The sequence below is a fragment of the Anaeromyxobacter sp. genome, from assembly GCA_016718565.1.
Lineage (GTDB): Bacteria > Myxococcota > Myxococcia > Myxococcales > Anaeromyxobacteraceae > JADKCZ01.
Genome location: JADKCZ010000003.1, coordinates 228801 through 285375 on the forward strand (window position 1 = coordinate 228801; position 56575 = coordinate 285375).

Annotated in this window: 52 protein-coding genes (2 of these 52 only partly in view); 21 read left to right on the forward strand and 31 right to left on the reverse strand. The window is 73.2% G+C overall.

The features are described from left to right. From IPO09_11135 to ndhC, 4 genes are all read right to left on the reverse strand, one after another. On the reverse strand, positions 1–391 hold the 5' end (the start) of the coding sequence (locus IPO09_11135) for an NADH-quinone oxidoreductase subunit D (protein ID MBK9517889.1). The gene continues 779 nt to the left of window position 1, outside the view; only the first 391 of its 1170 coding nucleotides appear in the window; the start codon lies at positions 389–391; the stop codon falls past the left edge of the window. A gap of 127 nt (positions 392–518) precedes the next feature. Then, positions 519–1043 carry an NADH-quinone oxidoreductase subunit C gene (locus IPO09_11140; protein ID MBK9517890.1) on the reverse strand — a complete coding sequence of 175 codons (525 nt, stop codon included), beginning with the start codon at positions 1041–1043 and terminating at the stop codon, positions 519–521. A 13-nt stretch (positions 1044–1056) separates the two neighbouring features. Further along, positions 1057–1611: an NADH-quinone oxidoreductase subunit B gene (locus tag IPO09_11145; GenBank protein MBK9517891.1), complete on the reverse strand. Its 555-nt coding sequence runs from the start codon at positions 1609–1611 to the stop codon at positions 1057–1059. 14 nt (positions 1612–1625) lie between these two features. Then, positions 1626–1994: an NADH-quinone oxidoreductase subunit A gene (gene ndhC / locus IPO09_11150; protein MBK9517892.1), complete on the reverse strand. Its 369-nt coding sequence runs from the start codon at positions 1992–1994 to the stop codon at positions 1626–1628. Between the two features lie 142 nt (positions 1995–2136). Between ndhC and IPO09_11155 the strand changes: the two genes are divergently transcribed. From IPO09_11155 to IPO09_11210, 12 genes are all read left to right on the forward strand, one after another. Then, positions 2137–2580 (forward strand): NADH-quinone oxidoreductase subunit A, encoded by a 444-nt coding sequence (locus IPO09_11155; GenBank protein ID MBK9517893.1) that lies wholly within the window; start codon positions 2137–2139, stop codon positions 2578–2580. Positions 2581–2600: 20 nt separating this feature from the next. Then, positions 2601–3122, forward strand: coding sequence for an NADH-quinone oxidoreductase subunit NuoB (gene nuoB, locus IPO09_11160; protein ID MBK9517894.1), 522 nt, complete (start codon positions 2601–2603; stop codon positions 3120–3122). A gap of 113 nt (positions 3123–3235) precedes the next feature. Beyond that, positions 3236–3841, forward strand: a complete 606-nt coding sequence (locus IPO09_11165; protein MBK9517895.1) for an NADH-quinone oxidoreductase subunit C — start codon at positions 3236–3238, stop codon at positions 3839–3841. An 11-nt stretch (positions 3842–3852) separates the two neighbouring features. Beyond that, a complete protein-coding gene (locus IPO09_11170; protein MBK9517896.1) occupies positions 3853–4995 on the forward strand; it encodes an NADH-quinone oxidoreductase subunit D in 1143 nt (380 codons plus the stop codon). A gap of 2 nt (positions 4996–4997) precedes the next feature. After that, positions 4998–6368 carry an NADH-quinone oxidoreductase subunit H gene (locus tag IPO09_11175; GenBank protein MBK9517897.1) on the forward strand — a complete coding sequence of 457 codons (1371 nt, stop codon included), beginning with the start codon at positions 4998–5000 and terminating at the stop codon, positions 6366–6368. 11 nt (positions 6369–6379) lie between these two features. Continuing rightward, on the forward strand, positions 6380–7201 hold the full coding sequence (locus tag IPO09_11180) for an NADH-quinone oxidoreductase subunit I (protein ID MBK9517898.1): 822 nt from the start codon (positions 6380–6382) through the stop codon (positions 7199–7201). A 71-nt stretch (positions 7202–7272) separates the two neighbouring features. Then, complete coding sequence (locus IPO09_11185) at positions 7273–7836, forward strand: NADH-quinone oxidoreductase subunit J (GenBank protein MBK9517899.1); 564 nt, start codon at positions 7273–7275, stop codon at positions 7834–7836. A 57-nt stretch (positions 7837–7893) separates the two neighbouring features. Beyond that, positions 7894–8202, forward strand: a complete 309-nt coding sequence (gene nuoK, locus IPO09_11190; protein MBK9517900.1) for an NADH-quinone oxidoreductase subunit NuoK — start codon at positions 7894–7896, stop codon at positions 8200–8202. A gap of 1 nt (position 8203) precedes the next feature. Next, positions 8204–10726 carry an NADH-quinone oxidoreductase subunit L gene (locus tag IPO09_11195; GenBank protein MBK9517901.1) on the forward strand — a complete coding sequence of 841 codons (2523 nt, stop codon included), beginning with the start codon at positions 8204–8206 and terminating at the stop codon, positions 10724–10726. Positions 10727–10746: 20 nt separating this feature from the next. Then, positions 10747–12402, forward strand: coding sequence for an NADH-quinone oxidoreductase subunit M (locus IPO09_11200; protein ID MBK9517902.1), 1656 nt, complete (start codon positions 10747–10749; stop codon positions 12400–12402). Positions 12403–12417: 15 nt separating this feature from the next. Further along, the gene (locus IPO09_11205; GenBank protein MBK9517903.1) at positions 12418–13971 is read left to right on the forward strand and encodes an NADH-quinone oxidoreductase subunit N; all 1554 of its coding nucleotides are present in this window, start codon (positions 12418–12420) and stop codon (positions 13969–13971) included. Positions 13972–14287: 316 nt separating this feature from the next. Then, complete coding sequence (locus IPO09_11210) at positions 14288–15646, forward strand: sigma-54-dependent Fis family transcriptional regulator (GenBank protein MBK9517904.1); 1359 nt, start codon at positions 14288–14290, stop codon at positions 15644–15646. A gap of 19 nt (positions 15647–15665) precedes the next feature. Here the strand turns inward: IPO09_11210 and IPO09_11215 are convergent, their stop codons facing one another. From IPO09_11215 to IPO09_11255, 9 genes are all read right to left on the reverse strand, one after another. Then, positions 15666–16592 (reverse strand): hypothetical protein, encoded by a 927-nt coding sequence (locus tag IPO09_11215; GenBank protein MBK9517905.1) that lies wholly within the window; start codon positions 16590–16592, stop codon positions 15666–15668. Position 16593: 1 nt separating this feature from the next. After that, on the reverse strand, positions 16594–18444 hold the full coding sequence (locus tag IPO09_11220) for a HAMP domain-containing protein (protein ID MBK9517906.1): 1851 nt from the start codon (positions 18442–18444) through the stop codon (positions 16594–16596). Further along, on the reverse strand, positions 18441–19589 hold the full coding sequence (locus tag IPO09_11225; GenBank protein MBK9517907.1) for a universal stress protein: 1149 nt from the start codon (positions 19587–19589) through the stop codon (positions 18441–18443). The genes IPO09_11220 and IPO09_11225 overlap by 4 nt, the downstream gene beginning before the upstream one ends. 11 nt (positions 19590–19600) lie before the next feature. Further along, complete coding sequence (gene kdpC / locus IPO09_11230; protein ID MBK9517908.1) at positions 19601–20275, reverse strand: potassium-transporting ATPase subunit KdpC; 675 nt, start codon at positions 20273–20275, stop codon at positions 19601–19603. 9 nt (positions 20276–20284) lie between these two features. Continuing rightward, positions 20285–22333: a potassium-transporting ATPase subunit KdpB gene (gene kdpB, locus IPO09_11235; GenBank protein ID MBK9517909.1), complete on the reverse strand. Its 2049-nt coding sequence runs from the start codon at positions 22331–22333 to the stop codon at positions 20285–20287. Between the two features lies 1 nt (position 22334). Further along, on the reverse strand, positions 22335–24050 hold the full coding sequence (gene kdpA / locus IPO09_11240; GenBank protein MBK9517910.1) for a potassium-transporting ATPase subunit KdpA: 1716 nt from the start codon (positions 24048–24050) through the stop codon (positions 22335–22337). A 9-nt stretch (positions 24051–24059) separates the two neighbouring features. Next, positions 24060–24149 (reverse strand): K(+)-transporting ATPase subunit F, encoded by a 90-nt coding sequence (gene kdpF / locus IPO09_11245; protein ID MBK9517911.1) that lies wholly within the window; start codon positions 24147–24149, stop codon positions 24060–24062. After that, complete coding sequence (locus IPO09_11250; protein ID MBK9517912.1) at positions 24146–24292, reverse strand: hypothetical protein; 147 nt, start codon at positions 24290–24292, stop codon at positions 24146–24148. Before IPO09_11250 ends, kdpF begins: the two co-directional genes overlap by 4 nt. A 131-nt stretch (positions 24293–24423) precedes the next feature. Next, complete coding sequence (locus tag IPO09_11255) at positions 24424–25254, reverse strand: PHP domain-containing protein (protein ID MBK9517913.1); 831 nt, start codon at positions 25252–25254, stop codon at positions 24424–24426. Between the two features lie 75 nt (positions 25255–25329). Here IPO09_11255 and IPO09_11260 point away from each other — a divergent pair, with 75 nt between their 5' ends. Continuing rightward, entirely contained in the window at positions 25330–25803 is a 474-nt protein-coding gene (locus IPO09_11260) for an Rrf2 family transcriptional regulator (protein MBK9517914.1), read from the forward strand. A gap of 31 nt (positions 25804–25834) precedes the next feature. On the opposite strand, the gene IPO09_11265 is transcribed toward IPO09_11260, so the two are convergent. The 6 genes from IPO09_11265 to IPO09_11290 all read right to left on the reverse strand — a co-directional run bounded on the left by IPO09_11265 (position 25835) and on the right by IPO09_11290 (position 31789). Next, complete coding sequence (locus IPO09_11265) at positions 25835–26860, reverse strand: deoxyhypusine synthase family protein (GenBank protein MBK9517915.1); 1026 nt, start codon at positions 26858–26860, stop codon at positions 25835–25837. A 61-nt stretch (positions 26861–26921) separates the two neighbouring features. Further along, complete coding sequence (locus IPO09_11270) at positions 26922–27611, reverse strand: CvpA family protein (protein MBK9517916.1); 690 nt, start codon at positions 27609–27611, stop codon at positions 26922–26924. Beyond that, the gene (locus IPO09_11275) at positions 27608–28171 is read right to left on the reverse strand and encodes a DnaJ domain-containing protein (GenBank protein ID MBK9517917.1); all 564 of its coding nucleotides are present in this window, start codon (positions 28169–28171) and stop codon (positions 27608–27610) included. The genes IPO09_11270 and IPO09_11275 overlap by 4 nt, the downstream gene beginning before the upstream one ends. A gap of 19 nt (positions 28172–28190) precedes the next feature. Further along, the gene (dnaK, locus tag IPO09_11280; GenBank protein ID MBK9517918.1) at positions 28191–29789 is read right to left on the reverse strand and encodes a molecular chaperone DnaK; all 1599 of its coding nucleotides are present in this window, start codon (positions 29787–29789) and stop codon (positions 28191–28193) included. 109 nt (positions 29790–29898) lie between these two features. Then, entirely contained in the window at positions 29899–30948 is a 1050-nt protein-coding gene (locus IPO09_11285) for a deoxyguanosinetriphosphate triphosphohydrolase (protein MBK9517919.1), read from the reverse strand. A gap of 31 nt (positions 30949–30979) precedes the next feature. Continuing rightward, positions 30980–31789: a CPBP family intramembrane metalloprotease gene (locus IPO09_11290; GenBank protein MBK9517920.1), complete on the reverse strand. Its 810-nt coding sequence runs from the start codon at positions 31787–31789 to the stop codon at positions 30980–30982. A gap of 218 nt (positions 31790–32007) precedes the next feature. Here IPO09_11290 and IPO09_11295 point away from each other — a divergent pair, with 218 nt between their 5' ends. Further along, positions 32008–37383: a hypothetical protein gene (locus IPO09_11295; GenBank protein MBK9517921.1), complete on the forward strand. Its 5376-nt coding sequence runs from the start codon at positions 32008–32010 to the stop codon at positions 37381–37383. A gap of 8 nt (positions 37384–37391) precedes the next feature. Here IPO09_11295 and IPO09_11300 read toward each other — a convergent pair whose 3' ends face one another. Next, positions 37392–37775 (reverse strand): response regulator, encoded by a 384-nt coding sequence (locus IPO09_11300; protein ID MBK9517922.1) that lies wholly within the window; start codon positions 37773–37775, stop codon positions 37392–37394. Between the two features lie 92 nt (positions 37776–37867). Between IPO09_11300 and IPO09_11305 the strand changes: the two genes are divergently transcribed. The 3 genes from IPO09_11305 to IPO09_11315 all read left to right on the forward strand — a co-directional run bounded on the left by IPO09_11305 (position 37868) and on the right by IPO09_11315 (position 41842). Continuing rightward, complete coding sequence (locus tag IPO09_11305; GenBank protein ID MBK9517923.1) at positions 37868–39286, forward strand: glutamate--tRNA ligase; 1419 nt, start codon at positions 37868–37870, stop codon at positions 39284–39286. 165 nt (positions 39287–39451) lie between these two features. Continuing rightward, positions 39452–40852 carry a NapC/NirT family cytochrome c gene (locus tag IPO09_11310; protein ID MBK9517924.1) on the forward strand — a complete coding sequence of 467 codons (1401 nt, stop codon included), beginning with the start codon at positions 39452–39454 and terminating at the stop codon, positions 40850–40852. Between the two features lie 84 nt (positions 40853–40936). Then, positions 40937–41842 (forward strand): class I SAM-dependent methyltransferase, encoded by a 906-nt coding sequence (locus IPO09_11315; protein ID MBK9517925.1) that lies wholly within the window; start codon positions 40937–40939, stop codon positions 41840–41842. A 69-nt stretch (positions 41843–41911) separates the two neighbouring features. Here IPO09_11315 and IPO09_11320 read toward each other — a convergent pair whose 3' ends face one another. Further along, positions 41912–42634, reverse strand: a complete 723-nt coding sequence (locus IPO09_11320; GenBank protein ID MBK9517926.1) for a YebC/PmpR family DNA-binding transcriptional regulator — start codon at positions 42632–42634, stop codon at positions 41912–41914. 197 nt (positions 42635–42831) lie between these two features. On the opposite strand from IPO09_11320, the gene IPO09_11325 reads away from it, so the two are divergent. Next, a complete protein-coding gene (locus tag IPO09_11325) occupies positions 42832–44451 on the forward strand; it encodes a response regulator (protein MBK9517927.1) in 1620 nt (539 codons plus the stop codon). Between the two features lie 43 nt (positions 44452–44494). On the opposite strand, the gene IPO09_11330 is transcribed toward IPO09_11325, so the two are convergent. After that, positions 44495–44791, reverse strand: a complete 297-nt coding sequence (locus tag IPO09_11330) for a hypothetical protein (GenBank protein ID MBK9517928.1) — start codon at positions 44789–44791, stop codon at positions 44495–44497. 162 nt (positions 44792–44953) lie between these two features. Between IPO09_11330 and IPO09_11335 the strand changes: the two genes are divergently transcribed. Continuing rightward, complete coding sequence (locus IPO09_11335; GenBank protein MBK9517929.1) at positions 44954–45346, forward strand: hypothetical protein; 393 nt, start codon at positions 44954–44956, stop codon at positions 45344–45346. Positions 45347–45352: 6 nt separating this feature from the next. Next, a complete protein-coding gene (locus IPO09_11340) occupies positions 45353–46000 on the forward strand; it encodes a cytochrome c biogenesis protein CcdA (GenBank protein MBK9517930.1) in 648 nt (215 codons plus the stop codon). A gap of 22 nt (positions 46001–46022) precedes the next feature. Here IPO09_11340 and IPO09_11345 read toward each other — a convergent pair whose 3' ends face one another. The 7 genes from IPO09_11345 to IPO09_11375 are packed head-to-tail and all read right to left on the reverse strand — an operon-like array spanning position 46023 to position 52953. Continuing rightward, complete coding sequence (locus tag IPO09_11345; protein MBK9517931.1) at positions 46023–47090, reverse strand: hypothetical protein; 1068 nt, start codon at positions 47088–47090, stop codon at positions 46023–46025. Beyond that, a complete protein-coding gene (locus tag IPO09_11350; GenBank protein ID MBK9517932.1) occupies positions 47090–47908 on the reverse strand; it encodes a hypothetical protein in 819 nt (272 codons plus the stop codon). Before IPO09_11350 ends, IPO09_11345 begins: the two co-directional genes overlap by 1 nt. A gap of 11 nt (positions 47909–47919) precedes the next feature. After that, positions 47920–48825 carry an ABC transporter ATP-binding protein gene (locus tag IPO09_11355; protein MBK9517933.1) on the reverse strand — a complete coding sequence of 302 codons (906 nt, stop codon included), beginning with the start codon at positions 48823–48825 and terminating at the stop codon, positions 47920–47922. Positions 48826–48881: 56 nt separating this feature from the next. Beyond that, on the reverse strand, positions 48882–49724 hold the full coding sequence (locus IPO09_11360; GenBank protein MBK9517934.1) for an ABC transporter permease subunit: 843 nt from the start codon (positions 49722–49724) through the stop codon (positions 48882–48884). A gap of 14 nt (positions 49725–49738) precedes the next feature. Then, a complete protein-coding gene (locus IPO09_11365) occupies positions 49739–50659 on the reverse strand; it encodes an ABC transporter permease subunit (protein ID MBK9517935.1) in 921 nt (306 codons plus the stop codon). A 40-nt stretch (positions 50660–50699) separates the two neighbouring features. Then, complete coding sequence (potA, locus tag IPO09_11370) at positions 50700–51797, reverse strand: polyamine ABC transporter ATP-binding protein (protein MBK9517936.1); 1098 nt, start codon at positions 51795–51797, stop codon at positions 50700–50702. Positions 51798–51825: 28 nt separating this feature from the next. After that, on the reverse strand, positions 51826–52953 hold the full coding sequence (locus tag IPO09_11375; GenBank protein MBK9517937.1) for a polyamine ABC transporter substrate-binding protein: 1128 nt from the start codon (positions 52951–52953) through the stop codon (positions 51826–51828). A 169-nt stretch (positions 52954–53122) separates the two neighbouring features. Between IPO09_11375 and IPO09_11380 the strand changes: the two genes are divergently transcribed. Beyond that, positions 53123–53791 carry a glutathione S-transferase gene (locus IPO09_11380; protein ID MBK9517938.1) on the forward strand — a complete coding sequence of 223 codons (669 nt, stop codon included), beginning with the start codon at positions 53123–53125 and terminating at the stop codon, positions 53789–53791. Between the two features lie 15 nt (positions 53792–53806). On the opposite strand, the gene hemH is transcribed toward IPO09_11380, so the two are convergent. Beyond that, positions 53807–54847 carry a ferrochelatase gene (gene hemH / locus IPO09_11385; GenBank protein ID MBK9517939.1) on the reverse strand — a complete coding sequence of 347 codons (1041 nt, stop codon included), beginning with the start codon at positions 54845–54847 and terminating at the stop codon, positions 53807–53809. Positions 54848–54923: 76 nt separating this feature from the next. Then, on the reverse strand, positions 54924–56575 hold the final stretch of the coding sequence (locus tag IPO09_11390) for a hypothetical protein (GenBank protein ID MBK9517940.1). Its footprint extends 4873 nt past the window's final position; only the last 1652 of its 6525 coding nucleotides appear in the window; the start codon falls outside the window, past its right edge — the gene reads right to left on this strand; its stop codon occupies positions 54924–54926.

Below are 56575 nucleotides of genomic sequence, written 5' to 3' on the forward strand. Positions count from 1 at the left end.
CGATGGCGTAGAGGAACGCCGTCATGGCGCCCAGCTCCATGCCCATGGCGCCGACCAGGGTGAGGTGGTCGCAGATGCGGTGGATCTCGCTGGTGATGACGCGCAGGTACTGGGCGCGCTCAGGCACCTCCAGCTTGCAGAGCTTCTCCACCGCCAGGGCGAACCCGACGTTGTTCATGATCGAGCTGACGTAGTTCAGCCGGTCGGTGTACGGGAAGCACTGGGTCCAGGTGACGTTCTCGCAGCTCTTCTCGAAGCCGCGGTGCAGGAAGCCGATGTCCAGCTTGCAGCTGGCCAGCTTCTCGCCCTCCAGCTCCACCACGGCGCGGGTGGTCCCGTGCATGGCCGGGTGCGACGGGCCCAGGTTCACCAGCATCCGCTTGGTGGGCATGGGCGCGTCGAGCGCGCTCGGCGGCGCCTTGGCTGGCGCCGCCGCCGGCTTCACGGTCCCGCTCGACTCGGTGGACATGGAACCTCGCTCGACGCCGACCAGGCGGCGCCGTCAGGAGTGGTGGTGGCTAGTCCCGGCCCGCCGGGCCCGGCCCGCGGAAGTGGTCGGGGACGTCGCGCTCCTCGGTGAGCGGCTGGCGGCCGCGCAGCGGGTAGTCCTTGCGGAGCGGGTGGCCGACGAACTCGTCGTACATGAAGAGGCGGCGCAGGTCGGGGTGCCCGGTGAAGCGGATGCCGTACATGTCGAAGCAGTAGCGCTCGAACCAGTCGGCGCCGCGCCACAGGCCGGTCACGCTGGGCACCACGGCGTCGTCCTCGGGGACCTTGACCCGCAGCCGCACCCGGTGGTTCAGCGTGGTGGAGTAGAGGTTGTAGACCACCTCGAAGCGCGGCTCCTGGCCGAGGTAGTCCACCGCGGTGACGTAGGGGGCCATGTCGAAGGCCAGGCGCGGGTCGGTCTTGAGCCAGCGGCAGACCTCCACGATCTGGTCCTTGCGGACGAAGACCACGTCGTCGCCGCCCGGGCCCGTGTAGGCGTCCGTGACGATCCTGGGGAAGCGCTCGAGGAGCGCGTCGATCACGACCTTGGCCATGCGGCTCCCTCGTCTAGCGCCGGCGGGATCCCTGCCCGACCACCGGCAGCGGCCTGCGCTCCGTGAGCTGGTGCGACTGCCCCTGGATCTTGTCCTGCAGCATCATGATGCCGTCGAGCACCTGCTCCGGTCGCGGCGGGCAGCCCGGGATGTAGACGTCCACCGGGATGATGCGGTCGATGCCCTGCAGCGTGGCGTAGTTGTCGTAGAACCCGCCGGTGGAGGCGCACACGCCGAAGGCCACCACCCACTTCGGCTCGGCGATCGACTCGTAGACGCGCTTCAGGATGGGCGCCTGCCGGCAGTTCACCGTGCCGGTGACCATGAGCAGGTCGGCCTGGCGCGGCGAGAAGCGCGGCAGCGCGGCGCCGAAGCGGTCGAGGTCGTAGCGCGAGGCGCCGACCGTCATGTACTCCATGCCGCAGCAGGCGGTGACGAACGGGTACTGGAAGAGCGAGTACTTGCGCGCCCAGCCCAGGCCCTTCGAGACCATCTGCTGGAGCACGCCGACGGCCTCGTCCCGGCGCGTGGGGATGACGGTGGGGAGGCTGTCGAGCTCGGTGGACATGGGGAGCCTCGGGGTCAGTCGTTCCAGTCCAGGACGCCCTTCTTCCAGACGTAGACCAGGCCGATGACCACGGTGAAGACGAAGATGGCCATCTCGATGTAGCCAGCCCAACCCAGCTCGGTGAAGAGGACGGCCCACGGGAACAGGAAGATCGCCTCGATGTCGAAGACGATGAAGAGGAGCGCGACCACGTAGAACTTCACGCCGAAGCGGTCCCGGGCGGAGCCGACCGGCTCCGACCCACACTCGAATGGGGCGGACTTGACCGCGCTCGGACGCCGCGGGCCGAGGGTGTTGGCCAGCGTCAGGAGGAGGAAGGCCTGCCCGACCGCGACCAGCAGGACCACACCGATGGGGAAGTAGGTCTGGAGGGGTGTGAGCATAGAGAGGGGGTGTCGGGTGGGCATTCTAAGTGCCCAGATCCGTTGAATTCGTCAAGCGAAATGCGGCTCTTGACTTCACAGTCTCGATCAGTAGACTGCCGCGGCTTCACATCCCCACAACAAACGACACGGGGTATCCCTGATGGGCTTCGAGTTTGGCGCCGTTCTGGTGTTCGCCATCGTCGCCGTTGGGTTTGCCTTTGGTGGCATCACCCTGTCGCGGGCCATCGGCCCCCGCATCTACAACGCCGAGAAGTCCACCATCTACGAGTGCGGCGAGCGCCCCATCGGGGTTGCCTGGTTCAACTTCAACCCCCGCTTCTACCTGGTGGCCCTGGTCTTCGTGATCTTCGAGGTCGACATCGCCCTCACCTTCCCGGTGGTGGCGGTCTACCGCAGCTGGACCGAGGCCAGCCCGATGCTGGGATGGGTCGCCTTCGTCGAGCTGATCCTCTTCGTCTCCATCCTGGTGGTCGGCCTGATCTGGACCTGGGGCCACGGCGACCTCGAGTGGGTCAAGGGCCTGTCCGCCGACGCCACCAAGACCACCCGCGAGGCCGGCGTGCCGGCCCGCAAGGCCGCCTAGGGCCGGGGAGGAGCAGACCGATGCGCGAGAAGCTCGACTCCGGCGTGGGTGGCGACGTCACCCTCTTCCACACCAGCCAGCTCGACCAGCTCATCAACATGGCCCGGGAGAACTCGCTCTGGTACCTGCTGTTCGGCCTGGCCTGCTGCGGCATCGAGCTGATCCAGACCGGCGGCCCGCGCGCCGACCTGATGCGCTTCGGCGCCATCCCGCGCGCCTCCCCCCGCCAGGCCGACTTCATGATCGTGGCCGGCACGCTCACCTACAAGATGGCCGAGCGGGCCAAGCTCCTGCACGACCAGATGTCCGAGCCCAAGTACGTCATCTCGATGGGCTCCTGCGCCAACTGCGGCGGGCTCTTCCAGCTGGCCTACTCGGTCTGCAAGGGCGTCGACAAGGTGGTGCCGGTGGACGTCTACGTGCCCGGCTGCCCGCCGCGGCCCGAGGCCCTCACCGAGGGGCTGATCCGGCTGCAGGAGCTGGTGCGCAACGAGCGGTGGGCCGACAAGCGGCGGGCGCCCGCGGCGGCTGGAGCGGTCTGACGAGTCGTTCGAGGCTGGAGCAGAGGCAGCGAAGCGCGACCTGAGAGGTCGTGGGACGGGGCGAGCGCTCGCGGGAACGCGAGTAGCTCGCCCCTGTCGCAAGAGGGAGCGAAATGACGACCAGCGAGATCCACGATCTGCTCAAGGCCCGCTTCGGCGAGGCGGTGGGCGCGCCGCCCGAGGTGAAGGGCGACACCTGGCTGCCGGTGAAGGGCGAGCGGCTCGTGGAGGTCTGCGCCTTCCTCAAGGAGACCGCCGGGCTGGACTTCGACTTCCTCGAGGATCTGACCGCGGTCGACTGGCCCAAGCGGAACGTCATCGAGGTGGTGATCCACCTCATGTCCTACCAGCTGAAGCACACCATCAAGCTCAAGGTGGAGGCCGACCGGGCCGCGCCGGTGGTGCCCTCGCTCTACCCCGTCTGGAAGGGCGCCGACTGGTTCGAGCGCGAGGTCTACGACCTCTTCGGCGTGACCTTCACCGGCCACCCCGACCTGCGCCGCATCATGCTGCCCGACGACTGGGTCGGCCACCCGCTGCGCAAGGACTACCAGGAGGCCGGCGGCTGGCACGGCATCTCCAACGAGCGCGAGAACCCGCTGGTGGAGCTGAAGCGGCTCGACGACGCGGCCCGCGCCGAGCTGGCCAGGAACGCCCCGCCGCCCCCGCCGGCGCCGCCCGCCCCCCCGGCCGCGCCCGCCCCCACCAGCAAGGCCTGATCGGAGGAACCATGGAAAAGCTCATCCTCCGCCGCGTCGACCGGAACAACGAGGAGATGATCCTCAACTTCGGTCCCCAGCACCCGTCCACCCACGGCGTCATCAACTTCATCGTCGAGACCGACGGCGAGGTGCTGCGCAAGGCCGTGCCGGACGTGGGCTACCTGCACCGCTCCATCGAGAAGATCGGCGAGGTCACCGGCTGGCACGGGTTCATGCCCTTCACCGACCGCATCGACTACGTGGCGGCCATGTTCCCCAACGAGGGGTACGCCACGGCGGTGGAGCGGCTCACCGGCATCGAGGTGCCGCGCCGCGCCCAGTACCTGCGCGCCATCTCCTGCGAGCTGTGCCGCATCGCCAGCCACCTGGTGTCGCTGGGCACCATGGCCATGGACATCGGCGCCTTCACCCCGATGCTGCACGGCATCCGCGAGCGCGAGACCATCAACGACCTCATCGAGGCGCTGTGCGGCGCGCGGCTCACCTACAACTACCACCGCATCGGCGGGGTGGCCTTCGACCTGCCGGAGGGCTGGAAGGAGAAGACCATCGCCTTCCTGGACCACTTCGATCGCTTCCTGGTGGAGTTCGACCGGCTCATCTCCTTCAACGAGATCTACATCCGGCGCCTCGCCAACGTGGCCATCATCACCGGCAAGGACGCCACCGAGTACGGCCTGTCCGGCCCCAACCTGCGCGGCTCGGGGGTGGACTGGGACCTGCGCCGCGACCTGCCCTACGGGGCCTACGAGGACTTCGAGTTCGCCGTCCCGGTGGGCGTGGGCTTCAAGGGCACGGTGGGCGACTGCTACGACCGGTACTACTGCCGCTGCCTGGAGATGGGCGAGTCGAGCAAGATCGTCCGCCAGGCGCTGCTGCAGCTGCCCGAGGGCGAGATCATGGCGCCCAAGGTCTCGCGCAACCTCAAGGTGGAGGCCGGCGAGACCCTCTCCCGCGTCGAGTCGGCGCGCGGCGAGATGGCCTTCTACGTGGTGGCCGACGGCACCAACAAGGCCTACCGCGTCCGCACCCGCACCGGCTCCTTCACCGCCATGGGGATCATCGAGACCGCCAGCCGCGGCCTGATGATCGCGGACCTGGTGGCCCTCATCGCCTCCCTGGACGTCGTCGCCCCGGAGATCGACCGCTAGCCATGCCGCGCACGCCAAAGCTCCCCAAGCTGTCGCCCCGCGCCGTCGTCATCCTCACCCTGGCCGTCGGCCTGGGCCTGCCCGCCGTGCTCTTCGCCGCGGTGCTGGTCCTCTCGCCGGTCACCAAGCCGCTCATGGTGGACTGGTTCGTCGGCTCGGTGCTGGGCCACGACCCGGCCACCTGGCCCTACACCAAGCTGATCTACGGCCTGGTGGTGGGGCTGCTGGCCTTCGTGCTCATCAACTTCGGAGCCATCATCTCCGGCATGACGGTCTGGTGGGAGATGCGCGTCTCCTCCCGCATGCAGAGCCGCGTCGGATACAACCGCGCCGGCGCCGGCGGCTTCTTCCAGTGGGTGGCCGACGCGGTCAAGCTCCTCTTCAAGGAGGACCTGATCCCGGCCGAGGCCGACTCGATGCTGTTCCGGGCCGCCCCCTACTTCGTCATGACCGGGTTCGCGCTCACCTTCGTGGCGCTGCCCTTCGGCGAGAGCCTCATCGCCGCCGACCTGAACGTGGGCATCTTCTACCTGACCGCCGTCACCGCCCTGGTGGTGGTGGGCATCCTGCTGGCGGGCTGGTCCTCCAACTCCAAGTGGGCGCTCTTCGGCGGCATGCGCTCCGCCGCCCAGGTGGTCTCCTACGAGATCCCGGCCGGCATCGCCCTGATGGTCCCGGTGCTGATGTCCGGCACGCTGTCCATGCAGGGGATCATCCAGGCCCAGGGCGCCTGGCCCTGGCAGTGGCACGCCTTCACCAACCCGGCCTGCTCGGTGGCCTTCGTCATCTACTTCATCTCGCAGCTGGCCGAGGGCAACCGCACGCCCTTCGACCTGCCCGAGGCCGAGTCCGAGCTGGTGGCCGGCTACCTCTCCGAGTACTCGGGCTTCCGCTTCGCCCTCTACTTCCTGGTGGAGTTCGGCAACCTGTGGGTCATGGCCGCGGTGGCCGCCACCCTCTTCCTCGGCGGGTGGCAGATCCCCGGCGTCGGCCCGGAGGACTACGCCGCCGCCAAGGGCAGCGGCGCCTTCCCGGCCCTGGCCTGGTGGGGCCTGCAGATCGTCTCGATGGTGGTGATGGCCACCAAGACCATCCTGGTGCTCAACGTCATCGTCTGGGTGCGCTGGACGCTGCCGCGCATGCGCATCGACCAGATGATGAACCTCTGCTGGAAGTACCTGGTGCCCTGGGCCTTCGTCACCTTCGTCTTCTCGCTGCTGTGGCAGCTGGTGGTGGCGCGCGCCCCGGTGCTCTCCACCGCCACCGGGGTGGTGCTCACCCTCGCCTTCCTGGCCACCCTGGTGCTCTTCGGGCGCCAGGTGAAGGCCAACCTCACCGCGGCCGGCGATCACGTCGACCTCACCAACTGGTGAACGGAGCCGCCATGTCCGCACCTCAGACCTACAACGGCTCCTTCCGCGACACGGTCAGGTCCATCTGGCACGGCCTGTCCATCACCTTCTCCTACCTGCTGCGCCGGCCCACCACGGTGCAGTACCCCGACCGCACGCCGCTGCCGGTGCGCGAGACGCTGCCGCCCCGCTACCGCGGGTTCCTCGAGGTGGACGTCGCCATCTGCACCGGCTGCCAGGCCTGCGAGCGGGCCTGCCCCATCGCCTGCATGCAGATCACCCTGGAGAAGGACCCGGCCAACCCCAAGCAGCGGGTGGTCACGCAGTTCGACATCGACGAGGCCAAGTGCATGTTCTGCGGCCTGTGCGTCGAGCCCTGCCCCACCGGCGCCATCCAGCACACCCGTGAGTTCGAGGGGTCGATGGCGGACATCCGCAACCTGACCATCCGCTGGGCCGACCCGCTGGCGCCGTTCCCGGTCTACAAGGTGGACAAGGCCGCCGAGTACTTCCCGCGGGCGGAGCTCGGCTCGCTGGTGCGGGCCAAGTTCAGCGCGCACCGCTGGAACGCCAACGGCCCGGACTACCTGCCGCCGCCCACGCCGGAGGAGCTGGCCGCCGCCGCCGCCGCCGAGGCCGCCGCCGCCGCTGCGGCCGCCGCGGCCAAGGCCGCCGCCAAGCCGGCCGCCAAGCCGGCGGCCCCCAAGGCCGCGGCCGAGCCCGCCGCCGCGGCGCCCGCGCCCAGCGCCGCCGCCGCTCCCGCCCCCGCCCCCGCCGCCCCGGCCCCGGCCGGCGCCGCCGCGGCCCCGGCCTCCCCACCTCCCCCCCCGACCAAGCCGGAGGGCACGCCATGAGCAGCCCCGTGAAGCGCAACCTCGTCCGCTGGGCCGCCGGCGCCGCCGCCACCATCGTCTTCGTGGTGGCCATGACCCTGCTGGCCATCAAGCCCGCCGAGCAGGCGGTGGCGGCCCGCGCCGCGACGCCGCTCACGCTGCCGGACATCCTCTTCTACCTGCTGGCCGCCCTCACGGTGGCCGGCGCCGCCGGGGTGGCCCTCTCCCGCAACATCCTCTACAGCGCCATCGGCCTGCTCATGGCGCTGCTGGGGGCCGGCTCGCTCTACATCTTCCTGGGGGCCGACTTCCTGGCCGTCACCCAGCTGCTGGTCTACATCGGCGGCGTCCTGGTCCTCATCATGTTCGCGGTGATGCTGACCAACCGCATCACCGAGATCACCGTCTCCAACTCCAGCGTGGGCCTGTTCGGCGGCGTCATGCTCTTCCTGGCGACGGCCCCGGTGCTGGTGGCGGTGGCGGTGCTGACCCCCTTCGCGGCCCAGGTCCCGGGCCCCATGGAACACACCACCGCGGCCATCGGCGACGGGTTCCTGACCCGCTGGCTCCTGCCCTTCGAGGTCGCCTCGCTGGTGCTGCTGGCCACCCTGGTCGGCGCCGTGGTCATCGCCCGCAAGGAGATCAAGGCGGACTGAGGTCTCCCGCCCCGGTCCCCCTCGATCCGGCCCCGCCCCCTAGGCCCTGGAGAACACATGCAGGTCTCCCTCCCCCACTTCCTCGTCGTCGGCGCCCTGCTCTTCAGCCTCGGCCTGGTGACCGTCGCCACCCGGCGCAACGCCGTCGGCATCCTGATGGGCGTCGAGCTCATCCTCAACGGCGCCAACGTCAACTTCGCCGCCTTCAACCACTACGTGGTGGGCGGCATCTCGGGGCAGGTCTTCGCCCTCTTCGTCATCGTGCTGGCGGCCGCCGAGGCCGCCGTGGGCCTGGCCATCGTCCTCGCCGTCTTCCAGACCTTCAAGACCATCGACGTCCGCTCCGCGGACCTGATGCGGGAGTGACATGGAACACCACGCCACAGAGCTCGCGCCGCTGGTGGTGAGCCGGGTCTCGTACCTCTGGCTCATCCCGCTCTTCCCGCTCATCGGCGCCACCATCAACGCCGCCTTCGGCTGGAAGCTCCAGGCCCTCTTCGGCGAGAAGCCGGAGGCCAAGGGCGGCCGCGGCAAGCAGCTGGTCCACTCCATCGCCGTGACGGCCATGGCGGCGGCCTTCGCGGTGGCCCTCTACGCCTTCTTCCAGCTCAAGGCGCTGCCGGCCGAGGACCGCTTCATCCAGCAGACGCTCTGGAACATGTTCACGGCCGGGCGGCTCTCGGTGGACCTGGCCTTCGCACTGGACCAGCTCAGCATCATGATGGTGCTGGTCATCACCGGCATCGGCACGCTCATCCACGTCTTCTCCATCGGGTACATGGCGGAGGAGCCGGCCTACTGGCGGTTCTTCTCGTACCTGAACCTCTTCGTCTTCGCGATGCTGCTGCTGGTCATGGGCGACAACTTCGCGGTGATGTTCTTCGGGTGGGAGGGCGTGGGCCTGGCCAGCTACCTGCTCATCGCCTTCTGGTACACCGACCCGGAGAAGGCCAAGGCCGGCATGAAGGCCTTCGTGGCCAACCGCTTCGGCGACTTCGGCTTCATCGTCGGCCTGATGCTGCTGTTCTGGGGCCTGGGCGGCGCCTGGGAGGCGCGGCCCGAGTTCCTGCGCAACACCGAGTTCCGCGCCGACGTGGCCATGAACGCCACCGCCGGGGCCGCCACCGCGGCCCAGTCCGACGAGCTGGCGCCCCGCGTCCACGGGGTCAAGGTCGGCCCCACCATGAACTTCCGCGAGCTGCGGGACCAGGTGGTCATCGAGGCCACCGGGGTGAAGGAGCACCTGGCCGGCACCACCGTGTGGGGCATCTCGCTGCTGACGCTGATCGGCATGCTCATGTTCGTGGGCGCCATGGGCAAGAGCGCCCAGATCCCGCTCTACGTCTGGCTGCCCGACGCCATGGCCGGCCCGACCCCGGTCTCGGCCCTGATCCACGCCGCCACCATGGTCACCGCCGGCGTCTACATGGTGGCCCGGCTCAACTTCCTCTTCGTGCTCTCCCCCAGCGCCATGGGCTGGGTGGCGCTGATCGGCGCCCTGACCGCCATCTTCGCGGCCACCATCGGGTTCTTCCAGTACGACATCAAGAAGGTCCTGGCCTACTCCACCGTGTCGCAGCTGGGCTTCATGTTCATCGGCGTGGGCACCGGCGCCTACTGGGCCGGCGTCTACCACCTGCTGACGCACGCCTTCTTCAAGGCCACCCTCTTCCTCGGGTCGGGCTCGGTCATCCTGGGCTGCCACCACGAGCAGGACATGCGGAAGATGGGCGGGCTGGCGAAGCACATGCCCATCACCCGGTGGACCTACCTCATCGCCACCATCGCCATCGCCGGCTTCCCCATCGCCAACGGCTTCTACTCCAAGGACGAGATCCTCTGGAAGGCCTTCACCAGCCACCACCTGGCGCTCTTCGGGACGCCGGTGCCGTGGCTCGGACCGGCCATCTACGTGCTGGGCCTCGTCGCCGCCACCGGCACCAGCTTCTACATGTACCGCTCCTACTACATGACCTTCTCCGGCGAGTACCGCGGGGCGGGCGGGCACGGCCACGAGCACAACGAGGACCCGCACTCGGCGGTGGCGGCGCCCCACTCGGCGCTGTCCGCCAAGGTGCACGCCTCCGACGGCCACGCCCACGCCCACGCCGGGGGCCACGCGTCCCAGGCGCTGGCCGACCACGGCGCCGCCGCGGGCGGGCACGGCCACGACGCCGGCCACGGCCACGACGCCGGCCATGCCGCGCCGGCCGCCGCGCACGACGACGCCCACGGCCACCACGGCGGCACCCCGCACGAGTCGCCCTGGCAGATCACCATGGTGCTGGCCATCCTGGCCGGCGGCTCGGTGCTGACCCTCTTCCTCGGCATCCCCATGCTGTGGAGCCACGCCCCGCCGGCGCTGGAGCACTGGCTCGAGCCGGTGCTGCTGGCCAAGGTGGAGTTCGGCCACGGCAGCCACGCCATGGAGTGGCTCTTCCAGGGGCTGGGCGTGCTGGCCGCCACCATCGGCTTCGTGGCCGCCCGCGCCGTCTACAAGGACAACAAGAACGAGGCGGCGCTGCTGGCGATGATCGAGCGCTGGAAGGGCGTCTGGACCACCGTCTACAACAAGTACTACGTGGACGAGCTGTACGCCTGGCTGGTGCTCAAGCCCTCGCTGATGGTGGGCCGGGCCCTCTCCTGGTTCGACGGCAGCGTGGTCGACGGGCTGGTGAACGCCGCCGGCGTCGTCACCCGCGGCGTGGCCACGGTGGACGGCGCCATCGACAAGTACCTGGTCGACGGCGCGGTCAACGGGGTGGCCAACCTGACCCAGGGCCTGGGCCACTCCTTCCGCACCCTCCAGACCGGCCGCATCCAGACCTACCTCTACGGCGCGCTCGGCGGCGCGCTGGTGGTGGTCCTCCTCAACTTCCTGCTTCCCTGAGCCAAACCGGAGCCTCGTCCATGTTCTTCTTCACCGAAGGCAACGTCCTCAGCTGGGCCACCTTCTTCCCGCTCGCCGGCGCGGCGCTCATCGTCCTCATGATGATCGCCCGGGCCTTCGTCGGCCTCGACAAGAAGCTCGTCGACGAGGCCAGCCGCTGGACCGCCCTGGTCTTCAGCTTCCTGTCCTTCCTGGCCTCCGTCGCGGCCTGGCGGCTCTACGACCCGCAGGTGGCGGGCGTGCAGCTGGTGGCCAAGACCGTCTGGATCAAGGTCTTCAACGTCGAGTACTACGTCGGCACCGACGGGCTCAGCATCTCGATGATCCTGCTGTCCGGCCTGGTGTCGTTCATCGCCACCATCGCCTCCATGCCCTGGTGGTCGAACCACCAGACCAGCCACATGGCCGGCATGGAGGACGACGGCCACGACGACCCGCACCACCCCAAGCACTTCTCGGTGCGCATGGTGCCGGGCTACATGGCCATGCTGCTGCTGCTGCAGACCGGCATGATGGGCACCTTCGCGGCCCTCGACATGTTCCTCTTCTACGTCTTCTGGGAGGTCATGCTCCTGCCGATGTACTTCCTCATCGGCATCTGGGGCGGCCCGCGCAAGGAGTACGCGGCCATCAAGTTCTTCCTCTACACCCTGGCCGGCTCGGTGCTGATGCTGCTGGCCATCATCGCCCTCTACTACCAGAGCGGCCCGGCCCTGCTGGCCGACGGCACCATGTCCAGCGGGCACACCTTCAACCTGATCGAGATGGCGCGCCAGGCCCAGGCCGGCACCTTCGCCGCGGCCGCCCCCATCATGGGCTTCGCCTTCACCAAGATCGTCTTCGTGGGGCTCTTCATCGGGTTCGCCATCAAGATCCCGATGTTCCCCTTCCACACCTGGCTGCCCGACGCGCACGTCGAGGCCCCCACGCCCATCTCGGTCATCCTGGCCGGCGTGCTCCTCAAGATGGGCATCTACGGCATCCTGCGCTTCAACTACGCGCTGCTGCCCGACGCCACCGCCTGGGCCGCCAACGCCATGGCCGTGTTCGGCGTCATCAACATCGTCTACGCGGCGTTCGTCTGCCTGGCGCAGAAGGACATCAAGAAGATGATCGCCTACTCGTCGGTGTCGCACATGGGCTTCTCGCTGCTCGGCATGGCGGCCATGACGCCCCAGGGCATCTCCGGCGCGGTGCTCAACCTCTTCACCCACGGCATCATCAGCCCCATGCTGTTCCTCATCGTGGGCGTCATCTACGACCGCGCCCACCACCGCGAGATCGAGAGGTTCGGCGGGCTGGCCACCGTGGTCCCGGAGTACTCCGCCATCATGGGCCTGGCCTTCTTCGCCTCGCTGGGCCTGCCCGGCCTGGCCGGCTTCGTGGCCGAGTTCATGGTCTTCACCGGCGCCTTCCCGGTCTTCACCACCTACACCATCATCTCGGCCACCAGCGTCATCCTCACCGCGGCCTACTACCTGTGGGCCATCCAGCGCATGTTCCTGGGCAAGCTCAACCCGGTGTACGCCAACTACCCGGACCTGGTGTGGCGCGAGCGGCTCACCCTCTACCCGCTGGCGGCCATCACCATCGTCCTGGGCTTCTACCCGCAGGCCATCCTCTCGGCCATCAACGGCACCCTGCACGCGCTGGTGCAGAACATCCGGCCGCTGTAGGCCCGGGAGCCCTCCGTGACGGATCTCCTCACCCTCGTCGACGGCAACCTGAGCTCCGCGGGCTTCTTCCGGCCCGAGCTGGCCCTGACCTTCGGGACCATGGCGCTCTTCCTCGTCGATCTCGCCTGGAAGAAGCACCCGGGGCGCTCGGGGCGGCTGGCCGCCTCGGCGCTGCTGGTGCTGGCCGTGGCGGCCGGCCTGCTGGCCTTCCAGCCGGTCGAGGCGCGCTCGCTCTTCAACGGCATGATCGCCAACGACGGCTTCGCCACCTTCTTCAAGTGGCTCTTCCTGGCCGCCGGCGCCCTCACGGTCATGATCGCCGCCCCCGGCACCTCCTTCCCGCCGGCCCGCCTGGGCGAGTTCTACGCCCTGCTCATGGCCATCGTGCTGGGCATGTTCCTCATGGCCAGCGCCACCGACCTGCTGATGGCCTACCTGGCCATCGAGCTGGTCTCCATGACCAGCTACGTGCTGGCCGGGTTCCGCAAGGGCGATCGGCGCGCCGCCGAGGCCTCGCTGAAGTACGTCATCTACGGCGGCGTGGCCTCCGGGGTGATGCTCTTCGGCATGAGCTACCTGTACGGCCTGCTGCGCACCACCGACCTGCACCTGATGGCCTCGCGCATCCAGGACCTGCAGGCCGCCGGCCTGCCCGAGGCCGCCACCAAGCTGACCCTGGTGGTGGCGGTGGTCTTCGTCACCGCCGGCTTCGGCTACAAGGTGGCCTCGGTGCCCTGGCACATGTGGTGCCCGGACGTGTACGAGGGCGCCCCCACCCCCTTCACGGCCTTCCTCTCGGTGGGCCCCAAGGCCGCCGGCTTCGCGCTGGCCATCCGCTTCTTCTACGGCGCGCTGGCCAGCCCGTCCGGCGTCCTCGGCGGGCTGCCGGCGGCGGTGGGCGGGGTGCCCTGGCCGGCGGTGGTGGGCGTCATGTCGGCCGCCACCATGACGCTCGGCAACCTGACCGCGCTGTCGCAGACCAACCTGAAGCGCCTGCTGGCCTACTCCTCCATCGCGCACGCCGGCTACGCGCTCATGGGGCTCTCGGCCGCCACCGACCTGGGCGCCCAGGCCATCATGATCTACATGGCCATCTACCTGGTCATGAACCTGGGGGCCTTCCTGGTGGTCATCCTGGTGGCCGAGGCCACCGGCTCCGAGTCCATCCTGGACTACAAGGGGCTGGCCAGGCGCCACCCGCTGGCCGCCACCTCCATGGCCATCTTCCTCTTCTCGCTGACCGGCCTGCCGCCCTTCGCCGGCTTCGTGGGGAAGTGGTACCTGTTCTACGCCGTGCTGGAGCGGGTGCCCGGGCCCGGCGGCAACTGGTACGCCGTGCTGGCCATCGTGGGCGCGCTCAACAGCGCGGTCTCGCTCTACTACTACGTGCGGATCGTACGGGCCATGTTCATCGACCCGCCCTACGACGCCGAGCCCGCCCCCATCCGCGCGCCGGCGCTCTACAGCGTGCTCATCGGCAGCGCCGCCGTGGCCATGCTGGTGTTCGGCCTGTGGTGGACGCCGGTGGTGGACTGGACCACCAGCTCGCTGCAGATGTTCCACGGGTAGGCGCGAGCCTCCCCGCGCCGCACCGGAGGCCCGGCCGCTGCGGCCGGGCCTCTTCGCTTGCCCGGGCCCATCCGCGTGGCGCCCCGACCGCGGCGCCTGGCGGTCGCGGCACCCCTCACCCCTGCCCTCTCCCCGGAGGGGAGAGGGAGCCGACGTGGTGTGCCCACTTTCAGGCTGGACTGCGAGCAGGCCTCGTCCGCTCGAGCCCCCTCTCCCCCAGCTTGCTGGGGGAGAGGGCTTGGGTGAGGGGGCCGTGCACCTTGCACGCCCCGTCCCGGCCGTCCAGGCCCGACGGCGCCGTGGCATCATCCAGGCCATGGCTGCCGACCACGGCCTCCCCCTCCTGCGCGTCCTGGTGGTGGACGACGAGCGGAACATCCGCGCCACCCTGGCCCTCTGCCTGGAGGGGCTGGGCTGCCAGGTGACCCAGGCCTCGACCAGCGGGGCCGCCGTCGAGGCGCTGCGCCACGCCCCCTTCGATCTCTGCTTCCTGGACCTCCGGCTCGGGCAGGAGAGCGGCCTCGACCTGCTGCCGCGGCTGCTGGCCGAGCGGCCTGGGCTCGACGTGGTGGTGGTGACCGCCTACGCCACCTACGACACGGCGGTGGAGGCCGTGAAGCGGGGCGCCGCGGACTACGTGCCCAAGCCCTTCTCCCCCGACCAGATCCGGCTGCTGGTGACCCGGCTCTCGGCCAGGCGCACCGAGGCGGCCCGCCGCTCCGACCTCGAGGCCCGCCTCGGCGAGGCGGCGCCGGAGGTGGCGCTCGACACCGCCTCCCCGCGCATGCAGGTGGTGCTGGACGTGGTGCTGCGCGCCGCCGCCTCGGGGGCCCCGGTGCTGCTCGGCGGTGAGAGCGGCACCGGCAAGGGGGTGCTGGCGCGGGCGCTGCACGCCGCCTCGCCCCGGCGGGCCCGCCCCTTCGTCACCGTCAACTGCCCGACCCTCACCGGCGAGCTCCTGGCCAGCGAGCTCTTCGGCCACGCCAAGGGGGCCTTCACCGGCGCGGTCCGCGACCAGCCGGGCCGGGTGGAGGCGGCCGAGGGGGGCACGGTCTTCCTCGACGAGATCGCCGAGATCACGCCGCCGCTGCAAGCCAAGCTGCTCCGCTTCCTCCAGGACAAGGTGTTCGAGCGGGTCGGCGAGACCAGGACCCGCACCGCCGACGTCCGCATCGTGGCGGCCACCAACCGCGCGCTCGCCGAGGAGGTGGCGGCTGGCCGCTTCCGCGAGGACCTGCTCTACCGGCTCAACGTGGTGGAGGTGACGGTGCCGCCGCTGCGGGAGCGGCCCGAGGACGTGCTGCCGCTGGCGCGCCGCTTCCTGGCCTTCTTCGCCGCCGGGGCCGGCCGCCCCGTGCCGGAGCTGGCCGAGGCGGCGGCGCGGGCGCTGCTGGCCCACCGCTGGCCAGGCAACGTGCGCGAGCTCCGCAACGTGATGGAGCGCGCCGTCATCCTCTCGCCGGCCCGGGTGCTCGACCTGGCGGCCCTGCCGGAGCGGCTGCGGGCCCAGGTGGCCGAGGTGCCGGTGCTGGGCGGCCCCTTCACGGTCGAGGCCATCGAGCAGGAGCACCTGCTGCGGGTGCTGGCCACCGCGCCGACCATGGAGGAGGCGGCCCGCACCCTGGGGATCGACACCTCCACCCTCTGGCGCAAGCGCAAGAAGCTGGGGCGGTAGGCGGCCTTCCGGCCCGGCCTCAGCGCGTCGGGCTGGCCCGCCCGTAGGCCACGCCCGGGATGGGCTCCTCCAGGATGGCCTGCTGCAGCGCGGCCAGGGCATCCTGGCAGACCACCTGGGCCACCCGCTTCCGGCCCAGCGACAGCGCCAGCGACCTCACGTTGGAGTTCTCGCGTGAGAGCACCAGCACCTGCCCCTGCAGCTCGAGGTAGCGGGCGAAGCCCGCCGCGGCCGGCGCCACCGCGGCCGCCCCGGCCAGCCCCGCCAGCCCGTCCAGGGCCCGGCGCACCTGCTCGACCTCCCCGGCCATGGTGGCCTCCAGTGCCGCCATGCGGTCCTCCCCCGCCTCCCAGATGTGGGGTGCGAGCAGGGCCTGGATGCGCAGGGCCCCGACGCGGGCGCGGTCCGCCAGGCGCTGGGCCTGGGCCGCCCGGGGGGGGGTGGCCTGCGAGGCCGCCCGCTCCAGGGCCGCGTCGAGCCCGGCCAGGGCCTCGGCGGCGGGCCCGAAGGCCAGGGCGTGCGCCTTCAGGTTGGTGTTCCTCACCGCCAGCCCGAGCACCTCCTCGTCGACGGCCCGCAGCGCGGTGAAGTTCCCGGAGAACCGGGCCAGCAGGGCCCGCTCGGCCTCGGTGCCGCCGGCCCCGAGGCGCCCGCCGAGCTCGACCCGACCGCGCTCCACCTCGGCGAGGGCGGCCCGGGAGCGCTCGGCGAACAGCTGCGACTCCTGGTCGGTGGCCGCCAGCACCGCGCTCTTCTCGGCCTCGGCGGCCGCCGCCAGCCCGACCTGCATCTGCCCCACCAGGTCGACGCGGCCGGCCTTGGAGGCCAGCGCCGTGGCGGGGCTCGATGCCTCGCCGAAGCGCCAGACCAGGGCGAGGACCAGCATCACCGCCAGCACGCCCGCCAGCGACCACGGCGCGATCCTGCGCTGCTCCGAGTCCGTCATGTCAGCCTCCGTCCCCTGCGCCAGGCGCCGCCAGCGGCACGGTGAACCAGAACCGGCTCCCTTCGCCCGGCGCGCTCTCGACCCCCACCTCGCCGCCGTGGGCCTGGACCAGCTCCCGCACCAGGTAGAGCCCCAGGCCCACGCCGCCGCCGCGGCGACCCGGCACCCGGAAGTAGCGATCGAAGACCCGCTCCTGCCACTCCCGCGGGATGCCCTCGCCGCTGTCGGCCACCTCGAAGCGGACCGCCTGGCCCGCCGACGCGGCGCCGAGGGTGACGCGGCCGCCCCGGGGCGTGTGGCGCAGGGCGTTGGAGACCAGGTTGGAGAGCACCAGCGCCAGCCGGTCGGGGTCGGCCGCCACCTCCACGCCCAGCCCCTCGGCGCGCACCTGGAGCGCCACCCCGGCCGCCTCCGCGGCGTCGCGGGCGGCGGTGGCGGCGTCCTCCAGCAGGGTGCGCGGCGCCACCGGGCGGCGCACGAGCTCGACCCGGCCGGCCTGGATGCGCGAGAGATCGAGGAGGTCGTCGACGATGCCCTGGAGCCGCTCGCAGTCCTGGCGCGCCGCCTGGAGCAGGTCGGTCTGCTTCTCGGTGACCGGGCCAGCCGCCTCCTCCACGCACAGGTGGATGGCCATGCGCAGCGAGGTGAGCGGGGTGCGGAACTCGTGGGCCACGGTGGCCACCAGGTCGTTCTTGAGCTCGTCCACCCGCATGAGGCGCGTCACGTCCTGCAGGACGACCGCGGCCCCGCTCACGCCGCCGCCCTCGGCGTGGAGGGGGGCGGCGCGAGGCAGCAGCCAGCGGGTGCCGTCCGGCCCGTCGAGCCGCACCGCGTCCTCGAAGCCGCGCGGCTGCCAGGGGCCCAGCCCGGCCGCCACGTGGGCCCGCACCCGCTCCACGGCGGCGCGCAGGGCCGGGTCCAGCGCCGCCAGCGGCCCGGCGGTCGACCCCCCGGCCCCGAGGCGCAGCAGCGCCTCGGCAGCGCCGTTGGCGTTCTGCAGGTTCCCCGCCAGGTCCAGGATCAGCACCGGGTCGGGCAGGCCGTCGATGGTCGCCTGGGCCGCCTGCTGGGCCTGCAGCAGCTCGCCCAGGCTGCTCTGCCGGTACTCGGCCAGGCGGTCGGCCATGGCGTTGAACTCCCGGGCCAGCCCGGCGATCTCGTCCTTCCCGGCCACCCGGGCCCGCGCCGTGAGGTCGCCCGTGGCGATGCGCTGCGCCGCCAGCGCCAGGACCGTGACCGGCCGGACGATGCGCGCGGTCAGGCCGGAGGCCAGCAGCGTGCCGGCCAGGAGGCCCCCCAGGGTGGCCGCCACCACCAGGGCGATGAGGTTCCGGGCCTGGGCCCGGGCCCGCTCGCTGCGGCGCACCATGGCGTCCTGGTTGAGATCGAGCACCTCCTGGGCGGCGGCCTTGACGCCCTGGAACCGCGGCTCCATGTCGTCGAAGTAGGCCGCCTCCAGCGCGGGGCGGCCAGCCAGGCCCTCGAAGCGGAGGGAGGCCTCCCGGTAGGCGTCCCAGGCCTGCCGCAGCCGCGCCGTGGCGTCCGCCTCGCCGCGCTCGGTGACGTTGCCCTGCTGGACGGCCAGCTCGGCCTCGAAGGTTGCCCGGTTGGGGGCCACCTGCTCGTCGGCCCGATCGGGCCGGTCGGCCACCCGGAAGAGGGCGGCGCGGTCGAGCCGCTCGGCCGCCTCCTTCATGCGCTGGGCCGCCAGCACGCTCCGGTAGTTGTCCTTGAGGATCTCGTCGGTGGCGTGCCCCAGCGTGCGGACGCTGCCGATGGCGATGAGACCCACCAGCGCCAGCGCCACCGCCAGCACGGCGTGGGCGCCCAGCAGCTTGGCCTTGAGCGTCACGCCCGCTCCTCCTCGACGTCGAGGGCCACGATGTGCACGTCGAGGTCGTCGGCCTCGTCCACCAGCCGCTGCGGCAGCGACCGGCCGAGCGCGCGGCGCCACCAGGGCTGGCTGGAGCGTCCCACCATGACGTCGCTGACGCGGTGGGAGCGGGCGAAGTCGAGGAGCGCCGCGGCCGGGTCCTTCCCCTTCAGGCGGATCACCTCGGCCCCGAGCTCGCGGGCCCGCTCCAGGTTGTCGAGCAGGTGGCGCTGGCTCTCGGCGTCGATCCGGTCGGCCGCCTCTCGGGGCGTCTCCACGTAGACGGCGAACCAGTCGGTGGCCAGGCGCCCGGCCATGCGGGAGGCCCGCCGGAGCAGGGCGGCGCCGCGCGGCGGGTGGGAGGAGAGGCACACCAGGAGCCGCCCCGCCGCCAGGCGCGACGAGCCGGTCTCCGGCTCGGCCGCCCGGGCGGTCCGCTCCAGCGTCTGGGCCACCTCCCGCAGGGCCAGCTCGCGCAGGGTGGACAGGTTCCCGCCCCTGAAGAAGTGCTCCACCGCCCAGGCCACCTTCTCGGGGGCGTAGATCTTTCCGCGCTGCAGGCGGTCGAGCAGGTCCTCGACCGCCAGGTCCAGGTTCACCACCTGGTCCGCCAGCTCCAGGAAGGCGTCCGGCACCGTCTCGCGCACCCGCACGCCGGTGACCCGCTCGATGAGGTCGTTCAGGCTGTCGAGGTGCTGCACGTTCATGGCGCCGATGACGTGGATGCCGGCCTTGAGCAGCGCCTCGACGTCCTGGTGGCGCTTGCGGTGGCGCGAGCCTGGCGCGTTGGTGTGGGGGATCTCGTCCACCAGCGCGACGGACGGGCGGCGGGCCAGGACGGCGTCGAGGTCCAGCTCCTCCACCGCCACGCCGCGGTACTCCACCCGCCGGCGCGGCACCTGCTCCAGCCCCTCGAGCAGGGCGGCCGTCTCGGCGCGGCCGTGCGTCTCCACGAAGGCCGCCACCGCGTCCACGCCCCGGGCCTGGAGGGCGTGGGCCTCCTCCAGCATCCGGTAGGTCTTGCCGACCCCCGCGGCGTACCCCAGGTAGAGCTTGAGCCGGCCGCGCTTGCCGCGCTCCAGCAGCTCGAGGAAGTCCTCGGGGGTGGCGCGGGGGCGGGTCATCCGGCCGGACTCTAGCGCGCTCGGGCCGGGGTGGCGGGCCCGGCCTGGGGTCCCGCCGGGGCGGGCGCTCCGAACCGCCGGTCGAGCGCCAGGTTGACCACCAGGACGTTGACGCGCGGCTCCCCCAGGATGCCGAGGTCGCGCCCCTCGACGGCCTCGTCGAGCACCGCCTGGACGCGCGCCGGCGCGAGGCCGCGCGCCGCCGCCACCCGCGCCACCTGCCAGGCGGCGCCAGCCGGCGTGAGGTGCGGGTCGAGGCCGCTCGCGGAGGTGGTGACCAGCTCGGCGGGCACCGGCCCCGGGGCCTGGGGATTCTCGGCGCGCAGGCGGGCCACCTCGGCCTCGACCCGGGCCCGGAGCCTGGCCGAGGTGGGGCCGAGGTTGGAGCCGCTCGAGGCCGAGGCGTCCCAGCCGTTCGCTCCGGCCGCCGACGGGCGGGGCCAGAGGTAGGCCTGGCCGGTGAAGGCCTGGCCGATGAGCTCGGAGCCGACCACCACGCCCCTGGCGTCCTCGACCAGGCTGCCGCCGGCGCGGTGACCGAAGAGGACCTGGGCCAGGCCGGTGACCAGCAGCGGGTAGGCGAGGCCGGTCAGGACCAGCGTGACCAGCGTGAGGCGGAGGCCCTGGGCGAACAGGCGGCCCAGGTCGAGGGGGTGGGTGTCGAGGGGCCTGGTGGTGGGGGTCATGTCGTCCTCCTAGACCAGCCCGACGGCGGAGAGGGCCAGGTCGATGAGCTTGATGCCGACGAAGGGCACGATCAGGCCGCCGACCCCGTAGATCAGCAGCGAGCGGCGGAGCACCGCCGCGGCGCCGATGGGCCGGTAGCGCACCCCCTTCAGGGAGAGCGGGATGAGCGCCACGATCACCAGCGCGTTGAAGATCACCGCCGAGAGGATGGCGCTGTAGGGCGAGGCGAGGTGCATCACGTCGAGCGGGGCCAGCTCCGGGTAGGCGGCCACGAAGAGGGCCGGCAGGATGGCGAAGTACTTGGCCACGTCGTTGGCGATGGAGAAGGTGGTGAGCACCCCGCGGGTCATGAGGAGCTGCTTGCCGACCTCGACCACCTCCAGCAGCTTGGTGGGGTTGGAGTCGAGGTCCACCATGTTGCCGGCCTCCTTGGCGGCCTGGGTGCCGGTGTTCATGGCCACGCCCACGTCGGCCTGGGCCAGCGCCGGCGCGTCGTTGGTGCCGTCGCCCGTCATGGCCACCAGCCGCCCCTTGGCCTGCTCGCTGCGGATCAGCGCCAGCTTGGCCTCCGGGGTGGCCTCGGCCAGGAAGTCGTCCACCCCGGCCTCCCGGGCGATGGCCGCCGCGGTGCGCGGGTTGTCGCCGGTGATCATCACGGTGCGGATGCCCATGGCGCGGAACCGCTCGAAGCGCTCCTTGATGCCGCCCTTGACCACGTCCTTCAGGTGGATGAGCCCGAGCACCTGGGCGCCGTCGGAGACCGCCAGCGGGGTGCCGCCGGTGTCGCCGATGGAGGCCGCGGCCCGCTCGACCTCGGGCGACAGGGCGCCGCCCATGGTGCCCACGTGGCGCGCCACCGCGTCGAGCGCCCCCTTGCGGATGACGCGGCCGGCGGTGTCGCAGCCGCTCATGCGGGTATTGGCGGTGAAGGGGACGAAGGCGTAGCCCTCGCCCAGCTCGCGGCCGCGCAGGCCGAAGCGCTCCTTCACCAGCACCACGATGGAGCGCCCCTCCGGCGTCTCGTCGGCCAGGCTGGCCAGCTGGGCCGCCTCGGCCAGCGCCTCGAGCCGCACCCCCGGCGCCGGCAGGAGCTCGCTGGCCATGCGGTTGCCGAGCGTGATGGTGCCGGTCTTGTCGAGCAGCAGCACGTCGACGTCGCCGGCGGCCTCCACCGCCCGGCCGCTCATGGCCAGCACGTTCTTGCGCAGCAGCCGGTCCATGCCGGCGATGCCGATGGCCGACAGCAGCCCGCCGATGGTGGTGGGGATGAGGCAGACGAGCAGGGCCACCACGGCCGTGACCGAGAGCGGGATGGAGGAGAAGGCGGCCAGCGGCACCAGCGTGACGCAGGCCACCAGGAAGATGATGGTCAGCCCCACCAGCAGGATGTGGAGGGCGAGCTCGTTGGGAGTCTTCTGGCGGGCCGCCCCCTCGACCAGGGCGATCATGCGGTCCAGGAACGACTCGCCCGGGTCGACCGAGACGCGCACCACGATGCGGTCCGAGAGCACCCGGGTGCCCCCGGTGACGGCCGAGCGGTCGCCGCCCGACTCGCGGATGACCGGGGCCGACTCGCCGGTGATGGCCGACTCGTCCACCGAGGCGATCCCCTCCACCACGTCGCCGTCGCCGGGGATGACCTGGCCGGCCTCCACCACCACCCTGTCCCCCCGGCGCAGCGTGCTGGCCGACACCTGCTCCTCCCGCCCGTCGCGGAGCCGGCGGGCGGTGGTGTCAGTGCGGGTGCGGCGCAGCGCCGCCGCCTGGGCCTTGCCGCGCCCCTCGGCCACCGCCTCGGCCAGGTTGGCGAAGATCACCGTGAACCAGAGCCAGCAGCCCACGGAGAAGGTGAACCACCCGGGGGCGGCGCCCGGCCCGGGCGCGACGAGGTCGCGGAGCCAGAGCAGCGTGACGAGCACGCTGCCGACCTCCACCACGAACATGACCGGGTTCCTGGCCACCTGGCGCGGGTCGAGCTTCTTCAGGCTCTCCAGCAGGGCCGGGCGGAGGAGGGCCGGGTCGAGCAAGGTGGTGGGGGCGGCGGTCTTGGCGGTCATGTCAGAACACCTTCCCGGCGCCGGCGAGGAAGTGCTCCAGGACCGGTCCGAGGGTGAGGGCGGGGAAGTAGGTGAGGGCGCCGACGACCAGGATCACCGAGACCAGGAGGGCGCCGAAGAGCCAGCTCTCGGTCGGAAAGGTGCCCGGGCCGGGCTCGACCGCCTTCTTGCCGACCATCGAGCCGGCGATGGCGAGCGCCGGCACGATCATGAGGAAGCGGCCGGCCAGCATGCCCACGCCCAGGGTGACGGTCCAGAAGGGGCTGGTGGCGTCCAGCCCGCCGAAGGCCGAGCCGTTGTTCCCGGCGGCGCTGGTGTAGGCGTAGAGCAGCTCCGAGAGGCCGTGCGGGCCGGCGTTGGGGGCGCTGGCCGCCGCCGACGTGACCGCGGCCCAGCCGGTCAGCGGCAGCACCAGCAGCGGGAAGACCAGGATGTAGATCGTGGCCAGCTTCATCTCGCGCGGCTCGATCTTCTTGCCCAGCAGCTCGGGGGTGCGCCCCACCATGAGGCCGGCGATGAACACCGTCAGCACCACGAAGATCAGCATCCCGTAGAGCCCCGCGCCGACGCCGCCGAAGATCACCTCGCCGAGCTGGATGTTGACGAGCGGCACCAGGCCGCCCAGCGGGTTGAAGCTGTCGTGCATCCCGTTGACCGCACCGCAGGAGGCGGCCGTGGTGGCGGTGGCGAAGAGCGCGGTGCCGTCCACCCCGAAGCGCACCTCCTTGCCCTCCAGGTTGCCGGCCGCCTGGTCCACCCCGAGCCCGGCCAGGGCCGGGTTGGGCTGGTGCTCGGCCCAGGTGACGGCGGCGTAGCCGGCCAGGAAGAGGGCCAGCATGGCGCCGAAGAGCGCCCAGCCCTGCCGCGTGTTGCGCGCCATCCGGCCGTAGGTCCAGGTGAGCCCGGCGGGGATGGCCAGGATGAGGAGGATCTGGAGCAGGTTGGTGAGCGGGGTGGGGTTCTCGAAGGGGTGGGCGCTGTTGGCGTTGAAGAAGCCGCCGCCGTTGGTGCCGAGCTGCTTGATGGCCTCCTGCGAGCCGACCGGCCCGAGGGCCAGCACCTGCTTCACCCCCTCCACCGTGGTCACCTCGAGGGAGGGCGCCAGCGTCTGCAGCACGCCCTGCGAGACCAGCACCAGGCCGAAGACCAGGCTGGCCGGGAGGAGCAGGTAGACGGTGGCGCGGGTCAGGTCGACCCAGAAGCTGCCGAGGGTGCGCGGCGCGCCCGGCTCGAGCCGCCGGGTCAGGCCGCGCGCCAGCGCCAGCGCCACGCCGATGCCGGCCGCCGCCGAGGTGAAGTTGTGCCATGCCAGCGCGGCCATCTGCGAGAGGTACGACATGCTGCTCTCGCCCGCGTAGGACTGCCAGTTGGTGTTGGTGGCGAAGCTGGCGGCGGTGTTGAACGCCAGCGCGGGCGGCACCGCGGCCAGCCCCTGCGGGTTGAGCGGCAACAGCTGCTGGAGCCGGAGCAGCGCGTAGGTGCCGAGCATGCCGAGGGCGCTGAAGACCAGCAGGCTGGCGGCGTAGGCCACCCACCCCTGCTCGGCAGCCGGATCGACGCCCGAGAGCCGGTGGATCAGCCGCTCGAGCCGCCCGAGGGTGGCCGGCAGCGGCGGCGACCCTTCGAACACCCGAAACATGAAGGCGCCGAGCGGCTTGGTGATCAGGAGGAGGAGGCCGACGAAGGCGGCCGCCTGGACCCAGGCGTGGAGGGACATCGGGCCTCCCTAGAACTTCTCGGGGCGCACCAGCGCGTACCCGAGGTAGGCGAACAGCAGGACCGCGGCGGCGAGGCCGAGGGCGTGGTCGAAGGTCATGGCGACCCCGGGCCATCGAGGCGGTCGAGCCAGCGGGCCAGGGCCAGCGACGCGCCGAAGAAGGCGACGGTGGCGAGGACGAAGACGAGATCGAGCATGGTGGCGACTCCGCGCGCCGGGGTGGCGCGTCGAAGCCCAGCCATGCATCGTCCTCGCCAGCCCGGGGGCCCGAGTGGTGACGAGCCCTTGGCGGCCGCTGCGGCGACCCGCCCGTGCAAGGTGCACGACCAGGCCTGGGCGGGCGCTGCGCGCCGCCACCCAGGTGGCCTGAGGCCTACGGCCGCCGCGCCTCCAGCGCCGCCAGCGCCGCCTGGTCCATGGTGACCATGCCGAGCTGGCGATCCGGCGTGACGTCCGGGCCGTGGTAGTCGGAGCCGGCCGTCATGACCAGGCCGCTGGCGGCCGCGGCGCGGGCGTACTTGTCGCGCACCGAGGGGTTCTGGTCGGGGTGGATGACCTCGATGCCGGAGACCCCGGCCTCGGCCAGGCGGGCCACCTCGGCCACCTCCAGCTTCGACACGCCCGGGTGGGCGATGGTGACCGTGCCGCCGGCCCCTCGCACCAGCGCCACCGCGTCGGCCGCCTCCAGCCGGTAGCGCTGCACGTAGGCCGGCTGCCCCTCCCCGAGCCAGCGGTCGAATGCCTCGCGGACCGTGGCCACCGCCCCGGTCTCCACGATGGCCCGCGCCACGTGCGGGCGGCCGATGGTCTTGCCGCCCGAGTGGCGCTCGATGGCCTCCTCGGTGACCGACACGCCCAGGGCCGCCAGCCGCACCACGATCTGCCGCACCCGCTCGCGCCGGTGCACCGCCAGGAAGTCCTCGAAGGCCACCAGGGCCGGGTGGGCCGGGTCCACGAAGTGGCCCAGCAGGTGGATCTCGCGCCGCTCCAGGAAGGCCGAGAGCTCGATGCCGGGGACGAAGCGCAGCCCCTCGCGCGCCGCCGCCGCCGCGCCGGACGCCAGCCCCGCCACCGTGTCGTGGTCACACAGCGCCCAGGTGCCCAGGCCGGCCCGCCGCGCCAGCACCGCCACCTCCGCGGCCGGGTACTGCCCGTCCGAGGCCAGCGAGTGGCTGTGCAGGTCGATGCGGCCAGGTGCGCTCATGTTTCCCTCCCTCCCCTCGTGCTAGAGTTCGCTCCCCCCGAAGGTCCCAGTCGGACCCAACCAGCGGAGCGACGAATGCAGCACGTACTCCGGATCTCCCGCAAGATCGATTACGGCCTGCGGGCCATGATCTACCTCTCTTCCATCCCGCTGGAGTCGGTGGTCCCCTTCCGGGAGATCGCACGCCAGATGGACGTACCGGAGGACTTCCTGGCCAAGATCCTCAAGACCCTGGTGGACCAGGGGCTGGTGAAGTCGACGCGCGGGCCGCACGGCGGCTACGCGCTGGCCCGCACCCCGGGGGAGATCAGCTTCCTCGACGTCATCGAGGCGGTGGAGGGGCCGGTGGCCCTCAACGTCTGCCTCGATGGCGAGGACGCCTGCGGCCACACCTCGGCCTGCACCATGGTGAGCGTCTGGCGCATGGGCCAGGAGCGGATGCTGGACGTCTACCGGCAGTCGAAGCTGGCCGACCTGGCCTTCCAGGCCCGGGCCGACGGCCAGGTGGGGCTGGTACAGCTGCACCCGCCCGAGGCGCCGCGCCCCTGACCGGGGGCTCGGCCCCGGCGCCGGCCCTCCCCTACTTCATCCACCGCGCGATGAGCGCGTCGGCCTCGGCCGGGTGCGCCTTGGCCTCCAGCAGGGCGCTCAGCATGAGCGGCGCCACGATGGTGGCGTCCGACTCCACCACGAACATGGGCGTGTCCTGGGTGAGCTTGTCCCAGGTGATCTTCTCGTTGGGCGTGGCCCCCGAGTAGGAGCCGTAGGACGTGGTGGAGTCCGAGATCTGGCAGAAGTAGGCCCAGGGCTTCACCGGCTCCTGCAGGTCGTACTTGATGGAGGGCACCACGCAGATGGGGAAGTCGCCGGCGATGCCGCCGCCGATCTGGAAGAAGCCGACGCCCTTGCCGCGGGAGAGCTTCTTGTACTGGTCGTACCACTCGGCCATGTACTCGATGCCCGACTTGACGATCAGCGGGCTGCACTCGCCGGTCTTGACGTGGCTGGCGAAGATGTTGCCGAAGGTGGAGTCCTCGTGGCCCGGGACCACGATGGGCAGCCGCTTCCTGGCCGCCGCCAGCAGCCAGCTCTCGCTGGCCTTGCCCTGGTGGAGCTCCCTGGGCAGCGCCTGGATGAGCTCGTAGAAGTACTCGTGCCAGAAGCGGCGCGCCTTCTGCTTGGTGGCCTTGGTCCACATGGGGACGATGAACTTCTCCACCGCGCGGAAGGCCTCGTCCTCCGGGATGGAGGTGTCGGTCACCCGCCGCATCCGGTCGTCGAGGATGCGGGTGTCGTCCGCCTTGGTGAAGTAGCGGTAGTCGGGGAAGTCCTTGTAGCCGTCGTGCGCCACCAGCCGGAAGAGCGACTCCTCCAGGTTGGCGCCGGTCACCGACAGGCCGTGGACCAGGCCGGCGCGGATGGCCGGGGCCAGCGTGATGCCGAGCTGGGCCGAGCTCATGGCCCCCGCCACCGCCCAGAACATCTTGCCGCCGCCCTGCACGTGCCGCCAGTAGGCCAGCAGCGCGTCGCGCGTGGCGCGGGCGTTGAAGTTCTTGTAGTTCTTGAGGACGAACTCGAGGACGGGCAGCTCGGAGGTGGTCGCCATGGGTGCCTGATCTAACATGGCCACCCGGCCCATCGACAGGGGATCGCGCCGCCGCCCCGGCCTACTCCGGCTCCAGCCGCTCCAGCAGGGTCTTCAGCTCCGGGTCGGTGAGCGGCAGCGGCTCGTCGCCCCAGCCCGGGCGCTCCACCAGCGCCTGGAACCGGGGGTCGTCGAGCAGGCGCCGGATGCCGGGATCGCGCTCCAGCAGCCGCCGCCGCGCCGCCGGGTCGCGGGTGGCCTCGAGCAGCCGCTGCAGCGCCCTGGCCTGCTCGGGCGCCGCGGCGCTGAGCAGGTTGTGGCGGGCCGCCAGCGAGCCGAAGTCGGAGCCGCGGGTGTCGAGGCGCAGCGGCCCCAGCACCAGCGGGCCGCCGGCCAGCGCCAGCGCCGACAGGAGCACCCAGGCCACCAGCCCGGCCTTGGCCCCGCCCAGGAGGGCGCCGAGGCCGCGGTCCAGCGCGCCGGGGGAGCCGCCGGGCCCGTGCAGCCGGCGCGCCACCAGGGCGCCCACCAGGCCGACCAGCGCGGCGCCGGCCAGGAAGCAGCCCACCGCCAGGGCCGAGCGCTGCCAGGGCGGCGGCCCGCCGCCGAGGAGCCGGGGGACCAGCCAGGGGGCCAGGTGGCGCGCCGCCAGCCAGCCGGCCACCACCGCCGCCACCTGCACCAGCTGCCGCAGCGCGCCCGAGATGGCCCCCGCCACCGCGAAGAGCAGCAGCAGGCCCAGGATGATCAGGTCGAGGGTGGCCGGGCTCACTTGATGCGGTAGTCGCCCTTGACGCGGGACCTCTCCAGCTCGCCCTGCACCGCCGCCAGCTGCTCCTTGAACTTGGGGTTGGCGGCCTCGTACATGAGGGCGCTCTTGAGCGCCCGCTCGGCGGCCTCCCAGCGCCCCGCCTGCACCTCCAGCATGGCGGTGGCGAAGAACTTCCGGCCGTTGGGCGTCTGGCCGAACTGCTCCTCCAGCTTCTTCTTCTGGTCGGCGCTCGCCGCCGACTCCTCGGCCTCGGTGAAGCGCAGCTTCCTGGCCCGGTCCGGCCCCGACACGTCGGCCAGGTAGCGCACCCGCTTCTGGTCGTCGCGCAGCACCGTGTAGGCCTCGTTGATGCGCCGGTAGATGCGGCCGATCAGGTCCCTCAGCTCGGCGCTCTCCACCGCCGCGAAGCGGTCCGGGTGGTAGGCGCGCGACTCCCGGTAGTAGGCGGCCTTGACGTCGGCGGCGCCGGCGCCCTGCTGCAGCTTGAGCACGCCGTAGTAGTCGAGCTGGTCGAGCACGGCGGCCAGCGTCTCGACCTCGATGAGGAACTGCGCGTCCACGGGGGGGCTGCCTCCTGGGTCAGGCCTGGCGCTCGGCCAGCTCCATGCCGGCGTTGTCGTCCATGGCCTTCTTGATGTCCTGCTCGGACAGGCCGGAGGAGAGGCTGATGATGGTGGAGGTCTTCTGCCCGGTCTCCAGGTCGGTGGCCGCCACGTTGACGATGCCGTTCGAGTCGATCTCGAAGGTCACCTGGATCTGCACCTCGCCGCGGTAGCCGATGCGGAAGCCGGTGAACTCGAACTCGCCGAGCAGCTCGCAGCCCTCCACCCGGCTCGACTCGCCCTGGTAGACGCGGATCTTGACCCGGTCCTGCCCGTCGCGGCTGGTGGTGAAGGTCTTCGACTTCTCGATGGGGATGGGGGTGTTCTTGTCGATGATCCGCTCGGAGAAGCCACCCACCGTGCCCACCCGCAGCGAGAGCGGCGTGACGTCCAGCAGGTAGCTGGCCTGGCCGAACTCGGCGGCGCTGGTGGAGAGCAGGGCGGCCGCCTGGATGGCGGCGCCCATGGCCACCACCTCGTCGGGATCCACGTCGGTGAGCGGCTCCCGCTGGAAGTAGTGGCGCACCGAGCTGCGGATGATGGGCAGCCGGGTCGGGCCGCCCACCAGGATGACGGCGTCCACGTCCGAGGCGGTCAGCCGCGCCGACTGGAGCGCCTCGTCGCACACCTTGAAGGTGCGCTGCACCAGGTCCATCACCATGCGGTTGAACTGGTCCGCCTGCAGGCGCTGCCGGAGGTCCAGCACCTGGCCCTCGGGCGACTGGCAGATGCCGGGCACGTGGATCTCGGCCACCCCGTCGCGGCCCACCTCGATCTTGGCCCGCTCGCCGGCCTCCTTGAGCATCTGCAGGCAGAACTTGTTCTGGCGCAGGTCCAGGCCGTGCGCCTGCAGGAACCCGTCGGCCAGCCACCCCATGATGCGGTCGTCGAAGTCGTCGCCGCCCAGGTAGGTGTCGCCGGCGGTGGAGAGCACCTCGAAGACGTCCTTGCCGATCTCCAGGATGGAGACGTCGAAGGTGCCGCCGCCCAGGTCGTAGACGCAGATCTTCTGGGAGATGTCCTTGCCGAAGCCGTAGGCCAGCGCCGCCGCGGTGGGCTCGTTGATGATGCGCAGCACCTCCAGGCCGGCGATGCGCCCGGCGTCCTTGGTGGCCTGCCGCTGGTTGTCGTTGAAGTAGGCCGGGCAGGTGACCACCGCCTTCTTCACCTCGCGCCCGAGGTGGGTCTCGGCCACCGCCTTCATCTCCTTGAGCACCAGCGCCGAGATCTCGGGCACCGCCAGGAGCCGGTCGCGCACCTGGATGCGCACCGAGTTGTTGGCCCCCTCGACGATGCCGTAGGGCATGACCGCCTGGGCCTTCTTCACCTCGTCGGAGAAGTAGAAGCGGCCGATGAGCCGCTTGGCCGAGTAGACGGTGTTCTCCGCGTTGGTGATGATGTTCTTCTTGGCGTCGTTGCCGACCAGCACGTGGCCGTCGTCCAGGAAGCTCACCACCGAGGCGTGGGTGCGCTCGCCCCACTCGTTGGGGACCACCCGCGGCGATCCGCCGTCCGCGACGGCCACGCACGAGTAGCTGGTTCCGAGGTCGATGCCGACTGCGATGTCGTCGCTCATGGTGCTTTCGGCCAGCGTTTCCAGGGGGTTGGGAGATGCTAGTGGGCGGTACGGCGGGCTGTCAAACCGCCTGGGCGCGGCGCCGCGCCGCAGCCCGGCCGCGGCCCGCTCAGACGATGGCCCAGGGGCGCGGCACGTAGAGCGCCTCCCAGGTGGCCAGCGCGAAGCGATCGGTCATGCCGGAGAGGAAGTCGGTGACGGCCCGCTCCTGCGTCTCGCCGGGCCGCGGCGCCACCCCGTAGGTGGCCCGCAGGCGCGCCGCGTCCTCCAGGCACCAGTGGTGCAGGTCCTTGAGGATGCGCTGGGCCTTGACGAACTCCTCGTGCACCACCGGGTTCTCGTAGACGCGGGCGTAGAGGAAGTCGCGCAGCGCCAGCAGGGCCTGGTGCACGCCGGGCGACAGCTCGATGTGCCCCCCGCCGTCCAGGTCGGAGTGGACGATGACGTCGCGGATAAGGGTGGCCAGCCGCTCGGAGTGGCGGCCGCCCAGGGTGGCGCGGATGTCGGGCGGCACCTCGGCCTCGGTGAGCAGCCCGGCCCGCACCGCGTCGTCGAGGTCGTGGTTGACGTAGGCGATGACGTCGGCCAGGCGCACGATCTCGGCCTCCAGGGTCATGGCCTTGGGCCCGCTGCCGCGCATCAGCACCCCGCCCTTGCCCTTGGAGTGGCGCAGGATGCCGTCGCGCACCTCGATGGTCAGGTTGAGCCCGGCCCCGTCCTTCTCCAGCACCTCCACCACCCGCACCGACTGGGTGACGTGGTGGAAGCCGCCGGCCACCACCTCGGAGAGCACCCGCTCGCCGGCGTGGCCGAAGGGGGTGTGGCCCAGGTCGTGGCCCATCACCATGGCCTCCACCAGCATCTCGTTGAGGCGGAGCGCCCGCGCGATGGAGCGGCCCACCTGCGCCACCTCCAGGGTGTGGGTCAGCCGGTTGCGGTAGTGGTCGCCGGTGGGGGCCAGGAAGACCTGGGTCTTGCCCTTGAGGCGCCGGAAGGACTTGCAGTGCAGCAGCCGGTCGCGGTCCCGCTGGTAGGCGGGGCGCATGTCGTCCTCGGGGTCGGGCCGCTCGCGCCCCCGGGTCCCGGCCGACAGCGCGGCGCGCGGGTGGAAGGTGCGGGCCTCCAGGTCCTCCAGCATGGCGCGGATGGTCGGGGGCATGGCGGGGTCCTAACGCCCGGGGCGGGCGGTGTCAGGCGTAGAAGGAGCGCTCCAGCGTGGCCAGGAAGAGGTTGGAGAGCGCGTGCACCACCACCGGCGCCCAGATCCCGCCGGTCCGCTCCCGCAGCCAGCCGAAGAGCAGGCCGGGGAAGAAGGTGCCGACGCGCCAGGGCTGCAGGGTCACCAGGTGGCCGAGCGCGAAGAGCACCTGGGTGAGCAGGAAGCCGCGCCCCAGGCGCGCCCCCAGCACCGTGATCCCGGCGCCCGGCGCGGCCCGCGCCAGGCTGGTCTGCAGCCAGCCGCGGTAGAAGAGCTCCTCGGGCAGCGCCACCACCAGCAGCTGCGTCAGCACCAGCAGCGGCAGCCGGTCGGGCAGCCGGAAGGCGAGGCGCGGCGCGCCGGCGTAGGGCGCCAGCAGCCCCCGCAGCCCGGGGGAGAGGCCGGGCAGGGCCTCGGCGAAGAGCCAGAAGCCCACCGCGAAGAGCGGGAAGACCAGGGCGCAGGTGAGGAGCCCCTGCCAGAGGCCGCGCCCGGCGGCGCGCCAGGTGCGCCCGTCGCCCAGGCCGTGCAGCGGGGCGCCGTAGGCCTCCCAGTCCTCGCCGCGGGCGCGCAGGCGGCGGTCCGGCAGCCAGACGAAGAGGAAGGCGGCCACCCCGGCCAGGTTGGCGCCGACCAGGCCGGTGGGATCGGCCAGGGAGACCAGCCGCGCCGCGCCCAGGCCGGCCACCGCCAGCGCCCAGGTGCGCAGCAGCGCGCCGGTGCGCTCGGGCGGCGGCCCCGCCTGGCCGGCCCAGGGCGGCGCGGCGTCCGGCCGGGGCGGCGGTGGGCTGGGCAGGGGCACGCCCCCGGATCGCACGCGACCCCGGTCGAGTCAACGGCACACCTCGCGGCGGCGCCGTCCGGGCGCGGTTCGCCCGCTCGACGCTGGGTCCGCTCGCGCCCGGCCGGAGGGCCCGGCCCCCGACGCCAGCCATGTGCGCGCCCTGCCGACATGTCGCCCGCCGCGGCGTCCGGGCGGGTCCCCTGCCCGTGGTACGATCCGGCCTCGAGGAGATTGCCATGACGACACCGCGACGGACCACCGCCCGCTGGCTGGCCGGGCTCGCCCCGCTCTTCCTGCTGGGGCTCGCCCTCCCCCTGCTGGCGCCGTCCTGCGGCGACTTCCAGCCTGGCGTGAAGTCCTTCGCCAAGGGGTCGCTCATCATCCCCATGGACGTCTGCTACCAGTGCACGCGCCAGTCGGCCGACGGCTTCGACGCCGCCACCGGCAACTGCGCCCGCACCGGCTGGGTCTCGGCCCCGTCCGGCAACGCCTGCCCCCAGGCGCTGGCCCAGGGCGACGTGATGCGGGCCTACGGCCTGGTCTACCAGCTCATCCGCAACGACGTGGCCGTCTACTGGGTCATCGACCCGGCCAAGACCGCCATCGACGGCTACGACCTGGCCATCCAGTACCAGGGCGGGTTCCCGGTGGCGGAGCTGGACTGGGCCACCGGCCTGCCCGGCGCCTCCCCGGTGGCCTCCGCCACCATCCGCTACATGGGCGGCCCCTTCGTGGTGGACGGCAGCGACGCCGCCAAGGCCATCGCGGTGATGAAGGCCTACCAGTCCACCTTCGGCGCGGTGAACGTGCACGTGGCCTCGGTGGCCTTCCAGGGGAACGTGGCCAAGACCATGGCCGGCGGCTGGGGCGCCGGCGGCGCCGTGCCGCCCAAGCTGGCGCTGCTCGACATCGGCTCGGGCAACATCACCGCCACCTCGCCGGTGACGATGAACTCCGCCAAGAACTCCGAGCCGGTCATCCAGGAGTACCTGGCCCGGGCCGGCATCGGCTCGGGCGCGGCCGGCGGCACCGCCACCGGCGTGCACGGCGAGATCTACGACAAGCTCGGCATCGACGACTTCCAGCCCGCCGCCGGCTCCACCGACCCGCGCACCAGCCGGCTCTTCCAGAACGGCTACCAGATCCTCTGGGTGCCGCACTGGGTGGCGCCTGGCTCCTGCTCCAACTACAGCTCGAACGCCACCTGCGCCGCCTCCCTCTACTCGGCCGCCCGCGTCGACCAGGTGCTGAAGACCATCGGCCTGTTCGTGGCCGGCGGCGGCGACCTCTTCGCCGAGTGCGCTGGCCTGGGCAGCTTCGAGGGGGTGCGGCGCTCCGACGGCAGCTGGTCGCTGGACTACGAGGACGGCGCCAGCGACCACTCCTCCCAGCTGCAGACGCCGGTGGACGCCTCCCCGCCGGACACCCTCTCCGGGATGCGCATCAACCAGCGCAACCCCGGCGCGCCGCTCTACGCGGGCAGCTTCTCCAGCCCGCTGCTGCAGCTGGGCGACTTCCCCTTCAAGCCCTACGACGGCGCCATCAAGATCTACCGGCCCTACAGCGCCTACGTCACCGCCTCGCCGCCGCTGGTGCGGCTCACCCAGGACACCACCGACCAGACCCTCGACTACTTCACGCTGCTGCCGCGCGCCGCCAGCGGCGGGCGCGGCTCGGTGGTCTACCTGGCCGGCCACAGCTACTCCGGCGTGCAGGGCAGCTTCCAGGCGGGCGGCTCGCGCCTGGTGGTCAACACGCTCTTCAACCTGGGCGCCACCTGCACCGCCAGCGGCGTGTCGTGCGCCACCGGCCTGCTGGGCGCCTGCGGCCAGGGCGTGCTGGGCTGCTCCGCCAGCGGCCAGCCGGTCTGCTCGCCCACCACCACCGGCGACGACGAGGCCTGCAACGGCGTCGACGACGACTGCGACGGCCTGGTGGACGAGGACCTGGAGCAGGGGTGCTACGGCGGCCCCACCGGCACGCAGGGCGTCGGGCTGTGCCGGGCCGGCGTCCGCACCTGCCAGGTGAACCCGGACGGCGGCTACGGCTTCTCGGCCTGCCAGGGCGAGGTGCTGCCGACCCCCGAGGGCTGCAACGGCCTGGACGACGACTGCGACGGTGAGGTGGACGAGCTGGCCCCCAGCGTGCGCCTCTCGGAGGCCTGCTACTCGGGCTCGCCCGGCACCCAGGGCGTGGGCGCCTGCCGGGGCGGCACCCGCACCTGCACCGCCGGCACCTGGGGCGGCTGCGCCGGCGAGGTCACGCCGGTGGGCGATCCCTGCAACTCCCCGGAGGGCGGCACCACCGCGCTCGACCGGGACTGCAACGGCGCCATCGACGCCTGCGGCTCCTGCCCGCCGGGCCAGGTCCGGGACTGCTACGACGGCCCGGCCGGGACCGACGGGGTGGGGCCGTGCCGCCGCGGCAGCCAGACCTGCTCCAGCTTCGGCGAGTGGTCCACCTGCGCCGGCGCCGTCAAGCCGGGCGAGGAGGTCTGCCGCAACGACGTGGACGAGAACTGCAACGGCCCCACCGACGACGACCCGCCCTTCTGCAACGCCTGCAAGCCCACCGACCCGGTCGTCACCTGCTGGACCGGTCCGGCCGACGCCGTCTTCCAGTCCCCCACCCGGCCCGACGCGGTCTGCGTGCGCGGCACGGTGTTGTGCCTGCCCAGCGGCGAGCTGGGCGGCTGCGTCCAGCAGACGCTGCCCGGGCCGGAGCTGTGCAACGGCAAGGACGACGACTGCGACGACCAGGTCGACGACGGGGTGGCCTGCGGGGCCGGCTTCGCCTGCGAGAACGGCGTCTGCGTCTTCTCGTCGTGCGGGCCCGAGGTGCCCTGCCGCGAGGGCTACGACTGCATCGCCGGCGCCTGCAAGCTGACCGCCTGCGGCGCGGGCGGCGCCTGCGACGCCGGCACGGTGTGCGACTTCGGGTCCTGCAGCGATCCCTGCGCCGGCATCACCTGCGGCGTGGGCTCCACCTGCGCCGGCGGGTACTGCACCGGCGGCGCCTGCTACGCGGAGGGCTGCCCGGCCGGCTCGGTCTGCCAGGCCGGGACCTGCGTGGCGGACACCTGCCAGGGGATCATCTGCCCGGGCGGCACCTTCTGCCGCCAGGGCGACTGCGTGCAGGCCTGCGCCTTCGTCACCTGCGGCCCGGCCGAGCGCTGCGACGGCGACGGGTTCTGCGCTGCCGACCCGTGCGCCGGGAAGACCTGCGCGCCCAGCCTCTCCTGCCGCGACGGGGTCTGCGTGGCCGACGCCTGCGTGGGCGTGGCCTGCGGCCAGGGCCAGCAGTGCCGGGCCGGGGTCTGCGAGGACGACCCGTGCGCCGGCGTCACCTGCCCGGCCGGCCAGTGCCGCGACGGCCAGTGCTTCGCGGTGCGCCGCCCGGCCGAGGGCACCGGCGCCGGCGGCGAGGGCTCGAGCGGCTGCGGCTGCGGCGGCGGGGCCGGCTCGCCGCTGGCCCTGCTCGGGCTCCTGCTGGCGCTGCCGCTGGCGCGGCGGCGGCGGCCCGGCCGGGCCTCGCCGCGCGGCGGGCTCCTGCTCCTGGTGGTGCTGGCCGGCCTCCCGGCCGCCGGCTGCCAGAAGGCCGCCGCCCCCTTCGACCCGCTGGCCTGCGCCGCGCTGGCGGTGCCGCTCGGCACCTGCGAGACCGAGTCCCGCTGCATCGACCACTTCAACGACCCGTCCCACTGCGGCGCCTGCGGCCAGGCCTGCGGGGCCGGCAACTGGTGCGTCGACGGCGTGTGCGGCCCGGCCAGCACGGTGGCGCCGCGGCTCACCGGGGTGAGCCCCTCCCTGGCCCCCACCGGCGGCCTGGCCCCGGTGGCGGTGACGCTCACCGGCGAGCGGCTGGCCGACGGCGCCTCCCTGCGCGCCTCCAGCGACTTCGGCACCGTCACCGTGCCCACCACCCGCCAGGCCAACGGCTCGCTGCTGGCCTCGCTCGACCTCTCGGGCGCCGCGGCCGGCACCTGGGTGCTGCGGGTGGTCAACCCGGACCTGGTCATCTCCAACGGGCGGGCCTTCGGGGTGGTCATCCCCACGCCGGTCATCACCGCGGTGGTCCCGGTGCCGGACCTCTCGCCCGGCGCCTCGCCGCCCCAGGTGGTGGCCGGCGGCCTGCGCACCCTGCGCCTGGTCGGCACCGGCCTCATGGTGGGCAGCGCCTGCCGCCTGGGCGGGTCCACCCTGTCGGAGCGCGAGGTCCCGGCCGAGCTGACCGCGGCGGGGCTGGAGTGCCAGGCCGACCTCTCCTCCGTGCAGCCGGGCCGCTACGACGTCTGGGTGGTGAACGACGCCGACCACGTCTCGGCGCGCGCCCCCTTCCAGGTGGTGAGCGCCGCGCCGGTGCTGACCACCCTGGCCCCGTCCTCGGCCCGCTTCAACACCACCACCGGCGTCCAGCTCTTCGGCTCCGGCTTCGACGTCACCAGCAAGGTCTGGTTCACCGGGCCCGGCTTCCCGGCCGGCCTGGCGCAGAACACCACCTTCGTGGACCCCACCCGGCTCATCGTGGACCTGCTCGACCTGCAGCGCTGCCCCGCCGCGCCCTGCCCGGTCACCGACCCCACCCACCGCTACACGCTGGAGGTGCGCAACGGCCCGCAGGTCTCCGAGCAGAAGGAGCTCTTCGTCGAGGCCGCCACCCGCACGGTGAGCGCCATGGCCCCGGTCACCGCCTACCAGGGCGACCTGCAGCCCGTCACCATCAGCGGCAGCGGGCTGTCCGGCAGCCTGCTGCAGGTGCGGCCGCCGGGCGGCGCCTTCGCCACCGCCCCCCTCGACCCGCTCAGGCCCAACACCGACGGCGCCATCTCCGGGGTGGTGGACCTGGTCGGCACGCCGCCGGGCGCGGCGCCGGCCGGCAGCTGGGACGTGCGGCTGCTCTACCCCACCGGCGCCACCTCGGCCTCCTTCTCGCTGCGGGTGGACTCCAACCGGGCCATCATCGTGGCCACGCCCCAGCCGGCCGGCGGCGAGGCCGGGCTCACCGTGGCGGTGACGCTCACCGTCGCCAACCTCCGGCCGCCCCTGTCGGCGGTGCGGGTGCGGCTCTCCGACCCCACCCCCGGCGCCACCTTCACCCTCGAGCCCACCCCGCTGTCCTTCCCTGCGGCCGACAAGGTGGTGGTGTCGCTGCCGCTGGCCGGCCTCCAGACCAAGGTCTACGCCCTGGCCGTGGTCAACCCCAGCGGCGCCGCCCCCTCCAACCCGTACAACTTCACGGTGCTGCCCGGGCAGCCCACCGTGACCTCGGTGGCCTGCACCAGCCTGCCGCCGGCCGCCGGCGCGCTCTGCCCGTCGGCCTCCTCGGCCCGGCAGCAGGCGACGCCGGTGCCGGTGCGCATCGACGGGACCAACTTCGCCAGGCCGGACGCGGCCGGCAACAACGGCTCGCAGGTGCGGGTCTCGTCCGCCGCGCTCGGCGTGGTGGACCAGCTGCTGCCCGCGGCGGCCGTCACCGTGACCTCGGCCACCCGCATCGACGTGGCGCTCGACACCACCCTGGCGGTGCCGGGCACCTACGCGCTGTCGATCTGGAACCAGGGGGGCGCCCAGCGCTCGACGCCGCTGGCCGGGGCCTTCACCATCCTGCCCTGAGCGGCCGGCTAGAGGCCGGAGGAGCCGATGGCGCGGGCCACCAGCTGGACCGCCGCGGCCGGGTCGAAGGGCTTCTTCAGGATCTCGTCGGCCCCGATGCGCCGGTAGGTCTCGACCTCCTTGTCGCCGATGCGCGAGCTCATCAGCACCAGGTAGGTCTTCTTCCAGTGCGGGTGGGCCTTGATGAGCCGGCACACGTCGGCCCCGTTCAGCTTGGGCATGTAGATGTCGAGCAGCAGGGCGTCCGGGTCGGCCGAGGCCATCTTGCGGAAGACCTCCTCGCCGTCGCTGGCGGCGGCCACGGCGTAGCCGCCCTCCTCGAAGGCCGCGGTGAGCGCGTCGATCACCGCCTGCGAGTCGTCCACCACCAGGACGGTCTTCTTCCGGGCCATCGGTCCCCCCTTATACCTCGCCGGCCCGACCCGGTGTGAGCGGGCCCCGGGCCCGCGCCGGGGGCCGCGCCCCGTGGTAGATCACGCCGGTCATGACCACCCCACCCCGCGTCCGCTTCGCCCCCTCCCCCACCGGCTACCTGCACATCGGGGGCGCCCGCACGGCGCTCTTCAACTGGCTCTGGGCGCGCAAGACCGGCGGCACCTTCCTCCTGCGCATCGAGGACACCGACAAGGAGCGCTCCACCCAGCAGGCGGTGGAGGCCATCTTCGACGGGATGCGCTGGCTGGGGCTGGACTGGGACGAGGGGCCGGGCAGGCCGGGCCGGAGCGGCCCGTACTTCCAGACCGAGCGGCTCGAGCTCTACCGGGCCCACGCCGAGCGGCTCATCGGGGAGGGCAAGGCCTACGCCTGCACCTGCACCCGCGAGGAGCTGGACGCCGGGCGCGCCCGGGCCGAGGCCGCCAAGGTGCAGTACCGCTACCCCGGCACCTGCCGCGACAAGGCCTACGACCGCTCGCAGCGCCACGTCATCCGCTTCCGCATGCCCGACCACGGCGCCACCGGCTGGGACGACCTGGTGAAGGGGCCCATCTCCACGCCGCACGAGACGCTGCAGGACGAGGTCATCCTGCGCAGCGACGGCGTCCCCCTCTACAACTTCGGCGTGGTGGTGGATGACGTCACCATGGGCATCACCCTGGTGGCCCGCGGCGACGACCACGTCAACAACACGGCCCGCCAGATCCTCATGTACCAGGGGCTGGGCGCCGGCCTGCCGGTCTTCGCCCACCTGCCCATGATCCTGGGGGCCGACGGCAAGCGGCTCTCCAAGCGCCACGGCGCCACCAGCGTCACCGACTACCGGGACATGGGCTACCTGCCCCAGGCGCTGGCCAACTACCTGGTGCGCCTGGGCTGGTCGCACGGGGACCAGGAGATCTTCACCATGGAGGAGCTGGTCCAGTACTTCGACTGGGCCCAGGTGGGCGCCACCGCCGGCGTGTTCAACCTGGACAAGATGCTCTGGGTGAACCACCAGTGGCTGCGGGCGCTCTCCGACGACGACCTGGCGCGCGGCGCCCTGCCCTTCTTCCGCACCGCCGGGCTGCCGGCCCAGGACGACCAGAAGCTGCGCCTGGTGGTGCGCCAGCTGCGCGAGCGGGCCAAGAGCTTCGCCGAGATCGTGGCGCAGGCCCGCGCCTTCTACGCCCCCATCCAGCTCGACCCCAAGGCGGCGCTGAAGTTCCTCACCCCGGAGACCAGGCCGCTCCTCCAGGCCATCCGCGACGGCCTGGCCGGCCTGGAGGCCCCCGACGCCCCCCAGCTCGAGGCGCTCTTCGACCAGGTGGCCGCCGCGCGCGGCCTGGGCCTCGGCAAGGTGGCCCAGCCGGTGCGGGTGGCCCTCACCGGCGGCACCGCGTCGCCGGGGATCCACGACGTGGTGCTGATCCTGGGCCGGGCCGAGTCGCTGGCCCGCCTCGACGCGGCGCTGGCAGGCATCCCGTAGCCCGGGCGGCGCCACCCCGGGTGGGCGCCACCCGCCGACCACCCGCCCGACCCGGCCGCCCCTCGTCGCCCGGGACGGCCCCTGCGGCACAATCTCCCCCCGGCGCGCCCCGGGACGTGGCACCGTCCCCGGGGTACCGGCCCGAAGGGCCAGCAGGGGGACCCCATGAAGCGGCTGCTCAGCGACCTGACCCGCACCCGGCTCGGCCTGGCCGGCGCGTTCCTGGCCACCGTCACCGGCCTGCTGCTGGTGACCCTGCTGGTGCTGTCGCTGGCCGGCTTCGAGGGCGGGCCCTACTTCGGGCTGCTGGCCTTCATGCTCCTGCCCGCCCTCTTCGTGGCCGGCCTGCTGCTCATCCCGGCCGGCGCCTGGCTGGAGCGGCGCCGCATCGCCCACGGCGGCGCCCCGTCCCCGCCGCTGCCGGTGCTCGACCTGAACGACGTCTCCTCGCGCCGCAAGGTCCTCTGGATCGCCGGGCTCACGGTCATCAACGTCATCGTGGTGGCGGTGGCCACCTACCGCGGCGTGCACGCCATGGAGTCGCCGGCCTTCTGCGGCTCCTGCCACACCGTGATGGACCCGGAGTTCTCCGCCTACTCCCGCTCGCCGCACCAGCGGGTGCGCTGCGTCGAGTGCCACATCGGGCCGGGCGCCTCCTGGTTCGTGAAGTCCAAGCTCTCCGGCTCCTGGCAGATGATCTCGGTCATGCTGCACCTCTACCCCACGCCCATCCCCACCCCCGTGGAGAACCTCCGCCCGGCGCGCGACACCTGCGAGCAGTGCCACTGGCCCACCAAGTTCGTGGGCGACCGGCTCAAGGTGCTGACCCACCACGACGAGGACGAGGCCAGCACGCCCACGAAGACGGTGCTGGTGCTGCGGGTGGGCGGGCTAGGGGCCGGCGGCGGCCAGGGCATCCACCACCACGTCAGCCCGGGCGTGGTGGTCCGCTACCAGGCCGACGCCCGGCGCGAGGTCATGGGGGCCGTCGAGGTGACCCACGCCGACGGGACCCGCCTCACCTACCTGCCCAAGGCCGGGACCCCGCCGGCCAGCCCGGACGGCGAGTGGCGCACCATGGACTGCATCGACTGCCACAACCGGCCCACCCACCAGTTCCGGGGCGCCGAGTGGGAGCTCGACCAGGCGCTGGAGTCCGGCCGCGTCGACCGCACCCTCCCCTTCCTGCGGCGGGAGGGGCTGAAGGCCATGACCGCGCCCTACGGATCGCCGGCCGAGGCGCGGCAGGGCATCGAGGCGGCCCTGGCCGCCTTCTACGCCCGGGAGCGGCCCGAGGTGCTGGCGCAGCGCGGGCCGGCCGTGACGGCCGCGGCCGCCGAGCTGGCCGAGGCCTGGGCCCGCAACGTCTGGCCGCAGATGAAGATCACCTGGGGCACCTACCCCTCGCAGCTCGGCCACGTCGCCACCCCCGGCTGCTTCCGCTGCCACGACGAGGAGCACGCCACCGCCGAGGGCAAGGTCCTCTCGCAGGACTGCGGCCTGTGCCACACCCTGCTGGCCGACGGCGAGCACGACCCGGCCATCCTGAAGCAGCTGTCGCCGTAGCGTCGGGCCGGGGCCGCCCGGCGCCGCGGCCCCTCGGGCGCGGGCTTTACCCGGGCGGACCGGCGTGGCAAGAGAGCGGCCCCCATGGCCACCTCCAGGACCCGCCCGCCGCCGAGCCCCACCCGCGCCCCCGCCCGGCGCGGCGCCGCCGCTGCCGCCGGTCCGGCGCGCCCGCGCCCGCGCCCGCCGCGGCCCGGCCGCGCCGCCGCGCCGGGGGTGGACCGCCACGTGCTCTACGCGCGCGCGGTGCAGCACGCCGACAGCGAGCTCGAGCTGCTGGAGTGGGTGGCGCGGCGGGCCGGGCGGCCGGCCCAGTCGCTGCGCGAGGACTTCTGCGGCACGGCGCTGCTGGCCTCCAGCTGGATCGGGCGCGGCCCGCGCCGCACCGCCACCGCGGTGGACCTCGACCCGGAGGTGCTGGCCTGGGCCAGGACCCACCGGCTGCCCGCCCTGGGGCCCAGGGCCGGACGCCTCCGCCTGGTCCAGGCCGACGTGCGCCGGGGGCCGCGCGGCCCGTTCGACGCCGTGCTGGCCCTCAACTTCAGCTACCAGGTCTTCACCACCCGGGAGGCGCTGCGCGGCTACCTGGCCTCGGCGCGCCGCGCCCTGGCGCCCGGCGGGGTGATGGTGCTCGACGCCTTCGGCGGCTGGCTGGCCCAGAAGCCGCTCACCGAGCGGCGCCGCATCGCCGGCGGGGTCACCTACGTCTGGCAGCAGGAGGCCTTCGACCCCATCACCCACCGCCTCCGCTGCGCCATCCACTTCCAGCTGCCCGGCGGCCAGCGGCTGCGGCGCGCCTTCACCTACGACTGGCGGCTCTGGACGCTGCCCGAGCTGACCGAGCTCATGGCGGAGGCCGGGTTCGAGGGGGTCGAGGTGCTCTGGGACCCCACGCCCCAGGAGTCGGACCCGGCCTGGGAGCCGCGCCGCGCCGCCGACAACCAGCCGGGCTTCCTGGCCTACGTCACCGGGCGGCGCCCGCGGCGCTGAGCGCCGCCGCCGCGGCCCTGGCCCCCCACCGATCCGGGCCCAGGGGCGGAGGCCGGCCGGGCCGGCCGCTCAGGCCAGGTTGTGGAAGACCCGCTGGACGTCGTCGTCCTGCTCCAGCGCGTCCACCAGCTCCAGCACCTCCTTGGCCTGCTCCTCCGGGAGGGTCACCGGGTTCTGCGGCACGTACTCCAGCTCGGCGGAGATGACCGGCAGCTTGCGCTCCTCCAGCGCCGCCTGCATGGCCCCGAAGCTGGCGAAGGCGCAGCGGATGACCAGCTGCTTCTCGCCCTTCTCGCCGGTCCCCTCGCCCAGCTCCTCCAGCCCGTGGTCGATGAGGTCGAGCTCGAGGGCGTCTGGGTCGAGCCCCTCCGGCGCCAGCCGGAAGGCGCCCATCTTCTGGAACTGGAAGGCCACGCTGCCGGTGGTCCCCATGTTGCCGCCGTGGTTCTTGAACCCCACCCGCACGTTGGCCACCGTGCGGACCACGTTGTCGGTGGCCGTCTCCACCACCACCGCCACGCCGTGGGGCGCGTAGCCCTCGTAGAGCACCACCTCGTAGGCCTGCTGGTCCTGGCCCGAGGCGCGCTTGATGGCGCCCTCCACCTTGTCCTTCGGCATGTTGGCGCCGCGGGCGTTCTGCAGGGCGCGGCGCAGGGCCGCGTTGGTGTCCGGGCTGGGGCCGCCGGCCTTCACCGCGATGACGATGTCCTTGCTGATGCGCGTGAAGACCTTCGCCATCTTGTTCCAGCGGGCGAACATCGTGGCCTTGCGCGTCTCGAAGATGCGTCCCATGGGCTCCTCTCGCCGGGGGGGCCCGGCGCCGCCGGCAGCTCCCCCCCGCATGGGCGGATAGCCCACCCCCCGCTCTTCTGCAAGCGTCCGCTTCGACCGGCCGGACCGGGATTGGATCGACGCCGGCGCCCGGCGCTTGGTACCCTCCGTCCCCGTGCCTGCAGCGCCACCCCAAGGCGCCAGGCGCCAGGAGCGGCATGCCGGAGCAGGAGTCCAGCGCGGGCCAGCCGGACGACAGCAGCTCGCGCCAGCTGGCCGAGGAGCGGCTGCGCCAGTCCGAGGAGAAGTTCTCCAAGGTCTTCCTGACCATCCCCGACACCCTGGTGGTGACCCGCGCCGGCGACGGCCTGCTGCTGGACGCCAACCCCGGCTTCGAGCTGGCCACCGGCTGGCCGCGCCAGGACGCGGTGGGCCGCTCCACCCTGGCCCTGGCCCTGTGGGCCGACCCGGCGGAGCGGACCCACATGGTGGAGCGGCTGGCCGCCGGGGGCGAGGTGCTGTACCAGCCGTTCACCTTCCGCCGGCGCAGCGGCGCCCTGCGGGAGGGGGTCTACTCGGCCCGCGCCGTGACCCTGGGCGGCGAGGCCTGCGTCCTCTTCTGCATGCAGGACGTCACCGAGCGGCGCCGCCTGGAGGCGGCCCACGCCGACATGGAGGCGCAGCTCCGCCAGGCCCAGAAGCTGGAGGCCGTGGGCCAGGTGGCCGGGGGGGTGGCCCACGACTTCAACAACCTCCTCACCGTCCAGGTGGCCGGGCTGGCGACGCTGGAGGAGATGGCCGGCCTGCCCGAGGAGGCGCGCGAGGTGGTCGGCGAGATCCGCGAGGCGGCGCGCGCGGCCGCCGGGCTGACCCGCCAGCTGCTGGCCTTCAGCCGCCGCCAGGTGCTGCAGCCGCGGCGCGCCGACCTGGCCGAGGTGCTGCGCTCCTTCCTCAAGATGGTGCGCCGGGTGCTGCGCGAGGACGTGGTGCTCGAGCTGCGGCTGGGCGGCGAGCCGCTCTGGCTGGACGCCGACGTGGGCATGCTGGAGCAGGTGCTCATGAACCTGGCGGTCAACGCCCGCGACGCCATGCCGGACGGGGGTCGCCTGGTGGTGGCCGCCGACCTGGTGGCGCTCGGCGAGGCGGCCGCGGCCCTCCACCCCGAGGCCCGGGTCGGCCGCTTCGTGCAGCTGGCCGTCAGCGACTCCGGCCACGGCATGGACCAGGCCACCCAGCGCCGCATCTTCGAGCCCTTCTTCACCACCAAGCCGCACGGCCAGGGCAGCGGGCTCGGGCTGGCCACCGCCTACGGCATCGTCAAGCAGCACGGCGGCTGGATCGAGGTGGTGAGCCGGCCCGGGGCCGGCGCCACCTTCCTGGTCCACTACCCGGCCGCCGAGGCCCCCCTGGTCCAGGCCATGACGCCGGTCCCCCAGGCGGCGGCGCTCCCCCGCGGCGCCGGGCAGCGGGTGCTGCTGGCCGAGGACGAGCCCGCGGTGCGACGCTCGCTCTGCTCCTGGCTCGGCCGCCTCGGCTACCAGGTGACGGAGGCGGCCGACGGCGCCGCGGCGGAGCAGGCCTGGCGGGCCGAGCCGGGCGCCTTCCACCTGCTGCTCACCGACCTGGTCATGCCGGGCGGGACCAGCGGCCTGGAGCTGGTGCGCCGGCTGCGCGCCGAGGACCCGGGGCTGCCGGCGCTCGTCATGTCGGGCCACGGCCCCGACCTGGCGGCCGGCCTGCCCACCGGGGTCGGCTTCCTGCCGAAGCCCTGGGCGCCGGAGGAGCTGGCGCGCGCCATCCACCGCGAGCTGCGCCGCCGCCCAGGCGCAGGGGGCTAGCCCGGGGCGGGAGCCCCGCCCGGGCGCCGGGCCGACCGCCCGCTCAGGGCCGCGGCGGCGGCCAGACGGTGGCCTCGCCGTTGGCGTCCACCTTCACCTTGAGGTGCCCCGGCCCCCGCCAGACGCTGCCGGCGATGACGCGCGCCGGCACCCACGGGTAGAGGGCGCGGGTGGCCTCGGTGGTGAAGACCGCGGGCGAGGCCACCGGCGCGTCGGGCACCGCCGCCGGGACGCCCGCCTCGGTGACGGGGATGGGCGCCGGCCGCTGCTGGGCCGCGCCCCGGGGTCCGCGCCGCTGGCGCCGGGCCCCGCGGGCCTGCCGCTTTCCACTGCGTTCCATGCCGTTCAAGATGAGGATGCTCCGTTTCGCCAGGAAGGCCTTCGGCGAGTCATTACCACGGTCTGGCCCGGTCCTGAACCCTCCACCCGCTCCCCGAACCCTCCGCGGCGCCCCAGGCTCCCACGGGTCGCCCCTCACCCCGGAGCCGCCATGTCCGCCCCCGTGTCCGCCCTCGCCCTCCTCCTCGCCCTCTCGGGCGCCGCCTGCGCCCGCAGCGACGCCTCGGGCGCGGCGACCGCCCCGGCCCTGCCCGCCGCCGGCGCCAGCCACGCCGCCACCGGCCAGCTGCCGCGGCTGATCTTCTTCATGAACCCCAACGGCCCCCCCTGCCAGATGCAGGACCAGATCCTCCAGGGCATGGCCAGCTCGCTCCAGGGGCGCGCCGAGGTGGTCTACTACCGCACCACCGACGGCAACGACCTGCAGCGCTTCCAGCAGTACGGCGTCCGGTCGCTGCCGCTGCTGGTGGTGACCGACGCCTCCGGTCGCGAGCTGCGCCGCGCCACGCCCGGCATCCAGTCGCCGCCGCAGGTCATGTCGCTCCTGGCCCCCTGACCCGCCATGGAGCTCGGCCTCTCGACCCTGGCGCTCACCTTCGGCGCCGGGCTGGCCAGCGTGGCCAGCCCGTGCGTGCTGCCGGTGGTGCCGCTCATCGTCACCGGCACCGCCGAGGAGCACCGCTCGCGGCCCGCCCTGGTGGTGGTGGGCATCGCGCTGAGCTTCGTGGCCATGGGGGTCCTCACCAGCCTCTTCGGCGCCGTCATCGGCCCCGCCCTGCCGGCGCTCGAGAAGGTGGTGGGGGTGCTGGTGCTGGTCTTCGGGCTGCTCCTGCTGGCCGACGTCAACCTCTTCAAGCGGCTGGGCTGGCTGCAGCGCCTCCAGCCGTCGGTGGGGGGGCGCTGGTCCGGCCTGGTCATGGGGCTGAGCCTGGGGCTGGTCTGGATCCCCTGCGTCGGCCCCATGCTCTCGTCGGTGCTGGCCACGGTGGCCGCCGAGGGGACCCTCTCGGCCGGGGTGCTGCTGCTGCTGGTCTACTCGGCCGGCTTCGCGGTGCCCATGCTGCTGGTGGGCTACGGCTCGCAGGCGCTGCGCCGCCGCATCCGCGCCATCTCCGGCCGGCCGCTGGTGGTGCGCTGGGCCTCCGGCCTGCTGCTGGTGGCCTTCGGCCTGGTGATCCTCGACAAGGGGATGCTCTTCGCCGGGATGTAGGCCGGCCGGGAGGGCCCGCGGCTCAGGGCGGCGGCGCGGGCGCGGACGCCCCGGCGCAGCCCTCGAACCAGCGCTCCAGCGAGTCGGCCGGCAGGGCCAGCTCCAGCGAGAAGCGCCCGTCCTCGTCCACCACCCGCGCCGCGTCGAGCAGGTCGGCCAGCCGGGCGTCGCCGGTGGCCTGGGCCTGCAGCCGCCCGGCCGCGATGGCCCCGCCCAGCGAACGGGCCAGGTCGGAGAGGGCCGCCCCGTCCTCGCCGTTGACCCGCACCACCGCCGCCACGTCCTGCATGGCGTCCACGTGCAGCTCCACCCGGCTGGCCGCGGCGGCCAGCCGGGCGCCCAGCTCGGCGTCCCGGCTCGAGAAGAGCCGCTGCACCGCCGCGCCGGGGATGACCCCGTACACCTCGCCGTAGGCCAGGTCCCCGTCGAGCGGCGGCGGGGCCTCGGCCCGGCCCTCCAGCTGGTCCACCGCCAGGCGCGCCGCGGCCTCGTCCGGAGAGAAGACCACCACCTGGTCGCGCCAGCGGGCCAGCACCGGCGCGCCGGCCTTGCCGCGGTCGCGGTAGAGCCGCCCCTCGTCGCCGTAGGGCGTGGCCTCGGCCTGCTGCTCCAGCCGCTCCCAGTGCGCCGCGTCGAAGGTGCCCGAGATCACCACCGCGTCGCCGGCGAAGCCCACCCGGTCCACGTCCTTGAGGACGTCCAGGCCGGTCTCGCGCGAGAGCCCGGCGAAGAAGTCCGGGTCCTTGGCCAGGGCGCAGCGGATGAAGAGCTCGCCGAGCCGGGAGTGGCGCAGGGCGTTGGCCTCGAAGATCACCACCGGCTCCCCCGGCGCGGCCGGCAGCGCGGTCAGGAACGGGTCGCGGCGCGGCGCAGGTGGAGACGGCTCGGCGCCGGGAGCGGCCGTGGCGGGGGCCGCCGCCGGCGGCAGGGTGCGCCGCTCGGTGACCCGGCGCCGCTCCGCCTCCCGCAGCCTCCGGGGGAAGGCCACCGGCGCCAGCGGCCGCTCGGGGGGCTCCTCCACCAGGGCCAGCAGGCCGGCGGCGGCGGCCAGCAGCAGCGCCGCCAGCGCGAGCCAGGTGCGGCGGCGCATCAGAAGTCCTTCCGGTCGAAGAGGGTCAGGGCCACCAGCAGCACCGCGGCCGAGAAGAGGGCCGCGCCGCCGAGCTGGGCGGCCAGGAGCCACGGCGCCGCCGGCCGCCCCTCGGCCAGCCGCCCGGCGTGCTCGGCCAGGCCGGTCAGCCGCGGCAGCGGCGCGGTGAGGGCCAGGAACAGGCTGCGGCCCCACCCCGCCGAGAAGAGCGGCGCCAGCTCGGCCCGCTGGCCGGCCACCACGAAGGCCGCCAGGGCCGCGCCGCCGGCCGCGCCGGAGAGGGCCGCCGAGCGGACCAGCACCGCCGCCAGCAGCATGACGGCGTAGACCGCCGCGAAGCCCGCCACCCCGAGCAGGGCCGCCGCGGCCGGCGCCCACCCGAAGAGGCCGGTCTTGAAGAGGATGATGAGCGAGAGCCCGACGCCGCCGTAGAGCGCCCCCCCGGCCAGGAGCAGCAGCACCCCGAGGTAGGTGCCGAGCAGCAGCTCGGCGCGCCGCAGCGGCAGCGCCAGCAGCTGCTCGATGCGCCCGGGCGCCAGCGCCGCCGGCGCGAAGTCGGCGCAGGCCAGCACGCCGACCACGGCGCCGCCGTAGAAGACCGCGTAGGCCACCCCGGTGAAGAGCGGCCGGAGCGCCACGTCGGCCGGGCGGATGTCGCGCCCGGCGCGGCTGCCCAGGAAGCGCGAGGCGGCCAGGGCGCCGTCCACCACCTCCAGCTCCAGCCCGAAGGCCACCAGCAGGAGCAGCCCGGTGGTGCCGAGCGCCAGCGCCAGCACCCAGCGGCGCGAGCGCGCCTCGCGCAGCAGGTCCAGGGCCACCAGCAGGGCGTTCACGGGCGCCCCGACACGGCGGCCGCCAGCGCCGCCTCCAGGTCCTGGCCCTCGGCGGCCACCTCCACCAGCAGGGCGCCGGCGGCGCGGGCGGCGTCGAGGGCGGCGTTCAGGGCGGCCACGTCGCCCAGGAACCGCAGCGCGGCCCCCTCCCCCGGGAGGAAGCCGGCGCCCGCCAGCGCCGCCGGCGGCGCCCCGGCGGAGAAGCGGACGCGCCAGGCCGCGCCGGAGGCGGCCAGCGCCTCCAGCGGCCCCTGGCGCACCAGCCGCCCGGCCACCAGCACGCCGAAGCGCCCGCACACCCGCTCGGTCTCGGCCAGCAGGTGCGAGTTGAGGAGCAGCGTGGCGCCGCGGGCCAGGGCGCGCGCCAGCAGCCCGCGCACCTCCACCCGGCCCATGGGGTCGAGCCCGTCGGTGGGCTCGTCGAGCACCAGCAGCTCCGGGTCGCCCAGCAGGGCGGTGGCCAGCCCGACCCGCTGGCGCATCCCCTTGGAGAAGCCGCCCACCGCCCGGGTGGCCTCGGCGGCGATGCCCACCGCCTCCAGGTGGCCGAGCAGCTGCGCCCGCCCCAGGCCGAGCCGCTTGAAGCGGGCCACCGAGCCGAGCACCTCCAGCGGCGTCCAGGCCCGCGCCAGCTCCAGCCGCTCCGGCAGGTAGCCCACCCGGGCGCGCACCCGCGGGTCCTGCGGGTCGCCGCCCAAGAGCCGGATGCGCCCGGCGCTGGGGTGGACCACCCCCAGCAGCGCCTTCACGAAGGTGGTCTTGCCGGCCCCGTTGGGGCCGATGAGGCCGAAGGCCGCGCCGGCCGGCACCTGCAGGTCCACCCCGCCCAGCGCCAGCGGCCCGGGGCGGCCGAAGCGCCCCGGGTACCGCTTGGTGAGCCCCTCCGCCTCGATGGCCAGCACGCCCCCATCTTACGCCAGGACGGGCCGGGCATTTCGCGGAGGGGGGAGGCGGCCGCTCAGCCCGGCCGGCGCTGCGCCGCCAGCAGCTCGGCGGTGCGCCGCCGCTCGGCGCGGGCCATGAGCACGCTGGCCACCGTCACCCCCACCGTGACCAGCAGGATGATGATGGTGGCGGCGGCGTTGATGTCGGGGCGCTGGCCCAGGCGGGCGCGCGAGAAGATCACCAGCGGCAGGGTGGTGGCGCCCGGCCCCGAGAGGAAGGCCGAGAGCACCACGTCGTCGAGCGAGAGCGTGAAGGTGAGCAGCCAGGCCGAGACCAGCGCCTGGGCCATGAGCGGCAGGGTCACCAGCAGGAAGACCTGGATGGGCCGCGCCCCCAGGTCGGCGGCGGCCTCCTCCAGCGCCGGGTTCATGCCCTGCAGGCGCGCCTGGATCACCACCGTGGCGTAGGCCAGCCCCAGCAGGACGTGGCCCAGCCAGATGGTGAGCAGGCCACGCTCCGGGAACCCGAGCCAGCGCTGCACCGACACCAGCATGAGCAGGAGCGACAGCCCCAGGATCACCTCGGGCATCACCAGCGGCGCCGTCACCATGCCCGAGAGCAGGGTGCGGCCGGTGAAGCGCCGGTAGCGCACCAGCGCCACCGCGGCCAGGGTGCCCAGCAGCACCGAGGCGCAGGCGGTGTAGGCGGCGATCTCCACCGAGAGCCAGAAGGCCCCCAGCAGCTCCTCGTCCCCCGCCAGCTGCCGGTACCAGCGCAGCGAGGCGCCGCCCCACACCGAGGTCAGGCGGGAGTCGTTGAAGGAGTAGACCACCAGCGCGGCCAAGGGCAGGTAGAGGAAGAGGAAGCCGGCCGCCAGCCAGCCCCGGCCGAAGCCGCGCAGGACGCCCGCGCCCAGGAGCGGCGGCCGCCTCACCGCCGCACCTCGCGGGCCTCGGCCTGGTACTTGTTGAAGAGCGCCAGCGGCACGATCACCAGCAGGATGACCAGCGCCGCCACGCTGGCCGCCATGGGCCAGTCGTTGTTGCTGAAGAACTCGTCCCACAGGACGCGCCCGATCATGAGCGTGCTCGGGCCGCCCAGCAGCTCGGGGATGACGAACTCGCCGATGCAGGGGATGAACACCAGCATGGCGCCGGCGATGATGCCGGCCTTGGAGAGCGGCACCGTCACCCTCCAGAAGGCCACCCAGGGCGTGGCGCCCAGGTCCGAGGCGGCCTCCAGCAGGCGCAGGTCGAGCTTGGCCAGCGTGCCGTAGAGCGGCAGCACCATGAAGGGCAGGTAGGTGTAGACCATGCCCAGCACCAGCGAGAAGGGCGTGTTCATGAACTGGCCGGGCGCCGCGATCAGCCCGAGCCAGGCCAGCGGCCCGTCCAGCCCGGCCGCCACCAGCACGCGCGCCACCCAGCCGCCCTCCATGAGGAGCCCCTTCCAGGCGTAGACGCGCAGCAGGAAGGAGGTCCAGAAGGGCAGCATCACCAGCATGAGCAGCGCCGGCTGCGCCCGCGGCCGGGCCCGCGCCATGAAGTAGGCGAAGGGGTAGCCGATGGCCAGGCACCACAGGGTGGTGGCGGCGGCGTACTTGAGGCTGGTGAGGTAGGTCAGGACGTAGAGGTCGTCCCGGAAGATGGCCAGGTAGTTGCCGAGGTTCACCGCGACGGTGAGCAGCCCGTCCTGGAAGGTGACCAGGTCCTTGAAGGTCACCTCCTCCATCTGCGAGACGCTCAGCTTGAGGATGATCAGGAACGGCAGCAGGAAGAAGACCAGCAGCCAGGCGGTGGGGATGCCGATGAGCGTGGTCCGGCCGTAGCGGCGCACCAGCGGGTGGCCGATGAGGCGGTCGAGCAGCGAGGGGGCCGGGCGGCTCACGGGGTCACTGGACCAGCACGACCTGGGCGGTGTCGGCCCAGGAGGCCCAGGCCTCCTGGCCCTCCTCGGGGGCGTCCTCGCGGAAGCGGTCCAGGTTGGTCTCGCTCACCTTGAGGGTGGCGCCGCTCCTCAGCACCAGGTGGTAGACCGAGTAGTCGCCGAAGTAGGACTTGTCGCGGATGGTGCCCTGCACCTGGTTGTGCCGGCCCAGCGGCCGCTCGTGGCTCAGCCGGATCTTCTCGGGGCGCACCGCCACCGTCACCGCCATGCCCACGGTGCCGGTGATGCCGTGGCCCACGTGGTGGCGGCAGTCGGCGCACTGGATCTCCACGAAGTCCGGCTCGTCCTCCACCACCGTGCCGTCCATCAGGTTCACGTTGCCGATGAAGTCGGCCACGAAGCGGGTGCCCGGCGTCTCGTAGACCTCGCCCGGGCGGCCCACCTGCAGCACGCACCCCTCGTTCATGACCGCCATGCGGGAGGCCATGTTCATGGCCTCCTCCTGGTCGTGGGTGACCAGGACGCAGGTCACCCCCACCTCGGTGATGATGTTGACCAGCTCGACCTGGGTCTCCTCGCGCAGCTTCTTGTCGAGGGCGCCCAGGGGCTCGTCGAGCAGCAGGAGCTGGGGCCGCTTGGCCAGGCTGCGCGCCAGCGCCACCCGCTGCTGCTGCCCGCCCGAGAGCTGGTGCGGCTTGCGCGTGGCGTAGCCCGGCAGCTGCACCAGCTTGAGCAGCGCCTCCACCCGCGCCGCCACCTCGTCGCGCGGCAGCCCCTCGCGCTTCAGGCCGAAGGCCACGTTCTCCCAGACCGTCAGGTGTGGGAAGAGCGCGTAGGACTGGAACATCATGTTGATGGGGCGCAGGTAGGGCGGCAGCGCCGAGAGCGGCTGCCCGTCGAGCAGGATCTCGCCGGCGGTGGGCGTCTCGAAGCCCGCCAGCATGCGCAAGAGCGTGGTCTTGCCGCAGCCGGACGGGCCCAGCAGGGCGAAGATCTCGCCCTTGGTGATGTCCAGGGAGACGTGGTCGACCGCCAGCGAGCCGGTGCCGAAGTCCTTCACCAGGTCCCGCAGCTGCAGGTAGGGCGGCGGCTGGGCGCTCATGGGCGGCGCGGGGGGCGCGGCGTCCGGATCAGCGGCCGGTCTTGAACTTGGTGTAGAGCCGGGTCATGTGGCGGCGGATGTCGTTGCCCAGCACGTCCGGCATGGCCATGCGCTTCATGTCCTCCGGCGAGGGGAAGACCGTCTTGTCGGCGGCCACCTCGGGGGTCACGAAGGGCAGCGAGGCCCTGTTGGGGTTGGCGTAGAAGACCTTGTTGGTCAGCCCGGCGTGCACCTCGGGGCGCAGGATGTAGTCGATGAAGCGGTGGGCGTTCCTGGGGTGCGGCGCGTCGGCCGGGATGGCCATGGCGTCCACGAAGATGATGCCGCCGGTGCTGGGGATGAGGGCCTGGATCTCCTGGCCGGTCTTCCCCTCGATGGCGCGCCGCTTGGCGATGTTGATGTCGCCGGAGTAGCCCATCACCAGGCAGAGCGAGCCGTTGGCCAGGTCGTCGATGTAGCCGGCCGAGCTGAACAGGGTGATGTGCGGGCGGATGCTGGCCAGCAGCGCCGGCACGCCGGCGTAGTCGGCCAGGTTGCGGCTGTAGGCCGGCTTGCCCAGGTAGTGCATGGCCGGCGGGATGACCTCGGTGGGCGCGTCCACCACGCTGACGCCGCAGCGCTTCAGCCTGGAGACGTACTCCGGCTTGAAGAGCAGGTCCCAGGCGTTGGCCGGCATGGGCAGGTCGCCCAGCGCCTGCTTCACCTTGCCCACGTTGATGCCGATGGTGGTGTAGCCCCACAGCCAGGGCACCACGTACTGGTTGCCGGTGTCGAGCTTGGCCAGGGCCTCCTGCAGGTCCGGGTCGAGGTTCTTCAGGTTGGGCAGGAGCGACTTGTCGAGCGGCTTGAGCAGCCCGGCCGCCGCCTGGGCCTTGGCCCAGTAGGACGACGGCACCACCACGTCGTAGCCCGACTTCCCGGCCACCAGCTTGGCGTGGAGGATCTCGTTGCTGTCGAAGTTGTCGTAGCGGACCTTGATGCCGGTCTCCTTCTCGAAGCCCGCCAGCGTGTCCTCGCCGATGTAGTCGGCCCAGTTGTAGACGTTGAGGACCTTCTTCTCCTCCGCCGCGCCGGCGGCGCCGCCGAGCAGCAGGGCGGCGGCCAGCGTGGAGCGGAGCAGGGTGGAGAGGGCGCGGCGCAGCGGCAGGGTGGGCATCTCTCTGGCCTCCGGGAGGGTGGGGAGCGGGACCGGTCCTTCATAGCGCAAGGCGGCCGGCGCGGGGAGGCCGGACGGCGCCGCCCGGTGGGGCCCGGCCCGGGGGCCGCCGCTGGCTCACTTGGGGGCCGGCGCCGCGCCGGCCCGCCGTGGGCGCTAGGGTGCCGGCATGTCCAAGCCACTCCTCACCTACTTCCCCTCCCGCGGCCGCGCCGAGCTCATCCGCCTGGTGCTGGCCGAGGCCGGCGTCGCCTACCAGGAGCACCCCATCGGCCAGGGGACGCCGCCGCGGGACGGTCGGCCCACCGACTTCCAGGCCCTCAAGGCCACCCCGCACCTGCCCTTCGGCGCCGCGCCGGTCTGGGAGGAGCCGGACGGCTTCGTCCTGGCGCAGAGCGCCGCCATCGCCAGCCACCTGGCCCGCACCCACGGGCTGCAGGGCAAGACCCTGCGGGAGGCGGCCCAGTGCGACCAGATGCTGGGCGCCTTCGACGACGTGCGGGCCGAGCTGCGCAAGCTGGCCACCGTGGCGCCGGAGGAGCGGGCCGCGCTGCGCCAGCAGCTGGCCACGCAGTTCCTGCCGCGCTGGTTCGGCTACCTCGACCGCCAGCTGCAGGCCAACCGCGGCGGCGCCGGCGGGCTGGTGGGCGACACCACCACGGTGGCCGACCTGGCGCTCTGGTACCTCATCGAGCTGTGCCAGGACAACGGCTTCGGCGCCGCCGTGGCCGCCTACCCCACCCTGGTGGCCTTCGCCGGCCGCATGATCGCGCGCCCCCGCCTGGCGGCCTGGGTGGCCTCGCCGGCGCGCCACCCCTTCGCGCCCCTGCCGAGGTAGGCGGGCACCCCTCGCTCAGGCCGTCGGCCGGGGCTCCTCCCCGGCGGTGCGCCGGAGGAGCCGCACCAGCGCCTCCACCCAGGGGTCGCTGGCGTTGAGCGAGGGCACCAGGGTGAGCTGCTCCCCGCCCGCCGCCACGAACTGCTCGCGGGCGCGCAGGCCGATCTCCTCCAGGGTCTCCAGGCAGTCGGCCACGAAGGCCGGGCAGAAGACGCACAGCCGCTTCTTCCCCTCCCGGGCCAGCTCGTCGAGCCGCAGGTCGGTGTAGGGCTTGATCCACGGGGTGCGCCCCAGGCGCGACTGGAAGCAGACGCTCCAGCTGCCCGGCTGGAGCGCCAGGCTGGCCGCCAGCGCCCGGGCGGTGGCGAAGCACTGGGCCCGGTAGCAGTCGCGGTTGGCCTCGCCCATGGCGTCGCAGCAGCCGGCCGCCTGGAGGCAGTGGCGCCCCGAGTGGTCGGAGGCCTTCACGTGGCGCTCGGGCAGGCCGTGGAAGCTGAAGAGCACGTGGTCGGGCCGCTCCCGCGTGAGCACCGGCGCGCCCACCGCCGCGAACGCCTGGATGAACCCCGGGTCGGCGTGGAAGGCCGGCAGGACCGAGACCGGCGGCACCACCGCCCGGCCGGCCAGCTCGTCGAAGACCGCCTCCACCGACGAGCCGGTGGCCGCCGACGAGTACTGCGGGTAGAGGGGCGCCACCACCAGGCGCCGCGCGCCGCCGGCCGTGAGGCGCGCCAGCGCCTGCGGGATGGAGGGCGAGCCGTAGCGCATGGCCAGCTCGACCAGGTGCCCGGGCCCCAGCGCCGCCCGCACCTTCGCCTCCAGGGCGCGCGAGTGGGTCAGCAGCGGCGAGCCCTCGCTGGTCCAGACCTTGGCGTAGGCGGCGGCGCTCTTCCTGGGGCGCAGCGGCAGGATGACCAGCTCCAGCAGCGCCGTGCGGGCCACCGGGTGGATGTCGATGACCCTGGGATCGGAGAGGAACTGGCGCAGGTAGCGGCGCACCGCGGAGGGCGTGGGGGCGTCGGGCGTGCCGAGGTTGAGGAGCAGGAAGCCGATCATGGGCGCAAGGCCTACTGGCCGGCGGCCGGCGGCGCAACCCCCGCGCCCGGGGTCGGGCCGCCGCCGCCGCTCCCCCTCAGTTGGCGCGGCAGCTGGTGGTGCCGTCCAGGTTGCCGGAGCAGTCGATGCTCTGGACCTTCTCCTGGTAGGCCTCGATGGTGTCCAGGCCCCGCTCCAGGGCGTCGAGGGCCGCGTCCATCTCCTGCAGGATGAAGTCCACCGGCACGTTGCCGAAGTCGAGGAGACCGAGCTCGCCGTTCAGGTCGTTCAGCGTGTCGAGCAGCCCCTTGAGCTGGCGCAGCGCCCCGAGCGGATCCCGCCCATCGGGGTGCCCCAGCGCGCTCTTCCCCTTCTCGGCCCGTGCCAGCAGGTCGCGCAGGCGCCTGAGCAGGTCGTCCGGGTCGGGCTTGCGATCGTCGGGGCAGGGACCGCCGCAGAGGCCGGTGGGGTCGGCCCGGTTGACCGGGTCGCCGCCCGCGTAGGCGTAGAGGTTGCCGCCGCCGCCGAAGAGGAGCGGATCGCGCGAGGTGAAGCGGCCCGTGGCGGGGTCGTAGTCCCGGACGCCGAGCCGGACCAGCCCGGTGTCGAGGTCGCGCAGCCCGCCGGCGAAGCCGAAGGGCTGGAAGCCGGGGTTGGTGTCCACCAGCACCTGACCGAACGGGTCGTAGTCGAGCCGCTGGGCCGTGGCGCCGGTGGCCACGTCCACCACCAGCCGCACGCTGCCGAGGTGGTCGGTGACCAGCCGGTAGGTGGACCCGCCGCGCAGCAGCAGGTCCGGCACGTCGGCCCGGGAGGCGTAGACGAAGCGGCCCACCACCTCGCCGGCCCCGTCCAACTCGGCGGCCACCCGGCGGCCGTCCCGGTACAGGAGGCCCTGCACCGGTACCCCATCGACCCGCTTGCCAACCCGCCGCCCGGCGCCGTCCACGAGGTACTCGACGCGGCGGCCGTCCGGCAGGTCCACCGCCACCAGGCTCCCCAGCGCGTCGACGGTGTAGCGGGTGGTCCCGGCGGCGCCGCTGCGCTGCACCAGGTGGCCGGACCGGCTCCAGCCGAAGGCCTCGCCGCCCTGAGCCAGCAGCCGGTCCTGGGCGTCGAAGGTGGCCGTCGCCGGCCCACCCGGGCCGGACGCGCCGACCCGGTTCCCGGCGGGATCGTACAGGTAGGACCAGGAGGCCACCGGCGCGGCGCCCTCGCTGAGCGTGGCCGCCTCGAGCCGGCCGGCCGCGTCGTAGCCGAGCGCCCAGCTGCGCGCCAGCCCCTCGACCACCTCGTCGATCTGGACGACGCGGCCGAGCGGGTCGCGCTGGTAGCTCGCCGAGAGCAGCCCGCTGGCGGCCGCCGAGGCCTCCAGCCAGGCCAGGTCGCCGAAGGCGTCGTGCCCGGCGCGGGTCTCCAGCAGGCCGGCCGTGGTGCCGGCGAGCAGCCCGCTGGGATCCCAGGTGAGCGCCAAGGGCCCGGCCCGCACCGGGAAGCCGTCCCCGTCGCGCCCGTAGTCCACCGCCTGGCCGTTCACCGTCTCCAGCGCCAGCGCGAAGTCGCGGTCCCAGGCGCTGGCCACGGCCCCGGTGACCGGCCCGGACCAGCGCTGCTGCAGCAGCAGCGGCCCATCGAAGGTGAGGTCGAGGACCACGCCGCGGGGGTCGGTGATGCGGCTCAGGGTGCCGGTGGCGGGGTGGTGGTCGAAGGTGGTGGTGCCCTCGGGCGTGGTGCGCCACTCCAGGCGGC

Coding starts and splice junctions, on each gene's coding strand:
- IPO09_11140 (MBK9517890.1), bottom strand. CDS start 1,043: ATGGCCAAGGTCGTGATCGACGCGCTCCTCGAGCGCTTCCCCAGGATC.
- IPO09_11145 (MBK9517891.1), bottom strand. CDS start 1,611: ATGTCCACCGAGCTCGACAGCCTCCCCACCGTCATCCCCACGCGCCGG.
- ndhC (MBK9517892.1), bottom strand. CDS start 1,994: ATGCTCACACCCCTCCAGACCTACTTCCCCATCGGTGTGGTCCTGCTG.
- IPO09_11155 (MBK9517893.1), top strand. CDS start 2,137: ATGGGCTTCGAGTTTGGCGCCGTTCTGGTGTTCGCCATCGTCGCCGTT.
- nuoB (MBK9517894.1), top strand. CDS start 2,601: ATGCGCGAGAAGCTCGACTCCGGCGTGGGTGGCGACGTCACCCTCTTC.
- IPO09_11165 (MBK9517895.1), top strand. CDS start 3,236: ATGACGACCAGCGAGATCCACGATCTGCTCAAGGCCCGCTTCGGCGAG.
- IPO09_11170 (MBK9517896.1), top strand. CDS start 3,853: ATGGAAAAGCTCATCCTCCGCCGCGTCGACCGGAACAACGAGGAGATG.
- IPO09_11175 (MBK9517897.1), top strand. CDS start 4,998: ATGCCGCGCACGCCAAAGCTCCCCAAGCTGTCGCCCCGCGCCGTCGTC.
- IPO09_11180 (MBK9517898.1), top strand. CDS start 6,380: ATGTCCGCACCTCAGACCTACAACGGCTCCTTCCGCGACACGGTCAGG.
- IPO09_11185 (MBK9517899.1), top strand. CDS start 7,273: ATGACCCTGCTGGCCATCAAGCCCGCCGAGCAGGCGGTGGCGGCCCGC.
- nuoK (MBK9517900.1), top strand. CDS start 7,894: ATGCAGGTCTCCCTCCCCCACTTCCTCGTCGTCGGCGCCCTGCTCTTC.
- IPO09_11195 (MBK9517901.1), top strand. CDS start 8,204: ATGGAACACCACGCCACAGAGCTCGCGCCGCTGGTGGTGAGCCGGGTC.
- IPO09_11200 (MBK9517902.1), top strand. CDS start 10,747: ATGTTCTTCTTCACCGAAGGCAACGTCCTCAGCTGGGCCACCTTCTTC.
- IPO09_11210 (MBK9517904.1), top strand. CDS start 14,288: ATGGCTGCCGACCACGGCCTCCCCCTCCTGCGCGTCCTGGTGGTGGAC.
- IPO09_11215 (MBK9517905.1), bottom strand. CDS start 16,592: ATGACGGACTCGGAGCAGCGCAGGATCGCGCCGTGGTCGCTGGCGGGC.
- IPO09_11225 (MBK9517907.1), bottom strand. CDS start 19,589: ATGACCCGCCCCCGCGCCACCCCCGAGGACTTCCTCGAGCTGCTGGAG.
- kdpC (MBK9517908.1), bottom strand. CDS start 20,275: ATGACCCCCACCACCAGGCCCCTCGACACCCACCCCCTCGACCTGGGC.
- kdpB (MBK9517909.1), bottom strand. CDS start 22,333: ATGACCGCCAAGACCGCCGCCCCCACCACCTTGCTCGACCCGGCCCTC.
- kdpA (MBK9517910.1), bottom strand. CDS start 24,050: ATGTCCCTCCACGCCTGGGTCCAGGCGGCCGCCTTCGTCGGCCTCCTC.
- kdpF (MBK9517911.1), bottom strand. CDS start 24,149: ATGACCTTCGACCACGCCCTCGGCCTCGCCGCCGCGGTCCTGCTGTTC.
- IPO09_11250 (MBK9517912.1), bottom strand. CDS start 24,292: ATGGCTGGGCTTCGACGCGCCACCCCGGCGCGCGGAGTCGCCACCATG.
- IPO09_11255 (MBK9517913.1), bottom strand. CDS start 25,254: ATGAGCGCACCTGGCCGCATCGACCTGCACAGCCACTCGCTGGCCTCG.
- IPO09_11260 (MBK9517914.1), top strand. CDS start 25,330: ATGCAGCACGTACTCCGGATCTCCCGCAAGATCGATTACGGCCTGCGG.
- IPO09_11265 (MBK9517915.1), bottom strand. CDS start 26,860: ATGGCGACCACCTCCGAGCTGCCCGTCCTCGAGTTCGTCCTCAAGAAC.
- dnaK (MBK9517918.1), bottom strand. CDS start 29,789: ATGAGCGACGACATCGCAGTCGGCATCGACCTCGGAACCAGCTACTCG.
- IPO09_11285 (MBK9517919.1), bottom strand. CDS start 30,948: ATGCCCCCGACCATCCGCGCCATGCTGGAGGACCTGGAGGCCCGCACC.
- IPO09_11295 (MBK9517921.1), top strand. CDS start 32,008: ATGACGACACCGCGACGGACCACCGCCCGCTGGCTGGCCGGGCTCGCC.
- IPO09_11300 (MBK9517922.1), bottom strand. CDS start 37,775: ATGGCCCGGAAGAAGACCGTCCTGGTGGTGGACGACTCGCAGGCGGTG.
- IPO09_11305 (MBK9517923.1), top strand. CDS start 37,868: ATGACCACCCCACCCCGCGTCCGCTTCGCCCCCTCCCCCACCGGCTAC.
- IPO09_11310 (MBK9517924.1), top strand. CDS start 39,452: ATGAAGCGGCTGCTCAGCGACCTGACCCGCACCCGGCTCGGCCTGGCC.
- IPO09_11315 (MBK9517925.1), top strand. CDS start 40,937: ATGGCCACCTCCAGGACCCGCCCGCCGCCGAGCCCCACCCGCGCCCCC.
- IPO09_11320 (MBK9517926.1), bottom strand. CDS start 42,634: ATGGGACGCATCTTCGAGACGCGCAAGGCCACGATGTTCGCCCGCTGG.
- IPO09_11325 (MBK9517927.1), top strand. CDS start 42,832: ATGCCGGAGCAGGAGTCCAGCGCGGGCCAGCCGGACGACAGCAGCTCG.
- IPO09_11330 (MBK9517928.1), bottom strand. CDS start 44,791: ATGGAACGCAGTGGAAAGCGGCAGGCCCGCGGGGCCCGGCGCCAGCGG.
- IPO09_11340 (MBK9517930.1), top strand. CDS start 45,353: ATGGAGCTCGGCCTCTCGACCCTGGCGCTCACCTTCGGCGCCGGGCTG.
- IPO09_11345 (MBK9517931.1), bottom strand. CDS start 47,090: ATGCGCCGCCGCACCTGGCTCGCGCTGGCGGCGCTGCTGCTGGCCGCC.
- potA (MBK9517936.1), bottom strand. CDS start 51,797: ATGAGCGCCCAGCCGCCGCCCTACCTGCAGCTGCGGGACCTGGTGAAG.
- IPO09_11375 (MBK9517937.1), bottom strand. CDS start 52,953: ATGCCCACCCTGCCGCTGCGCCGCGCCCTCTCCACCCTGCTCCGCTCC.
- IPO09_11380 (MBK9517938.1), top strand. CDS start 53,123: ATGTCCAAGCCACTCCTCACCTACTTCCCCTCCCGCGGCCGCGCCGAG.
- hemH (MBK9517939.1), bottom strand. CDS start 54,847: ATGATCGGCTTCCTGCTCCTCAACCTCGGCACGCCCGACGCCCCCACG.